Raw genomic sequence first — 57434 nt, forward strand, 5'->3', positions numbered from 1 at the left:
TTCGGTCACCTTCTCGTCCTTGTCGGCGGGGAGCACCTCGGCGAAGACCTCGTCACCCGGGCGGAACCCGAGGTCTGCGGCGACCGCGTCGGCGACCGGGCGGGCGTCGCCGGTGATCATCGCGATGGTCCGGATCCCCTCGGCACGCAGCGTGGCGACCGCCTCCCGCGCCTCGGGTCGCACCTCGTCGGCGAGGGCGAGCAGGCCGAGGACGGTGTCCGGCAGGCGGACCAGGTGCAGCACCGCCGCTCCACGTTCCGCCCAGCGCCGGGCCTCCGGGGCCAGCGTGTCGGGCAGCGTCAGCCCCTGCTCCCGCAGGTGGGCGGGCCCACCCACGGCGTACGCCGTACCGTCGATCTCGGCGCGGACGCCGCGGCCCGGCAGGGACCGGAATCCGGTGGCCGGGGCCGGGCCGCCACGGTCGGCGGCGGCCGCGACGATCGCCCGGGCCAGCGGGTGTTCGCTCTCGGCCTCCACCCCGGCGGCGAGCCGCAGCACCTCGTCCTCGCTCGTCCCCGGCACGGCGACGACCCCGGTGACCACGTGCTCGCCCTTCGTCAGCGTGCCGGTCTTGTCGAAGAGCACCGCGTCGACGGTACGCATCCGCTCCAGCGCGAGCTGATCGCGGACCAGCACCCCGGAGCGGGCGGCGATCCCGGTGGAAAGCGCGATCACCAGCGGGATCGCCAACCCCAGCGCGTGTGGGCAGGCGATCACCAGGACCGTGACGGTACGCACCACCGCCTGGTCCCGGTCGCCGAACACGGACCAGGCCACGGCGGTCAGCACGGCGATGGCGGTGGCGATGTAGAAGAGCAGCCCCGCGAACCGGTCGGCGAGCACCTGGGCCCGCCCCCCGGACTGCTGGGCCTGCGCCACCAGGCGCTGGATCCCGGCCAGCGTGGTCTGGTCGCCGACGGCCTCGACGCGGACCCGGACCGCCGAGTCGGTGGCGACGGTGCCGGCCACCACCCGGTCCCCGACCTCGCGGGCGACCGGCCGGGACTCCCCGGTGACCATCGACTCGTCCAGCTCGGCGGCGCCCTCGACGACCCGCCCGTCGGCCGGCACCCGGCCACCGGGACGGACCAGCACGACGTCCCCGACGCCCAGCTCCGAGACCGGCACCCGCTCGACGGAGCCGCCCGGGCCGACCCGCTCGGCGTCGTCGGGCAGCAGCGCGGCCAGCGCGGCGAGCGCGCCCCGGGCCTGGCCGATCGCCTTCATCTCCTGCCAGTGCCCGAGCAGCATGATGGTGACCAGGGCCGCCAGCTCCCACCAGAAGTCCAGGTCGAACGCGCCGAGGCTGGTCGCCAGCGAGGCCACGTACGCCACCGTGATCGCCATCGCGACCAACAGCATCATGCCCGGGGCCCGGTCGCGGACCTCGCGGACGGCCCCGGCCAGGAACGGCCAGCCACCCCACCAGAAGACCACCGAGCCGAGCACCGGCCCGACCAGCGGGCGTCCCGGGAACTGCAGGGAGTAACCGAACCAGTCCATCACCATGTGGCTGGTCGCCACGATCGGCAGGGTCAGCACCAGGCAGACCCAGAACCGGCGGCGGAACATCTCCGGATCGTGGCCGGCGTGCCGGTCGTGCCCACCGTGTCGCCCGTCCCGCTGGTCGTGCCCGGCATGCTGGTCCATGCCTCCAACATGCCGCTTCAACGCGCTCCGGACAGGCGAACCGGGCGGGCCGACGGGCACCCTGGCTACCATTCACCGACGATGACGCCTGCGCCCGCCGCCGCGACCACCCCGCGTACCGCGCCGGGGCCCGTCGTCGACGCCCGCACGGGCACGCCGTCACCCGGCGGACACGCCGCCCGCTCGCGGTACGTGACGACGTCGGCACCCCTGGCTGATCCGGGGGCGCCGGCGACGACAACCGGCACCATCCGGTGAACCGACCAGCCGGCTGACACGTACCTCGCCCTGAATCGTTGGGAGACTCGCAATGGGCGCCGACCACACCCGTCCCGCTCCGTCCACCCCACCAGGGGTGCGACGGATCCTCGTCGCGACGGTGGTCCCGCTGTTCGTCGTCACGGTGATCGCCGCGCTGGTGCTCTGGCCGCGGGACACGCCGGAGAGGGACACGGGCGGTGACGTGCCGCGCTACCACGGCACGGTGACCCGGGTGGTGACCGAGCCCTGCCCGCCGACGCCGGAGAGCCCCGAGGGGTCGCCCGGCGCGGCGGAGGGTCCGTGCGGGACGGTGACCGTCAAGGTCGAGCAGGGCCCGGACGCCGGGCAGCAGGTCCAGACGCCGGTGCCGACCGGCCCGGGCGCGCCGACGGTCGCCGTGGGCGACGAGGTCGTGCTGGTGGAACTCACCGACCCGTCCGACCCGACGGTCAGCAGCTACAACATCGCCGAACACCAGCGGGGCGAACCGCTGGTCTGGCTGGTGGCGCTCTTCGCGGCCGCGATCGTGGCGTTCGGGCGGCTGCGCGGCCTCGCGGCGCTCGCCGGGCTGGCCGCGAGCTTCGCCATCCTGCTCACCTTCGTGGTGCCGGGCATCTCCGCGGGCGGCTCACCGCTGCTGATCGCGATCACCGGCTCCGCCCTGATCATGTTCGTGGTGCTGTACCTGACCCACGGGATCACCGCGCAGACGTCCGTGGCCGTCCTCGGCACCCTCGGCAGCCTGGTGCTGACCGGCGTCCTCGGCAGCCTGGCCACCGCCGCCGCCCACCTGACCGGGTTCGGCAGCGAGGAGGCCACCACGCTGTCGATGTACCAGCGCGACGTGGACCTGCACGGGCTCCTGCTGGCCGGCATCATCATCGGCTCGCTCGGCGTGCTCGACGACGTCACGGTCACCCAGGCGGCCACCGTCACCGAACTGGCGCACGCCAACCCCGGGCTGTCCCGGTTGCAGCTCTACCGGGCCGCCACCCGGGTCGGCCGGGCGCACATCGCCTCCACGGTGAACACCATCGTGCTCGCCTACGCCGGCGCCTCACTGCCGCTGCTGCTCCTGCTGACCGCCGACAGCCGGCCGGTGGGCCAGATCCTCACCAGCGAGTTCCTGGCCCAGGAGATCGTCCGCAGCGCGGTGGCGACGCTGGGTCTGATCGCCGCCGTACCGCTGACCACCGGCCTGGCCGCGCTGGTCACCACCGCCGGCCGCGCTCCGGACGCCGACCCGGCGCACGGTGCGGACCCCACGCCGAAGCCTCGCCCCGCCGTCGACCGGGACGCCGCGCTGGAGGCGCTGAGCGCTCCGCGTCACGGCGACCCGTCCACCCCGGCCCCCGCACGGTGGCCCAACCCCGAAAGGAGCACGGACACCGCATGGTGAAACTCCGCAGCGTGACCGCCGACGACGCGGAACCTGACGAACGCGTCGCCCGTCACGCACCGCCACGACGAAATAACGCTTTTAGTCGGGTTCAGGACGTAGCTCACCGGCACGACTCTCAGGTAACCTCGCTGCCGGTCACCGCCGAAGGCGCGCAGCGGCGCCTGCGGTGCCGCCGCCCAATCGCCGCGAGGCGAACCGGGGAACCAGGTACCTGGGGTGAATCCGCGACAGCGGTAGGGGCCACTTCCGTCCCGAACCCGTCAGCTAACCCGGTCGGCGGTCGACGGAAGGGAACACTGTGACGGCACCCCTGCGCCGCTGGATGACTCCGGTGGTGTCCGTGCTCGCCGCCCTGGCCATCCTCGCCGGCGCGGCCCCCGCCATTGCCGCCCCCTCGACCCCCACCCCCTCCGGGCACGAGGAGGACGACGAGCCCAAGCTGCTCACCGACGTCATCGAACTGCGCAACCGCGAGTACAGCAAGGCGAAGTCGAAGCTGGAGAAGTCGAAGAAGCGCCAGCTCGAACTCGCCATGGAGGTACGGCGGGCGCAGGACGAGCTGGAATCGCTCAAGCCGCACGTCACCCAGATCGCCGCCCAGTCGTACCGGACCGGTCGGATCGGCGCGGTGTCGATGCTGCTGGAGAGCGACGCGCCCGACTCGTTCGTCCGGCGCGCGGCCGCCCTGGACGAGCTGAACATGGTCAACGGGCAGAAGCTGGCCGAGGTGACCGCCGCCAAGAACCGCGCGGAGCAGGCCAAGCTGGCGCTCGACGCCGAGGTCCGCGAGCAGCAGAAGCTCACCAATGACATGGCCCGGGAGAGCCGGGAGGCGGAGAAGGCCCTCGCGCTCGTCGGTGGCAAGGGCTTCACCGGCGGCCTGGTGGACGCGACGTCCCCGGTCGCCCGGATCGCCCCCGGCCGGACGGCGGACGGCGGCTGGCGCTCCGAGACGTGCAGCGCGGACGACCCGACCACCTCGGGCTGCATCACGCCGCGCACCCTGCACGCCTACAAGGAGGTACGCCGGGCCGGCTTCAAGCGGTTCGTCGGCTGCTACCGCCCGGGTGGGCCGTGGGAGCACCCGAAGGGCAGGGCCTGCGACTGGTCGCTGCAGAACAGCGGCTTCGCCCCCTGGTACAACAACGACACCCGGATGTACGGCAACAACCTCACCGCCTTCCTCATCCGCAACGCGGACCGGCTGGGCATCTACTACGTCATCTGGAACCGGCAGATCTGGTTCCCGGCGACGGGTTGGAAGTCGTACAGCGGACCGTCGAACCACACCGACCACGTGCACATGTCGCTGCTCTAGGGCATGCCCGTACGGAACGAGGGCCGTCCCCACCGGGGGCGGCCCTCGTCGCGTGTCGGGGATCAGCCGGCGACCGCGGCCACCTGGTCGTGCCCGGCCCGGCCGGGTGCGCCGGCGGGCACCGCGGCCACCGTCCGGGCCTCGCCCGCGGCGAGCCGGTACGACAGGCCGACCACCGCGCACCGCCCGGCGGCCACCTCGGCGGCCAGGACGGCCGAGTTGTCGAGCAGCGCCTCGACGGTGCGCGCGATGTGGATGTCCACGATGCCGTCGACGTCGTCGACGCCCTGCGCGGCGGCCCGCCGCACACTGGGTGTCACCGCGTCGACCACGGCGCCCAGGTGACCCGGGGGCGTGGTGCCGGTGCGCGCCGCCTGCCGGGCCGCCTGCACGGCCCCGCAGGAGTCGTGGCCGAGCACCACCACCAGGGGGGTGCCGAGGACGCTGACCGCGTACTCGACGCTGCCCAGCACCTCTGGGCCGACGGTGTGCCCGGCCGTGCGGACGACGAAGAGGTCACCCAGGCCGCGGTCGAAGATGATCTCGGCGGCGAGGCGGGAGTCCGAGCAGCCGACGATCACCGCGAAGGGATGCTGGCCGTCGGCGACGGCGGCCCGGTGGACGGCGTCCTGGTTGGGGTGGCGCGGGGCGCCGGTGACGAAACGCCGGTTGCCGGCGTGCAGTTCGGCGAGCGCCTGGGTCGGATCGGTCAGGGTCATTGCCTCACCTCGGTCCTGCGCGTGATCAGCCTGGTCACACCGGCCGGCGACGGAGGCGGCCGCGCCCCCCACGGTCACACGCAGCCGAAGGTACGTCAAGGTTTACGTGATACGCATTTCATGCTTTGGTCCCCTTCCCACCGAGGGGACCGGAAAGGTTGCGGCCCGGGGAGGCCAGGGCCGAAAAGCCGAAGGAGGGGCCATACGATGGCGGGCATGGCGACGACAGCGGAGAACGGGAGCACCCGGAACTGGACGTTCCTCACCAACCACGCGCACGTCCTGCTCGCCATCGCCCGTAACCCCACCGCACGGCTGCGGGACGTGGCCGACGAGGTGGGCGTCACCGAACGGGCCGCCCAGGCGATCGTCGCCGACCTGGAGGCCGGCGGCTACCTGCGGCGGACCCGGGTCGGGCGACGCAACGAGTACACGGTCAACCCGAGCGGCCACTTCCGGCACCCGGCCGAGTCGGACCGCCAGGTCGGGGACCTGCTCGCCCTCTTCACCGGCGACTCGGCCGACTCCACCCCCTGACCGCCCTCGCCCGCCCGGGTCGCCCGTCACCGCACCACGGACACGACGGCGGTAGTCTCACCGCGTGCGCGAGAGCTTCCGGCCGGGCGGGACGGCGGTGACTGGGCCCGCCCGGCACCCGTCCCGGACGGTCCTCAGTGGAGTCGTGGCGGCCCTGCTCGCCACGCTCGTCGTACCGCCCGCCCCGGCCCGGGCCGAGCCGAAGTGCCCCGCCCCGGCCGGCGGCGCGGCCCCCACCGAGACGCCGTGGGCGCTGCGCCGGCTCGACCCGGCGTCCGCCTGGCGGATCACCCGGGGTGAACGGGTCACCGTGGCGGTGGTCGACTCCGGCGTGTCCCCGACCCACCCGCTGCTCAAGGGGCAGGTGGGCGAAGGCCGGGACTTCAACGGCCTGGCGCAGATGCAGGGCCGGTGCGACCACGCCGGGCACGGCACGATCGTCGCCGGCATCATCGCCGGCCGCGACGACACCGGCGCCCCGTACAGCGGCGTCGCGCCCGGCGCACGCATCCTGCCGGTACGCGTGCTGCCCGACACACAGCGGACCAACGATCCCGGGCTGCCCGTGCAGATCGCGGCGGCGATCAGGTGGGCGGCCGACCGGGACGTCGAGGTGATCAACCTGTCCCTCGTCACCATCGACCACCCGCAGTTGAAGGACGCCGTCCAGTACGCGCTGGACAAGGGTGTCGTGGTGGTCGCCGCCGCCGGCAACCGGGCACAGGACCAGCGGGACCTGCCGGCGTACCCGGCCGCGTACCCCGGCGTGATCGCCGTGGCGGGCGTGGACCGGGAGGGCGGCCACGTGGGCAGCTCGGTCAGCGGCAACTACGTCGACATCGCCGCCCCCGGTCTGGACATCGTCGGCCCCGCCCCCGGCGGGCAGGGGTACCTCGCCGAGCCGGAGGGCGGGACGAGCTTCGCCGCCGCCTACGTCTCCGGGGCCGCCGCGCTGCTCCGCTCCGCCCGCCCCGACCTCACCCCGCAGCAGGTGGCCTACCGGCTGACCCGGACGGCGGACAACCCGCCCGACGGCCACAACCCCCAGCTGGGGTACGGCGTGGTCAACCCGTACCGGGCGCTGACCAGCCTGCTCGGCACCCGGACCGACCCGCCGGCCGGCGCGATGCCACCCCCCGCCTCGAACGAGGACCCGCTGGGCCGGCAGTGGACCGTTGCCCTCTGGGCGGCCGGGGTGGCGACGGTGCTCGCGGCCGGGCTGCTGATCGCCCGGCCGGTCGTGGCGCTGGGCCGGCGGCGCGGTTGGCGACCCGGACGCCGCACCGAGCCCGCCGACGCCTGACCGTCCCCGGCCGCCCTCGAACAGGTCACAGCGCTCGGCGGCGACATCGTCGGACACGAGAAAGCGCCGCCCACCGACGTGGTGGGCGGCGCTTCGTCGTCCGTCAGCGCAGGATGCCGGGCGTGGCGTCGCCGTCCGCGCCCCAGACGTCCTCGTCCTCCTCCAGCCAGCTGTTGCGGGGAGCCTCCTCCTCGCCGTAGCCGGCCCCGTGGCCGCCCATGCCGGCCACACCGCCACGGCCGGCGCCCGCGGTGGCGCCCCGGACGCCCCCTGCGCCCTTGCCGGCACCGCCACGACCGGCAGCGCCACCCATGCCGGGGGCCATCGCGGCGCCCATGCCACCGAGCCGGCCGGCCCCCCGACCGCCACCGCCCCGGCCCGCGCCACCGGCACCGGCCGCGCCGCCCATCATCGGGGGCATGCCGGCGGTGACCGGCTTGCCGAGCGCGCCGCCGCCGGGGACCATGCCGCTGCCACCACCCAGGCCACCACCGCCACCGCCACCGAGGCCGGTGGTGCTGGGCAGGCCGCCACCGCCGGTGCCGGGCAGGGTGCCGAGCCCGCCGCCCGCGCCGGCCAGACCGCTGCCGTACTCCTCACCGAGGCTGCCGGTGCCCGGGAGACCTCCCACGCCACCCGGGGTGGTGGAGCCGCCGCCGTAACCGCCGGTGCCCGGGTTCAGGCCGGGGTGGGTGCCGGAACCGATGCCCGGCCCGCCCGAACCGGTGCCGGGGGGCGACCCGATGCCGCCCAGCGACGGGCTACCGCCGCCCACGCCGCCGGTCGAGGGCGACCCGCCGAGGCTCGGCACACTGCCGGCGCCACCGCCGCCACCGCCGGTGCTCAGGTCCGGCCGGCCGAGGTCCGGGTTCCGGGCGCCCTGGTCGGTCACCGTGCCGGGCGCGCGTTCCTCGATCGCGAGGTAGTTCCCGCTGACCTGTTCGTAGACCTTCGCCGCGTCCTCGGTCTTGTCGTTGACCCAGTCCATCAGCGAGCTGACCGGGTCGAGCCAGCCGAGGAAGTCGGGCTTGACCTTCATCTCGAAGAAGCCGGCGCTGATCGTCAGCTTGGCGTTGCGCGCCTCCAGCACGTCGTTCACGCAGCTCGCCGGGATGGGGAAGTTCTGCTGGGCCGCGGTGAGGTCGTTGGCGGCCTGCTTCAGCGACTGGACGATGCCGTCGTGCTTCTCGGCGTCCTCGACCACCCCACCGGTCCGCTTGGCGAGCCCCTCGACGTGCGTCTTGAACGACTCGTACGCGGGGCCCTTCCAGGTCTCGCCGAGGTCCTTGACGTTCTTCTCCAGGTTCTCCTTGACCGTGCGCAGGTTCTTCAGCAACTGCTCCCAGCCGAGAGCGGCGCTGGTGACGTCGCCGGGCCTGCCGTCGACGACGATCTGCTGGCACATCTCTTCCCAGCTCGGCATCTGTCATCCCCCCCGATCAGCTTGCCGCGCCGTTGCCCAGGGCCTGCGCCATCTGGTCGGCGGTCATCTTGTTGGCCCCTTCCGCGGTCTCGTAGTCCTCCTTGACCTTCTCGAGCGCCTTGGCGGCGTTCCAGAGGTCCTCGGCGAGGGTGCGGAGCGCGGTCTGGGTGCCGTCGTAGAGACCGGCGTGCCGCTGCGCGAGCGCGTTCGCCCGCTCGAACGACCCGAGCGGGCTCTTCCCGTCGCCGCCGCCACCGACCCCGGCCGCGCCGCCCGCCGGGTTGCGCATCCACTTCCGGATGTCCTCCTCCATCCGGTACGACTGGCTGTTGAGGAAGTCGGCGTGGTCGTTGAGCCACTTGATGGCGCCGTCGAGGCTGCTCGCGTCCCACTCGGTGGTGGCGCCGGCGCCGCCCGGGGCAGGGGTGAGGTGCGTCGGCTTGTGCGCCTTGTTGACGTTGTCGGCCGTGTAGCCGTCGAAATAGACGAACGGCGTGATGGTCGGCGCGACCGGCACGTTGACCGTGTCGACCTCGATCTGGTCCGGCTGCTTGGTCCTGTCGTCCGTCATCGGATCCTCCCCGTCGCCGACAGACTCTCTCGCTTACTGGTGGTGCCCGCCCTGGCCGGGCGGGGCCGGCGGAGGCGTCGCCCCCGGCGCCGGCCAGCCGGCGCCGGGCGGCGGCGCGGCGGGGGGCGCGTAGGGGCCGGCCGCCTGCGGCGGCACCCCGGGCGGCGTCCCGTACGGCGCCGGGGCGGGCGGGTACGGGCCGGGCGCAACGGGAGCGCCCGGGGGCGGGAAGCCGGGCCCACCGGTCGGCGGGCCCACCGGGGCGCTCGGCCGACGCCGGGAGCGGCGGACGAGCACGAAGACCAGGATCGCCACCGCCAGGGGCACGAGCAGGCACAGCGCGCCCTGGACCAGGGCGCCGGCCCGGTTGGTCACGCCGAACGAGACGGCCGGCCCGTCGTCGGACTCGGACTGCTCGGGCAGTGGCGCGGCGCTCCCGCCGGCCGGCGCCCCGGTGAGCAGCGGGTGCGCGTCGACGGCCGGCACCTGGCGGGTCAGCGCCGCGACCGGGTCGACCGCGCCGAACCCGAAGTTGTCGTCGCGGCCCGCCGGGCCACGGTCCTGGGCGGTACGGATCAGCCGGTTGACCACGTTGGCGGCGTCCAGGTCGGGATACTTGGCCCGCACCAGCGCCACCACGCCGGACATGATGGCCGCCGCCTCGCTGGTGCCGCTGCCGATGCTGTAGCCGTTGTCCATCACGGAGGTGGGGCGTGGCGAGATGATGTCCTGCATCGGCGCGGCCAGCACCGCCTCCCGCCCGCTGGCGCTGCCGGAGAACCTGGCTCCGTCTCTGCCGAGACCGGTCACCGCGATGACGCCGGGAATGTTCGCCGGCACGATGACGTCGTAGTCGCCCTGCTTGGTGTTGCCGGCGGAGGCGACCAGGACGACGTTCTTGTCCAGGGCGTAGCGGACGGCGGCGATCTCCTCGGCGGTCGCCCGCCCACGACCGCCGATCGACATGTTGATGACGTCCGCGCCGTGGTCGGCGGCCCAGCGGATGCCCGCCGCGATCTCGCCCTCGTCGACTCGGGAGCCCGTCGAGACCGGCAGGATCTTCGCCTCCGGGGCGATGCCGAGCTGGCGCATCGCGCCCCCGCCCTGCCCCGCGATGATCCCGGCCATGCCGGTGCCGTGGGCGATCTCGTCGTCGGTGCCCCGACCGTCGGCGGTGGCGGTCGAATCCAGCCCGTGGCCCGGCAGGACCCGCCCGCGCAGGTCGGGCACCGCGGGATCGACGCCGCCGTCGAGCACGGCGACGGTGACCCCGCGCCCCTTGGTGATCTTGTGGGCCTGGGGGATCTTGAGCGTGTCGAGGTACCACTGCAGGCCACGCACCGTGTCGGCGCGGGCCGGGGCCGGCGCCACCAGCGGCGCCGTGCCGGTCGCGGCCACCAGGGCCAGCACGGCCACGGTGGACCTCAGAGACTTCCCCGTACGCATGACACTCCCAGGACCTCGAGCGGCGGCAACGCAGTGCGGCTCCGGTCCGGTCTTACCGGACCGGAGCCGCGACGGCTGATTATCTCAGCCCCACACCTTGGCGTTGCTCATCTCGGTGGAGACGTAGTTCTCGCGCGCCACGCCGACCGCGCCACCGATCTCGTTGAGGATGCGGTTGATGTCGCGGACCGCGGAGTCCCACTGCGCCTGGTGCTGCTCGTAGGCGGCCCGGTCCTGACCGTCCCACTGGAGCTTCGACAGCATCGAACGCAGCGTGTCCAGCTTCTCGTCGATGGTCTTCGAGATGGACTGCATCTGCTGGTTCGCGCTCTCGAGGACCGCGTAATCGACCTTGATGCTCATTGATTCCTCCCCTGCTCGTCTCGGCGGATCACGGGTTGAGAGCAGAGTGGAACTTGTCCAGCATCTGCTGCTGCTCTTCGTCGTTGACCTGGTGCGTCGTACCCGACTTGTCGAGCAGGTCGGCGATGTTGTCCATCGCCGTCAGCAGCTTGACCGTGTCCTCGTTCCAGCGCGTCATCAGCGACTGGAAGCCGGTGGACGCCTGCCCCTTCCAGGCGATGGCCAGGTCGTCCACGACGTTCCACAGCTTCTTCAGCTCGCCGTCGACCTCGCTGCGCGTGGACCGCACGTCACTCGCGGCGGTATGCAGAGTCGCTGCTTCGACCTCGAACGCCATGCTTCACACCCTTCCGTCTTCTTGTGGCGGCGGAAACTGCCGCGCCCTCCCCCGCGGCAAGGCCGAACCCCACCGACGGACACTCATGGGAGACGGTAGCTCACCGTGTCCAAAGCTCGCAGCCCTGCCCGGGCCGGACGTGCCGCGTTCAATATCATTGTGGACAGACCTCGCGGTCCCGTCGACAGCGATCCCGCCAATCGACAAACTTCACCAATCTGCCGGCGTCCCGGCGGGTGGCCCGGGGAACCGACCCGGCCACCCGCCGTCACACCGGCTCGACCCAGGCGGTCTGGATGAGCTGTTGACCGTCCCGGCGACGCACCAGCGTGCCCCGTCCCGGCGGCTGCGGGCTGGGCCGGAGCGTGCCGAAGACGGCGCCCTCCTCCCGGTTGCCGGACATCAGCAGACCCGGCGAGTCGAGCTCGCGCAGGCGTTGCAGCACCGGCTCGTAGAGGGCCCGGGCGACGCCACCGACCCGACGGGTAACGATCAGGTGAAGCCCGATGTCGCGCGCCTGCGGCAGCAGCTCGTGCAGGGCGCTGAGCGGGTTGCTGCCACCGGAGGCGACCAGGTCGTAGTCGTCGACCAGGATGTACAGGTCCGGCCCCTTCCACCAGCTCCGGTCCCGCAGCTGCGCGGTGGTGACGTCCGGCCCCGGCAGCCGGTTCTGCAGCGCGGAGCGGATCGAGCCGAGCCCCTGGCTGAAGACCTGGTTCGACGGGGCGTAGTCGAGCAGGTGGTCCCCCTCGACCGCACCGAGCAGGCCGCGCCGGTAGTCGGCGATGACGATCCGGGCCTCGGCCGGGGTGTACCGCTCGACGATGCCCCGGGCGATCAGCCGGAGCACGTTGGTCTTGCCGCACTCGGCGTCACCGAAGACCGTGAGGTGCGGCTCGTTCGCCAGATCGAGGTGGACCGGGGCGAGCGCGGACTCGTTGACACCGATCGGCAGGCCCGGCGCGGACCGGTCGGAGATCCGCAGCAGCTCGGCGAAGGGCAGCTTGCGCGGCAGCAGCCGGACCTTCGGCGCCGGCTGGCCCGGCCACGCGTCCGCGACGTGCCGCGCCAGCTTGACCGACGCCTCGGTCAGGTCGTCGATGTCCCGGCGGTTGTCGATCCGGGAGACCGCGGCCAGGAAGTGCAGCTTGTCCCGGGTCAGGCCGCGCCCGGGCGCGCCGGTCGGCACGTTCGCCGCGGCCCGCCGGTCGATCTCCGACTCGTTCGGATCGCCGAGCCGCAGCTCCAGCTTGGTGCCGAGCAGGTCCCGCATGTTGATCCGGATCTCCGCCCAACGCACCGCGGTCAGCACCACGTGGACACCGAAACCGAGGCCACGGTTGGCCAGGTTGGTGATGGTCTGTTCCAGCTCCTCGTACTCCTGGCGCAGCGTGTTCCAGCCGTCCACCACGAGGAACACGTCGCCGAACGCGTCGTCGGCGAACTCTCCGGCCGCCCGCCGGCGCCGGTAGCTGGCCACCGAGTCGATGCCGTGCTGGGCGAAGCGGACCTCCCGGTCGTCCAGGATCGCCACCACCTCGGCCACCGTACGGCGGACCGCCTCGGTGTCCCGCCGACCGGCCACGCCGGCGACGTGCGGCAGCCCGTCCAGGCTGCGCAGCGCGCCACCGCCGAAGTCGAGGCAGAAGAACTGCGCCTCGCGCGGGGTGTGGGTGAGCGCGAGCGAGGCGATCATCGAGCGGAGCAGGGTGCTCTTGCCGCTCAGCGAGGCGCCGACGATGACCACGTTGCCGCCCGCGCCGGCCAGCTCCACCATCATCGGGTCGCGCCGCTGCTCGTACGGCCGGTCGACGACACCGACCGGGACGGTGAGCTGCCCGCGTCCCGGCCAGGTCGCGGTGCACAGGCCGAAGGTCGAGTGGACGGCCAGCGGCGGCAGCAGCTCGACGAGGCTCGGCGGCTCCGCCAGCGGCGGCAGCCACACCTGGTGGGCCGGCGCACCCCGACCCTTGATCCGGTCGATCAGCACGTCCAGCATCGCCACGGCCTTGCCGTCGGCCGGCTTCTCCTCCGCCGGCGTCGCCTCGACCGGGGTCTGCGGCACCTGCACCGGCACGAAGTTCACCCCGTACGGGACGATCCGGCGCTGCACCATCGCCCGGGACGACTGCGGGCTCTGCCCGGGCGCCCGGTACGGCCCGGAGACGTACGCGGCCCGGAACCGCAGCATGGTGCTGGTGTCGGTCTTCAGGTAGCCGTGCCCGGGCGCGTTCGGCAGTTCGTACGCGTCGGGCACGCCGAGCACGATGCGGCTCTCCACCGCCGAGAAGGTCCGCAGGCCGATCCGGTACGACAGGTGGGTGTCCAGGCCGCGCAGCTTCCCCTCCTCCAGTCGCTGCGAGGCGAGCAGCAGGTGCACGCCGAGCGACCGGCCGAGCCGGCCGATCATCACGAAGAGGTCGATGAAGTCCGGCTTGGCGGCCAGCAGCTCGCTGAACTCGTCACAGATGATCAGCAGGCTGGGCATCGGGTCGAGCGGCTCACCGGCCGCCCGGGCCTTCTCGTAGTCGAACCGGGAGACGTAGTTGCCGGCCGCCCGCAGCACCTCCTGCCGGCGGGTCATCTCACCGGCGAGCGCGTCGCGCATCCGGTCGACCAGCGGCAGCTCGTCGGCCAGGTTGGTGATCACCGCGCTGGTGTGCGGCAACGCCTCCAGCGAAGCGAAGGTGGCGCCGCCCTTGAAGTCGACCAGGACGAAGTTGAGCTCCTCCGAGGAGTGCGTCACGGCGAGCGCGCCGACGATGGTGCGCAGCAGTTCGCTCTTGCCCGACCCGGTCGCGCCGATCACCAGGCCGTGCGGGCCCATGCCCTCGTGCGCGGACTCCTTGAAGTCCAGCTCCACGACGTTGCCGTCCGGACCCACGCCGAGCGGGATGCGCAGCCGGTCCCGGTGGCTGCGCGGACGCCAGGTCTGCTGCACGTCCACCGCCGCGGCGTCGCCGACGCCGAGCAGGTCCGGCAGCTCCATGCTGCGGGCCAGCGGCTCGTCGGAGGTGGTCTGCTGCTGGGAGAGCCGGTACGGGGCGATCTGCCGGGCCAACCCCTCGGCGGCCTCGGCACTGAGCCGGTCCGGCGTGCCGAGCCGGGAGTTCGCGCTGCCCCGGACCAGCTCCAGCGAACTGCCGTCCCCGGCGTCCAGGCAGAGCAGCCAACGGCCGGCGTCGCGCGGGACGGCGCCGGAGAGGTCGATGGTGGTGACGCCGAGCAGCCCCGCCCCCATCAGCTGGCAGGTCGCCGAGACCTCCCCGCCGTCGATCACCACCACCACGTGCGGCGCGGTGGTCAGCGGCTTGGCCTCCGGGGTGAAGCGGGGCCGGCCGGCCAGCTCGGCGGAGAGCGACTCCTCGGCCTCGGCCAGGCTGGCGAAGACGAGCCGGCGGGCGCCCGCCGCGTCCGTGCGCGCGTTGTGGTGGGCGTGCGGCAGCCACTTCACCCAGTCCCACGCCGGCTGCCGGTCTCCGGCGGCGACCACCGCGAGGATCAGGTCGTCCGGGGCGTGGAAGGTGACCAGCTGGGCCAGGGCGGCCCGGGTCAGGTCGAGCACCGGGTCCCGGTCGCCGCGCAGCACGATCCGGCTGAACGCCCGCAGGGAGAGCGCGGTGGGCAGGTCGGGCACGCTGGAGTGGGCCCGGACGAACCGGCGCAGCGCGATCGCGCTCATCGGCTCCAGGTCCTCCACCGGCTTGGTCTCCGGAGGGACGATCTCCACGGCGAGACGCTGCGGGCCGGTGGCGATCCGCGCCTCGCCGAAGTCGTCCTCGGTGATCCGCCGCTCCCACATCCGCCGGGAGGCGGCGATCGACCAGAGCGCGTCCGGCTCGGGGTGCCGCCAGGCCATCGCGGCCCGCTGCTGCTCGGCGGCGCGGCGGGTGCGCTTGCGCATCTGGGCCAGGTAGCGCATGTAGTCACGCCGCTCGGCGTTCAGCTCCGCCTTGTCGTTGTTGCCGTGGCTCATGGTGCCGAGCGCCATGCCCAGCATGGAGACACCGAACAGACCACCGGCGACGTACGTCATGGTGCTGCCGCCCCGGCCGGCGTAGAGGAAGGCCATCGCGCCGACGCCGCAGAGCATCGGCAGGATCATCAGCATCTGACCGAGGCTGCGGGGTGTCTGTTCGGGCAGTTCCGGAGGAGACTCCAGCAGGACCTCGCCCCGGGGCAACGGTGGCCCCGCCTTACGTGGAAGCCGACGGAACACGACCGTGCTCACGGCTGTCTCCTCCCCAAGAGCGGCCCTGACGCGGTACGCGACCGACCGGAGTCGTCGGGTGGGCATCGTACGCGCCCGCCATCGTAGGTAATCTCCCGTGGGCGTCGTGGACCCGCGGGGGCGAGCCGCCGGCCGAGGTGGATCTGAGAGAGCACGAGGAGGCCACAGTGGCGACGAAGTCGGCGACCGGTGGACTGAGCCGGATCACCATCGTGGCACCACGGACCAGGATGGATCTGGCCCTCCCCTCCGACGTGCCGCTGGCCGACCTGCTGCCCACCCTGCTCCGGTACGCCGGGGAGGACCTGGCCGACGAGGGCGTACGGCACGGGGGTTGGAGCCTGGCCCGGCTCGGCGGGCAACCGCTCGACGGTGGCCGCACCCCCACGCAGCTCGGGGTCCGCGACGGCGAGGTGCTCTACTTCAACCCGCGCTCGGCCGCCGCCCCGGAGATCGTCTTCGACGACGTGGTGGACGCGGTGGCGACCGCCACCAACCAGCGCCCGGGCACCTGGCAGGTCGGCACCACCCGGTCGTTCTCGGTGCTGCTGGCCGCGGCGGCGCTCGGGGTCGGCGCGGCGGTGACGCTGTTCGCCGGACCGCCGCAGCTGCCCGGCGCGGTGGCCGCCCTGCTGGTGGCGGTGCTGCTGATGGTGGCCTCGGCGGTGCTGTCCCGGGCGGCCGGGGACAGCCGGACGGGGGCGGTGCTGGCGATGGCCGGCGTCGGTCACGCGGCAGTCGGCGGCCTGCTGGTGCTGGCCGGTGACCGGCGGCTCAGCGAACTGGCCGGCCCGCACGTCCTGCTCGCGGGCACCGCGGTGGTGCTGTTCGGGGCGATCGCCGGGCTGGCCGTGGGTGACCGGATGCCGCTCTTCCTCGGGGCCGTCACCGTGGGCGCGGCGACCGCCGTCGGCGCGCTGCTCTCGCTGGCGTTCGGCGTGGGCGCGGCGGCGGCCGCCGCCATCGTGGCCACCGTCGCGTTCGCCACCCTGCCAGCGCTGCCGATGACCGCCTACCGGCTGGCCCGGCTCCCGGTGCCCTCCATCCCGACCGGCCCGGACGACCTGAAGACCGACACCGAGACCGTCGACGGGCGGCGGGTGCTGCGGCAGAGCGAGCGGGCCGACCAGTTCCTGACCGGCCTGTTGTGGACGGTGTCGTTGCTGGTGCTGGGCGGCCAGGTCGTGCTGGCCGGCAACGGCCGGCTGCCGGCGGTGCTGCTCTGCCTGGTGCTGGCGCTGATGTCGCTGCTGCGCGCCCGGCCGTTCATCGGACGCGCCCAGCGCACCCCGGTGCTCTTCGCCGGCTCGGTCGGGCTGGCGCTGACCGCCTGGGCGACCTTCGCCGGCGGGTCGCTGCCGACCCGGCTCGGCGTGGTCCTGGGCGGTGTGGCGCTGACCGCGGTGATCAGCCTGATCTACGGGCTGAGCGTGGCCGGCAAGCGGATCTCACCGGTCTGGGGCCGGGTCCTGGACATCGTCGAGATCCTGCTGATCGTCGCGGTGGTGCCGCTGGCGTTCTGGGTGTGCGGCCTCTACGGGTGGATCGTCAATCTCCGACCCTGATCGTCCCGGCCGCCGTGGCGACCGGCGTGGTGGCGTAGACCCCCGGCCCGTGCTGGCCGTCCAGTGGCCGGGCCGGGATCCCGCACCGGCGGGCCACGTCGCGTACCACCTTGACCAGGGCCTCGACGTGTCCGTCGAGGGCAGCGACGCGCAGCAGCGGCGGCACCGGCCGGCCGCCGGGCACCACCACCGTCGCCACCGTGTGCGACGGGGCGGAGGTGGCGGTGACCGCGTCCACCAGCGTGCCGAGCGACGCGCCGGGCCGCTTGCGCAGGGTCAGGCAGCGCTGCGTCCAGCCGCCGCCACGCAGCCCGGTCCAGGTCTCGGCCGGGGCCGCCGGGGCCAGGTCGAGGCCGGCGGCGGAGACCACCGCGGCCCGCAGCTCGTCCCGGCCGAGCACCCGGTGACCCAGGCCGGCCGCGTTCAGGGCCTTGCCGAGGCGACCGATGCCGGCCGCCACCGTGCGGTGCACGCCGTGCATCCCGCCGCCCCGGGTCACCGCCTCGGTACGGGCGTCCGGCACCGACAGCCGCAGCGCCACCCAGACCGTACGGTGGGCCGCCGGCGGCGCCCCGGGCGCCGGGTACCAGACCAGGGTGTGCGAGACGACCTGGGTGAGGGTCACCGGGCCGGAGAAGTCCGCCAGCACGCTGAGCACCCGGTCCACCGTGGACGCCTCCACCGAGCCGGCCGGCGCGCCGGGCCGACCGGTCAGCACCACCGCCGCGAACCAGCCCCGGCCGTCCTGCCCGATCCCGAGCCGGGTACCACGCTCGGTGAGTTCGATCACACTCAGCTCGGGGGTGAGCGCGGCCAGCCGGGGGTCGACGACCTTGCCGTCCGCGACCGCGGCCCGCGCCTGGTCGCGACGGCGCCCCAACCGGCGGCGCAGCAGCAGGTCCTCGTACCACCAGCGGCCACCGCGGCGCAGGAAGGCCGCCGCCAGCACCAGCACGGCCAGGCCGCCGACGACCCCCACCAGCCAGCCAGGGCCGCCCGTCGCCGCCCAGACGGCGAGCGCACAGAGCTCCACCAGGACGAGCTGACCGACGGCGACCGGGCCGATCCGTCCGCGCCCGCGCCGGTCGGCCGGCACCACCGGACGGTCGTCGGGGACGGCCGGGGTGGTGGGCGTACGCCCGGGTGGCGCCGCAAGCTGCGTCATCGGTGAGCGTCCCTTCTGGACATCGTGGAGCATCCGCCGGCGGGTGCGCCGCCGGTGGGGCGGGCGGGGGTCCGTCGACCCGCCGACGGCCCTTATCGTAGGGAAGCCCGCGACGGAGTTGAGCCCTGATCGTCGCGGACCCGTCCCCGTCGGAGGTCAACCATGCGGACCCGCCGCGATCAGGTGCAGGCGTACCGCTTCGTCACCCGACGCATCGTCTCGGGGATGCTCTCCGGCGACCCGGAGACCACCAACCTCCCGATGCGGCGACTCGGCATGGCCGTGGTCGGCAGTGTGCTCGCCGCCACCATCGTGCTCGGCGGCGCCGGGGCGTACGGCCAGTTCACCGGCAACACCGCGCCGCTGGAGACGAACACGCTGGTGATCGAGCGGGAGACCGGGGCGACGTACGTGTTCGCCGACGGGGTGCTGCACCCGACGTTGAACTACACCTCCGCCCGGCTGATCCTCAACGAGGCCGACGCGCCCGTGCGGACGATGTCCCGCGCGTCGATCGCCGACCGGCCCCGCGGTCGTACCGTCGGCATCGTCGGCGCCCCGGACGCGTTGCCGGACCGTAAGTCGCTGGTCGGTCTCCCCTGGTCGGTCTGCGACGTGCCGGACCCGGGCGACTCCCGGCGCTCGACCACCCGGCTGGTGATCGACCGGCCGCTGGGCGGGGGCACCCCGCTGGGCGGCGAGGCGGTACTGGTCCGCGGCGGCGGGCAGCGGTTCCTGCTGGCCAACGGCATGCGGGCGCAGATCGTCGGCGGCGACCCGGCGCTCGCCGCGCTGAAGATGACCAACGCGACCACCCTCGACGTGGGCGCGCCGCTGCTCAACGCGGTACCGGCCGGCCCGGCGCTGCGGCAGCTGGGGATCGAGGGTGACGGCGCACCGAGCGGCCGGACGGTCGGCGGTCGGCAGGCCCGGGTCGGCGACGTGTTCCGGGCCGCCGGCGAGCACTACGTGCTGACCCGGGACGGCCTGGTCTCGATCGGCGAGGTCAGCGCGCTGCTGTTGCAGAGCGACGGCGGCCAGGTCACCGACATCACCCCGGACGAGGCGGGCCGGCTGCTGACCGACAAGCGGCTGGAGGCCGAGGGGACGCTCCGCACGCTGCCCCCGCTACGGGCGGTCCGTCCCGGCCAGTCGGTCGTGTGCGCGACCTACCGGCCCGGTCCGGCAGGCGGCCCGCCGACCACCACGCTGGAGGTCTTCGACCGGACGCCGGCCGAGCTCGCCGATCCTGACGGGTCGACGGCGGTACGGCAGGGCCCGCGCGACGCCGTCGAGACCGCCGACGAGGTGCTGCTGCCGGGCGGCCGGGGCGCGCTGGTGCAGGCGGCGCCGGGCGCCGGCGAGGGCACGGAGCCGGCGGCCGGCGCGACCGTCTACCTGATCACCCCGCAGGGCGTGCGGTACCCGCTGGGCAGGCGCTCCGGCGACGCGGTGGCCGCCCTCGGGTACGGCGCAGTGAAGCCGCTGGTGGTGCCGGCGTCACTGCTCTCGCTCGTGCCCACCGGCCCGACCCTGGAACGCCAGGACGCGCTGGCCTACTTCGCGCCGGACGACGAGGCGGGCAGCCCGTCGCCGACGGCGCGGGGCGAGGCTGCGGAGTCACCGGCACAGGGCGGTTGAGCGCGGCGCCGGCACATCGACGGGTCGCCCGGGCTGGCGTCGGTCGACTAACCTGAAGCCGACGGTATCGACTATGGACTACGGGGATGCTGCCATGACCGGGCGTACGACAGTCGACGTACTGTCCTTGGAAGACTTTCACCAGCGGCTGGCGGATCGGCTGACCCAGGCCGAGGCGGCCCTCAAGAAGCTGAACACCGAGTTGCAGTGCCGCCCGCCGGCCCTCGGATCGTTCGCCGACGGCACCGGCAACGCCCGCCGCTACAGCGAGATCCAGGCGAGCTACGCCGAGCGGGTGGCGCGGCTGCGCCGAGCGGTGGAGGCGTCCCGGGCCGCCACCAACACGATCATGACGAACTACCGCACGACCGAGGCGCGTAACGCGGCCAACGCCAACGACATCGCCGCCGCGCTGAACGGGGTGAACGAGGCGCTCAAGGAGCGGGGGGACCGCAGTGTCTGAGTACACCCAGCGCTACCAGCACGTGAGCCACCGCGAGCTCTACGACGCGGTGCGCGCCGGTGACCCGCAGCAGGTGGAGGGCCTGGCCAGCCAGTGGAGTTCGCTGCGGGAAACTCTCGACAACCTGGCCCGCGACCTCGACACCGACCTCGACAAGCTGGCTCCGGCCTGGACGGGGGACGCGGCCCGGGAGTTCCACGACCGGCTGTCGCTGGTCGTGCGCTATTCCACCGAGCTCGCCGAGGGCGCGGCCGACGTGCGGCAGGCGCTGAACCTGATGGCCGGCCAGCTGCGCACCGCGCAGCAGAAGGCGGAGAGCCCCGAGGCCACCGACGACCACGACAAGGCGATCGACGGGGCGACCAAGGGCGCGATGCTCGGTGTGCCGGGCATGATCGTCGGCGGCATCATGGGCCACCAGCAGGACAAGGCCGAGCAGGAGAAGGCCCACCAGCGGATGGTGGAGGTGGTCGCCGACCTGGCGGCCGGCTACGAGGTCGCCCGCTACGGGCGGATCGTCGACCCGCCGGCCCCGCCCACGCGGCTGCCCGGTGACGCCGACCGCAGCGGCGTGCCGACGCAGCACGGGCCGGCGGTGAACACGCCGGCGTCCGCGCCGACCACGGGGGCGTTCGGGCCCGGCGGCGGCGCCACCGCCACCACCGCGGGCAGCGTGTCCCAGGGCCCGGGCACCGCCTCCGGCGGTGCCGGCACGGGCGGCGAGGGCTCCGGCGGCGCCACGACGGGCGGTCCGGGCGTGATCGACGCCGGCACCGGCACCTCGCTCGCCGGCGCCGGCCCGGCGACCGGTGGGGTCGGCGGCGGCTCCGGCCTGGCCGGCGCGAGCCCCACGACGACCGGCGGGCCGGGCACCGGCTCGGGTTCGATGTTCGGGGGCGCTGCCGGGCTCGTGGCCGGCGGGGTGCTCGGCACCGGCGCGCTGGCCTCCTCGGGCAGCCGGGCGGCGGCCACCACGCCGAGCCGCCCCGGTGCCCCGACCGGCATGGAGAACCGCTCCGCCGCCGGCACCGGTCGGCTGGCCTCCGGTCAACCCGGCGCGGGCGGTAACGATGGCCGAGCGGGTGCGCGCGCCGGCTCGGCGAACCGGGCCGCCATGGCGGGCGGCGCGGGTCGCAGCGGCGTGATCGGCGGCCGGGGTCAGCACGGCGAGGACGACTCCGACGAGCGGATGACCTGGCTCACCGAGGACGAGATGGTGTGGGGTGACGGCGGCACGACCGCGCCGCCGGTGCTCGGCGGCGACCGCTGAGCTGACCTGACCACAATGGCCCACCCGGAGACGCTCCGGGTGGGCCATTGCGTCCACAGGGCACGGCGTGGCCCGGGTCACCCCGGTCGACGCCGTCGCACCGCTGCGCGGACGGCGCGGTGCCGATAGGTTGGAGTCGTGCCCGTAGCGACCTCCCGCCCGCTCTGGACGGCGACGCTGCGCGCGCTGCGCGATCTCACCCGGCTGGCGGTGACCGTCCTGGTGCTCGCCGTCGGTGTCGGCGCCTTCGCGGCCGGTCCGGCCGTCGCCGCCCCGGGCGGGCCGGGCGTGGCGTTCTCCAGGGCGGCCGAGCTGCCGCCCACCGCCTCCCGGCAGTCGATCCACGAGCAGGTCGCGGACGCCTCCGCCGCCCGGCCGCTGCCGACCCGGCGCGACATCGTGCCCGCCGACGAGTCGACCCCCTCGACGGTCCCGGCGGCGACGACGGATCCGGTCCGGGAGGCCACCGGCCGGCGCGGTCCGCCCCGGCGCTGAGCGCCGCGGCGTCCCCGGTCGCCGGCCGCCACGCATGGTGGCGACCCCGTGCGGGTACGTCGACCGCGCCCGCCCCACCTCGCCCCTGCCGGGCACCTGCTCGTCGTCCACAACGATCCCCGCCGTGAGGTGCTGGTGATGCAGACCGTCTTCTCCTCCGTCCTGCCCGACGTCCCCGCCGCCGCCGTGATCTGGCTGGTCCTGCTCACTGTCGCGGCCGTCGCCGTGGGGGCCCTGGTCGCCCGCCCCGCCTGGCTGCGTTCCGCCGTCACCGGCCGGATCCGGCAGGCGGCGCTGCCCAGCCACGTCGAGCTGGCCGAACAGGAGCGGGAACGCGCCCGGTACGCCGAGGAGATCGCCGTGGCGGCCCGGCGGGCCGGGGCCACCGCCGAGCGGTGCCGGGCCGGGTGGCTGGCCGCGCAGGAGGAGGTCGAGGCGGCCTGGGCGGCGTACGAGGCCGCTGAGGCGGATGTCCGCCGGCTCTCGGCCGCCGCCGCCATGCCGCTGCCGCACACGGCGCAGACCCCGGCCGAGTACGCCGACCGGGAGCGGTTCCTGCACCGGGCCGCGCTGGACGCGTACTGGCGCAAGGAGCTCTCGGTCGAGCAGTTGAGCGACGTCTTCGCGCACCGCAACGGCTGGGACCCCCGACGCCACCCGGTGGAGCAGGAGCTGGTGCTCCACCGGGCGATCCGGGACAACCTGGCGGCCCGGCACCGGGGGGCCGTGGATCGGGAGCGTGAGGCCTGGCGGGCGGCCGAACTGGCCGCGGCGGCGGCGCGCAGCCTGCGCGACGAGGCGTTCGCCGCGCTCGACCGCCGGTCGGAGGAAATCGAGTCGGTGGTGCCGATGCCGGAGCTCCGGCGCCCCGCCGCCGAGCCGGCCCACGAGCCGGCCTCCACCGCCCGCGGCCACGCCCCCGTCCCCGCCTACTGACCTCTGCCCCACCCCACTCCCCGCGCTGCTGTTCCCCGGTCATCGAGAGGTTTGCGTCCTGGAAAGCGCGTCGCCGCGAACCTCCTGATCACCACGCGAGGCTGGGCGAGCGGGTGGGTGGGGTGCGGGTGGGTTAGCGTGGCGGGGTGTCCCGGGAGATGGTGGTGCTCGTCGTCATCGGCGGCGTTCTGGCGCTGGCGACGCTGGTCGGCGCGGTGCTGCTGGCCGTCCGGGTGGTCCGCGCCCGGCGGATGCTCGGCACCCTCGGCGTCGGTGGCAAGGTGGCCTTCTACGGCGCGCTGATCTACACGGTCTTCCCTGTCGACGTGCTGCCCGACCCGATCTACCTGGACGACGTCGGGGTCCTCGCCGGTGCGCTGATCTACCTGACCCGGCTGGCCCGTCAGCGCCGGGCCACCGCCGCAGAGCTGCCCAGCCAGCCGGACACTCCTCCTGGCCAGGACCGGGTACGCCGTCCCGTGCCATGATCGGTCGGAGCCGGGGCGACTCCGGCACCTGTGCCGCCACGGTCGCTCGGCGTGCGCTGCGGTCGGGCGGGTGGGCGCCGGTCCGGGAAGACGGGGGGACGACATGGCAGGCGGTCATCGGCTGGACCCGCACGACGTGCGGGTGGTCGCCTTCTGCCGGGAGCGGCACCTGGCCGCCCTGACGACGCTGCGCGCGGACGGCACCCCACATGTGGTCCCGGTCGGGGTCACCTTCGACCCGGGCACCGGCACCGCCCGGGTGATCACCTCGGGCGGCTCCGCGAAGGCCCGGCAGGTGGCTGCCGCCGGCCCGGCGGGTACCCCGGTCGCCGTGTGCCACGTCGACGGCCGGCGGTGGCTCACCTTCGAGGGGCGGGCGGTGCTGCGTACCGATCCCGGATCGGTGGCCGACGCCGAACGCCGCTACGCCGAGCGCTACCGGCAGCCCCGCCCGAACCCTGAGCGGGTCGTCATCGAGATCGCCGTGACCCGCCTGATGGGCAGTCTGCCCCCGGTGTCCGGTTCCTGACCACCCGGCCCCGGCACTCCGCGCGGCGTGGCCCGTACCTCGACGTCCAGTCACGGACGGTGACCGGTGCCACCCGCCCGGCGGAATCACCGCCCACCCCCGGTCGTTACACCCTGCGTACGACCGAGCAGCACGGCGGACGGCCGGAACGGCCCGGGCCACCGGTCGTCACCTCCCCGGTGAGCGGGGCCGAGGGCCACCGCCGCCGTATCCCCTGATGATCCGAGCGCCCTGAAGGTGCTGCGTGCGCGTCCGGAGTGACGTGGGCGTCAACCCCCGAACGGAGCTTCGACATGAACCTCAGCCTCCGCAACAGCATGCTTTCCGTCGCCGGCCTGGTCATGGCGGGTGGCGCCATCGCCGGCCCCGCGATGGCCGCGCAGGCCACGCCGGCCGAGAGGGCCGCCGCGTCGGTCGTGTCCGAGCAGGGCAAGGGCGCGCGCAAGGCCGGCTACGAGTACGAGGCGCAGCCGAACTTCTACTACTGCGGCCCGGCGTCGACGCGGATCGCGCTGTCGGCCGACGGTAAGGCGGTCAGCCAGGACGAGCTGGCCGAGAAGCTCGGCACCACCGTGAACGGCACCGACTCGGCGATCGACATCACCCGGGTGCTGAACGAGTACACCGGCGGCAAGTACAAGACCACCGAGATCAGCAGTGACGAGGCCTCGAAGGAGCAGGTCGAGCGGCTGCGGGCCGACGTGAAGGCCGCGGTGGACGCCGGTGAGCCGGTCGTCGCCAACATCCTCGGCGGCGCGGTCGACGTCGACGGCAAGGAGCACAGCTACCCCGGTCACTACCTGACCGTGGTCGAGTACAAGGACGACGGCAACACGGTGAAGATCTCCGACCCGGCCGCTCCGGACGCCCCGGAGTACTGGATGGACATCACCGAGCTGGCCAACTGGATCGCGGGCCGCGGTTACAGCTCCTGATCCGACGTGTGAGCGACGAGGGCCGGTCTCCCCGAGCGGGAGACCGGCCCTCGCGTCGTCGCGACCGCGAGCGCTCGTGATCGACTCCGTGTCGGCGACGTGGCGGTGTCCGAACGGGCCAGAGACCGCCATTCACGCGACTTGGAGTCGATCAACCGCAGGCGGGCCGATCCGGGCCCGGGTCAGCGCCGGGCCACCTCGTCGATCAGGCCGGCGAGCAGCGCCACCCGGGGGACCACCGAGTCCAGGTCCAGCCACTCGGCCGGGCTGTGGTCGTCCCCGCCGATCGGGCCGAGCCCGTCGAGCACCGTCGCGCCCGCCTCGGCGAGCAGGTTGGCGTCGGCGCAGCCGCCGGTGGCGGTGTGCGAGACCGGCACCCCGAGTCCCGCGCCGACCTTGCCGGCCAGTTCGGTCAGCCAACGGTCCTCGGGGCCGGGCTCCCAGGGCGGGGTGGGCGCGTGCACGGCCAGTTCGGCGCGTACCCCGGTGACGGCCGGCTCCGCGACCAGCCGGCGGATCTCGGCGAGCGCGGCGGCGTACTCGGCGGTCCGCCAGGCCCGCAGGTCGACAAGCATCCGGGCCCGGTCGGCGACCACGTTGGGCCGGCCGCCGGCCTCCAGCACCCCGACGTTGACGGTGACCCCGGGCCAGCGCCCGTTGAGCGCGTCCAGCGCGACGGTGAGCCGGGCGGCGGCGAGCAGCGCGTTCGCCCCGCGCTCCGGTTCGATGCCCGCGTGCGCGGCCCGGCCGCGCAGCGTGATCTCCAGGTCCGCGACGCCCTTGCGGGCCGACACCAGGTCGCCGTTGTCGCGGGCGCACTCCAGGCAGAGGGCCACGTCGGCCTCGGATCCGAGGGTACGCAGCACCGGGCGGCTGCCGGGGGAACCGATCTCCTCGTCCGGGGTGCACACCAGCACCAGCTCGGCGTACTCCTCGCGGCCCAGGGCGGCCAGCACCTCGACGGCGGCGAGCCCGGCGAGCAGGCCACCCTTGTCGTCGCTGACCCCCGGCCCGTACGCCCGGCCGTCGTGCATCCGCAGCGGCCGGGCGGCGGCCGTCCCGGGTGGGAAGACGGTGTCCAGGTGACCGGCGAGCAGGATGCGCCGCCGTCCCGGCCCGCGACGGCGGGCGACGAGCACGTCGCCGAGGGGCGCTCCGGCCGGGTCGGCGACCGCCTCCCGCTCGACCGCCATGCCGGCCGCCAGGCACCAGGTCTGCACCAGGTCGGCGGCCTCCCGCAGCCCCTGCACCTGGCCCGAGCCGGTGTCCACGGCGACCAGTCGGGCCAGCCGTTCGTGGTACGCCCCGAGCCGGTCGCCGGCTGCGGTGAGCAGGGCCTCCATCAGAGCACCTTGTCCAGGAAGGCGCGGGTGCGCTCGTGCTTCGGGGCGCCGAGCACCTCGGCCGGGGTGCCGGACTCGACGACCACTCCCCCGTCGAGGAAGGCGACGTTGTCGGCGACCTCCCGGGCGAAGCCCATCTCGTGGGTCACCACCACCATGGTCATGCCGTCGGCGGCGAGTCCCTTCATCACGTCGAGCACGTCGCCGACCAGTTCCGGGTCGAGCGCCGAGGTGGGCTCGTCGAAGAGCATCAGCTTCGGGTGCATGGCGAGCGCCCGGGCGATCGCCACCCGCTGCTGCTGGCCGCCGGAGAGCTGGCCCGGGTAGTTGCCGGCCTTGTCGGCCAGGCCGACCCGCTCCAGCAGCCGTGCCGCCTCGGCCCTGGCCCGCTCCCGCGGGGTGCCGAGCACCCGCACCGGGGCCTCGATGACGTTGGCGAGGGCGGTGAGGTGCGGGAAGAGGTTGAAGCGCTGGAACACCATGCCGATGTCCCGGCGGCGGCGGGCCACCTCGCGGGCCTTCAGCTCGTACAGCTTGTCGCCGTGCCGGCGGTAGCCGACCAGTTCGCCGTCGACCCAGAGCTGTCCGCCGTCGATCCGTTCCAGGTGGTTGATGCAGCGCAGGAAGGTGGACTTGCCGGAGCCGGAGGGGCCGAGCAGGCAGGTCACTTCGCCGGGGGCGACGGTCAGGTCGATGCCCTTGAGCACCTCGACCGGGCCGTACCGCTTGGTCACGCCCTCGGCGCGCACCATGGGCCGGGTCGCGGTCCTCGTCGTCACGTCGGTCACCGTCATCGGACGCCTCCCCGGGCGAAGCCGCGGCCGAAGCGCCGCTCGATCAGCCACTGGCCGGCCGACAGCAGGCTGACCAGGGCGAGGTACCAGATGGCGGCCACCACCAGCAGCGGGATGACCTTGTAGTTGTTCTGGTAGACGGTCTGCACGGCGGTCATCAGGTCCCGGCCGGCGATGATCGACACCAGGGCGGTGGACTTCAGCATGGTGATCGTCTCGTTGCCCATCGGCGGGATGATGACCCGCATCGCCTGGGGCAGCACCACCCGGCGCAGGGTGAGCGCCGGGCTCATCCCGAGCGCGGCGGCGGCCTCGGTCTGCCCGGCGTCGACGGCGAGGATGCCGCCGCGGATCACCTCGGCGGCGTACGCCATCTCGTTGAGCGACAGGGCGAGCACGGCGGCGACCGTGCCGGTCACCACGACGCTGGTCGGCTTGTCGAACAGGACGGTGCCGGTGAACGGCACGGTCAGGGTGAGCCGCGGGATGAGCGCCCCGAGGAACCCGAAGAAGATGATCTGAACCAGCAGCGGGGTGCCCCGGAAGACCCAGATGAAGCCCCACGAGACGCCGCGCAGCACCGGGTTGGCCGACAGCCGCATCACGGCGAGCACCACCCCGCCGACGGTGCCGAGCACCATCGCCAGCAGGGTCAGCCAGAGCGTGGTGACCACGCCGTCGAGGACGTAGTCCTTGAACAGGTACTCCCGGACCGTGCCGGGTTCGAGGTTGGGGCTGTCCAGCAGCGCCCGGACGAAGAGGACGGTCAGCCCGACCACGAGCAGCGCGGTCAGCCAGCGCCCGTAGTGGCGTACGGGCACCACCCGTACGGTCTCGGTGTCGCTCGTCATTGCGGTGCCTCCTGCGGCGGGGCCCGGTGAGCGCGAGGAGTGCAGCGCAGCGGGGCCCGCGGTCGCGAACGAAAGAGGGTGTGGTGCGGCGGTCGCCGGGCGCCTCTCCGGGCCCGCCCTCACGGATTCGGAGGACGCCCGGCGACCGCGGTCTCAAGGGGTGGTGGCCCGCCGGGTCAGTCGATGGCCTGGTCGATGGTGGCCTGCTCGATGGCGATCGGGGTCTGCTTCCACTGGGCGAGGATCTTGCCGTAGGTGCCGTCGTCGATCAGGCTCTGCACGGCCGCCCGGTACGCCTCGGCCAGTTCCTTGTTCGCCTTGAGGAAACCGAACCCGTTCGGGCTGGCCAGCCAGCCGTTGGGGGCGGACGGGTCGGCCACCAGCTCGGCCTTGCCGGCGAGCGTGGCGGCGGTGTCCACCAGGTTGACCCGGGTGGCGGCGACCACCTCGACGTTGCCGGCGATCAGCGCCTGCACCGCCTGCGGGTTCTCCGGGTACTCCCTGACCTCGATCTTCCTGCCGGCGCAGCTGTCCTTGGCGTAGGTGGCGAGGTTCTTCGCCTGGTTGCTGGCCTTCTGCACGGCGACGGTCCGGCCGCAGAGGTCGGCGACGGTCTTCACGCCGGCCGGGTTGCCGGTCCTGACCAGGAATCCGGTGCCGGAGGCGGAGTAGTCGACGAAGGTGGCGACCTGCTGGCGTTCCTTCTTGTCGGTGATGCCGCCGGCGATGGCGTCGTACTTGCCGGCCTGCAGGCCGGGGACGAGGCCGTCGAAAGGCTGCTGGGTGAAGGTGGCCTTCAGGCCCAGCCGGGCGGAGGCGGCCTGGAAGAGGTCGTGGTCGAGGCCCTTGAACTCGTCGTTCTTCCCCTCGACCTTGAAGTCGATGAACGGCTGGTACGGGGCGTTGGTCGCCACGGTGATCGTGCCCCGGGCGCGCACGTCGGCCGGGACCTTCCCGGCCAGCGCGGTGTCGGTGGTGACCGCGCCGACGCCGTCGATGGTGACGGAGACCGGCGCGGCGTCGCCGCCGCCCGACTCCGAGGTGGTGGTGCCGCCGCAGGCGGCGGTGGCGACGAGGAGGGCCGTGGTCGCGCCGACCAGGGCGAAGTGGCGGATGCGCATGAGGTGTCCTTCCGGGGGCCAGAACGAACCAGCCCCCGGACTGTAACGCACGTTACGGTTTCAGCGAGGTTACGATTTTCTGTAACGCGGCTCAGGCGCTCCCGTACGTCTGCTGCGCCGCCTCCATCGCCTTGAGGCGGGTGCCGGCGACCGGCCCGAGCCGGTCGATCACGGCCGCCACCAGGGTCTCCACCAGGGCCAACGCGGGCACGAAACTGTCGTACGGCGAGGGCGACTCGACCCGGCTGGGCAGCACCACCTCGGCCAGCCCTGCCACCGGGGAGAGCCACCGGTCGGTGAACAGGACGACCTTCGCGCCCCGCGCCGTGACCTCCCGGGCCAGCGCGAGCGTCGGCTCCTCGTACCGGCGGAAGTCGAAGAGCGCGAACAGGTCCCGCCGGCCCACGTCGACCAGCATGTCGGTCCGCTCCACCGGGGTCGCCGGGAGCAGCCGGCTGCCGCCACGCACCTGCATCAGGTGCAGCACCAGGTAGTGCGCGAGCAGCCCCGAGAAGCGGCCGCCGGCCGCGGTGACCCGCGACTGCTGGTCGGCGAAGAGGCGTACCGCCGCGTCCAACTCACCCTGGGGCAACTCGGCCAGCGTGCCGGCGACCGCCTCGGGCAGGGTCGCGGCGGCGCGGGGCAACGCGCCCTCCGGCGGCGATCCGGTGCGCTCCGCCGCCCGGTACGCCGACAACGGGGAGGTCTCCCGCTCGGCCAGTTCGTCGCGCAACGCCCGTTGGAACTCCGGGTACCCACCGAAGCCGAGCCGGGCCAGGAAGCGCAGCACGGTGGGCGCGCTGACCTCGGCCCGCTCGGCGAGCGCGGCGACGGTGCCCAGACCGGCCGAGGGGTACGCGGCGAGCAGCGTCCGGGCCACCCGCCGCTCGGCGGGGCTGCACTCACCGAGCCGCTGCCGGATCAGCGCCGCGACGCCCACGCCCTGCGGCTCATCGACAAGATCGGGGTTCGACACGCGCTGAGCGTAGCCGGGCGCGGAGCGGGGCCGAGCCCGCTCCGCGCCCGCCGGGGGGTGCGAATCAGGACTTGGTGAGGGTGCAGGTGTAGTCGGCGGTACCGGAGCCGGAGTACGCCTCCACGTCGAGGTAGTACGTGCCGGTACCGGAGGTGCGCCGGGTCAGGCTGGCCGACTCGTCGACGCCCGCCCCGTCGTTCACCGAGCGGGTCACCGTGCTGCCGCCCGAGTCCAGCAGATAGATGTCGGCGTCGTACGCGGTCGGCACCGCGCAGGCCACCGTCATCTTCTGCCTGCTGTTCAGGGTGAACGCGTAGTAGTCCCGGTCGCTGCTGCTCTTCATGTCGCCGGTGACGGTCAGCGGGTAGCTGTGCCCGGAGACGTCGTTGGCGGCGCTGCGCGAGTCGTTCGGCTCCACCTCGGTGAAGCTGCCGCCACCCGGGGGCGGCGGCGGGGGCGTCGTGCAGTCGGTGACCGGGGTGCCGCTGTAGAGGTTGCTGCTCGGGATGCCGGCGTTCACGCTCTTCAGGTAGTAGCCGCAGGTCGGCCGGTTGGCGAAGTCGTACGTCTGACCGTTGGTCAACTTCCAGATCTTGAAGTTGGAGTAGGTGAGCGGCTGCCCGGCCACCGCCACCTCCGGCTGGTGGTCGCCGAGCACGACGTACGCGCTGCCGCCGCTGAGCGTGGCCAGGCCGTTGCGGTCGATGTGCAGCGAGGAGTCCCGGTCCACCCCGACACCCCACGCCTTACCGCCGCTGGTACGACCGTCCTTGATCGCCCGGGCCACGAAGGCCATCGTGCGCCCCATCCGGTCCCGCTCGACGAAGTGCGAGTCGTTGACCGTGTCGGCGTAGTGCGGCCACCGGAACATGCCGGTGGTGAAGGTCAGCGAGCGGTCGTACGGGTCGTCGAGGGCGATCGCCGAGGTGGTGCTGGCGGCACAGGCGTCGTACACGATGTCGCTGTTGACGTGGTGCCCGGCGCTGCCGCCGCCCACCCCGCCGCCCTTGGCCACCACGGACTCGACGGACGCCTCCAGCGCGGTGCCCTTCCAGGCCACGTAGTTGCACTGGTTGCCGCCGGCGAAGTAGACGAACTCAGCGTTACGGACGTCGGTGTTGACCTGTGCGTCGTTGCCGTCGCGGGTGGCGGTCAGGGTGAGCGTGGTGCAGGAGTTCACCCCGGCCAGGCCGGTGATCACGTCGCACTCCGGGGTGGTGGTGCCGGAGCCGGCGATCACCACCACGTCGATCGTGCCGGTGCCGCCCCGGATCGCGTCGATCGCCCGGGACATGGTGGCGGTGACGATGCCGCCCGAACCGTTCATCGTGTACGCCGGGCCGGACCAGGCGGCCCGGGACACGTCGGCGGCGCTGCCCTGCCGGATGCGGGTGACCTGGGCGTGGGCGGCGGTGACCCCGACCGGGGCCAGGGTGGTCAGGACAGCGGCGGCGGCCACCACCGACAGGCGGCGGCGGTTGCGGAAGGGGGACATGGGCACCTCCGAGGGGCCACGGATCGATGAAACAGAAGTTACATCTATTAAGTTCTCTGCTCAAGACGTAATTTCTGTTACAGCCAGGTGACGGCCGGCGGTGGCGCGGCGCGCAGACGACCCGATGCCGCCACGCCGGTGGTCGCCGTGTGCCGTCGACACACGGCGACCACCGGACGGTCAGGGCGTCAGCCGGCGGGGCGGATCCCGATCACCGCGTCGACGAAGGAGGTCGCCTCCCCGGACCGGTACCCCGCGAAGCGCGGGCCACGGGTCACCTCGCCCGCGAACTGCGGGTCCTTCTCGTAGGAGGTGCCGGAGGTCGAGGTGCAGCCCGCCTGGTCGACCAGCCCTTCGGCGAGCCCGACCAGGGCGTAGTCGTAGAAGACGTCGTCCGACGGCGGCACCGTGCACTCGCCCGACGCCGGCGACACCTTCTCCTTGCCTGGCGCGATCACCGGCTGCCAGCGCTCGGCCCGGTAGCGGTCACCCTCGGTCAGCCGGGTCCACCGCACACCCTCGACGCCCCAGACGCCGTCCGTGCTGGTCACCGACGCGCGACGCAGGTCGAGCACGCTCACCCCGCGCTGGCCGAGCACCCGCAACGACCGGTGCCGGCCACCGACCCCGGTCACCTCCAGCGCGGTGTTCTCGTCCAGCCCGAACACCCGGTCGTGCCCGGTGTCGGCGGCCAGCCGGATCGAGCGCGCCTCCCGTCCCCGGCGGGAGAAGTGGGTGTCCAGCAGGCCCTCGGTGAAGAAGCCGAAGCCACCCTTCGGCAGGTACCCGAGCACACCCGGGTCGTCGAAGTAGCCGGGCTTCGCCCCGTCCCGCAGCCCCGGCTCCGTCGAGCCGCCGGTGATCATGTCGCGGCCGGCCATGATCTGGGCGCCCGCGCTGGTGCCGGCGACCACCGCGCCGCCGCGCAACTTACGACGCACGGCCGCCAGGGCGGCCGAGTCCCGCTGCGCCTCGCCCCGGGTCATCGTGGTGACGTAGCGGTACTGGTCGCCGCCGCCGAAGAAGAAGCCGGTCATCGAGTCGATCTGCCGGACCACGGCCGGGTCGTCCGCAGCCGCCGGACGGTCCAGGTCGATCGGGATCCACTGCGCGTCGACCGCGCCGTACTTCTCGAACAGGGCGGCGTAGTAGTCGCCGTTGCAGACGCTGTTGTTGCAGTCCGGGGTGCCGGCGTCGGGGTCCTCCGACGGCACCGGGGCGGCGGCGGTGAAGATGCCGATCCGGGCCCTGCCGGGGCCGCCGGCCAGCCGGACGATGTCGCCGTAGATGGTCGCGTTGTCGTCGGCGAGAGCACCGCCGACGAGCACCAGGCTGCCGCCGGTGCGGTGGTGGGACGGGGCCGCCGAGGCCGGGACGGCGACCGCCGGCACGCTCAGCACGAGTGCCGCGCCCGCGCCGACCCCGAGGGTCAACAGGCGGTTCAAGGGCATGACTGCTCCTCACTGGAGACCGTGAGGGCGGGCCGAGCAGAAGCGTACGGCAGGGCGACGGTCGCGACAACGGTGCGCACGGCCCGTCCGCTGGACCCCTCCGGCCTCGATGCAGGAGCTGCGCGAGAAGCGGCGGCACTGACCGACCCGGGTACGCACGGCCACGCCCCGGCTCCACCCGGGACGTGGCCGTGCGCCGTCCGGTGCCGGGTCACGGCTCCGGCGCGATCCGGCCGCCCCCCACGTCGGACACGATGATGGCCTCCATCGGGCAGGACTCGGCGGCGTCCAGCACCTCGTCCGCCGGGTCGATCAGTTCCTTCAGCGGCCGGGAGAGCCCGTCCACCAGCACGAAGTGACCGGGAGCGGCGCCCGCGCAGATCCCCGACCCGATGCACCGGGTCGAGTCCACGAACACCCGCCAGCCGCCCGGCTCCTCCCCGCTCACCACTGCACCGGCATGGCGGTCAGGCCCCGGACCAGCAGGCCACTCTTCCAGGTCAGCTCCGACACGGGCACCGCGAGGCGCAGCCCCGGGATACGGCGCAGCAGCGTCTCGAGCACCACCTGGAGCTCCATCCGGGCGAGCTGGGCACCGACGCAGTGGTGCACGCCGTGCCCGAAGCCGAGGTGCGGGTTGTCCTCCCGGGCCAGGTCCAGCCGGTCGGGGTCGGCGAAGACCTGCTCGTCCCGGTTTGCCGAGTGCAGCGAGACGACCACCGGCTCACCCGCCCGGACCAGCACCCCGCCCAGCTCGACGTCCTCGGTGGCGTACCGGGGGAAGGCGGCGGTCGCGCCGAGCGGGATGAAGCGCATCAACTCCTCCACCGCCTTCGGGACCAGGGTCGGGTCGTTACCCAGCCGCTCCCAGCCGCCCTCCTCGGTCAGCAGGACGTACACCATGTTGGGAATCTGGGTGACGGTGGTCTCGTGGCCGGCGGCGAGCAGTCCGGCGGCGAGCCGGATCACCTCGTCCTCGGTGAGCCGGTCGGCATTCTCGTCCCGCGCCCGGACCATCGCGCCGATCAGGTCGTCGGTGGGTGTCTCCCGCCGCTGCGCGATCAGCCCCGCCATGTAGCCCAGCAGCTGGTCGATGTAGCTCTCGGCGGTCTCCGGGCTCAGCGAGGTGGTCGAGACGATCGCCTCCGACCAGGTGTGGAAGCGGCCCTGGTCGGCGACGGGCACGCCGAGCAGGTCGCAGATCACCCGGATCGGCAGCGGGGTGGCAAGGTGGGCGACCAGGTCGGCGGGTGGCCCGGCGGCAAGCATCCCGTCGACCAGCTCGTCGGCGACCGCCGTGGTACGCGGACGCAGCTCCTCCACCCGCCGGGCGGTGAACGCCTTCGCCACCAGCCGGCGCAACCGGGTGTGCTCCGGCGGGTCCATCGCGAGGATGCCCTCGTCGGCCTGGCGTGGGGTGTTGCGGGGCTGGTCGCGGCCGATGGAGGCGGACCGGCTGAACCGCCGGTCCGCCAGCACCGTGCGGACGTCGGCGTACCGGGTGGCGAGCCATGCCGGCTCGCCGAAGGGCATCCGGATCCGGGTCAACGGCTCGTCGCGGCGCAGCAGGGCGTACCGGGGGTCGACGTCGAGCCGATGGGGATCGCTGAACGGGTAGCGCTTCGGGATCGTGGCCTGGGAAGTGTCGGTCACCGGGGTGGCTCCCTCTCGTCGGCGGCCCGCCGCGCCGGGCAGACCGGTCCGCTGTCACACGACTCGACAGCGAGTCATGTCCCGACTGCGGATAGTAGCGAGAGTGGTCGATACGCACCAGACCCGGACACACCGCTGCCGGGCCACCTCACGGGTGACCCGGCAGCGGACGTACGAGGTCAGCGCCCCTGGTCGCCCTCACCGGTACGCGCCTGCGCCATGTCGACGCCCTTGTCGATCTGCTCGTCGTACTTGCCACCGGTACGGCGGTCGGCGTAGTCGCCGCCCTTGTCCAGGCCCTGGTCGACCTGCTTGTCGTGCTTGTCGGCGAAGTCCTTGGCCTTGTCCATGAAGTCACTCACGGGCGTCCTCCTCATCTCGTCACCTGCCTGCCTTCCCTCGGGTCGGTGGCGCAAACACCGACGGCCGACGCGTCCGGCCGTCGCCGGGAGGGCCGCAGTTCACCCGGATTCGCCCACGGAACGCGACGGGTGTCGCAACGGCCATCGTCGGGTATCGACCCGGCGACACCAAGGAGGACCGACGTGGTCGAGAACGGTGACGGGCGTACGCCCGAGGTGAGTGCGGCGGGTGCCCGGCCGGAGCCGCGACAGGCGTGGGGGGCGCTGCCCTGGCTGGTCCGCAGCGCCGTGGTGTGGAGCGCCTGCCTGGTGGTCGTGGTGGTGGGGCTCTACCTGCTGGGCAAGGTGGCGGTGCTGCTCGCGCCGCTGGCCATCGCCCTGGCGGTGACGCTCTTCCTGACCGCGCTGCTCGACCCGGTCCGGTCGGGGCTGCGCCGGCTGCGGGTGCCGGCGGCACTGGCCGCGCTACTCACCCTCCTGCTGCTGCTCGGCATCCTGGTCGGCGTCGGCGTGCTGGCGTGGAACCTGACCGCCGCGCAGTTCGGCGAGCTGAGCGAGGAACTCGGCGAGGGCCTGCAACGCAGCCGCGACTTCGTCACCACCACCCTGCCGATCAGCGACACGCAACTGGACAGGCTCATCCAGCAGGTGCGCGCCGGTTTCGGCGGCAGCTTCGACCCGGTCGGCGGGGCACGGACGGCCGCCGAGGTGGCCGGCTCCACGCTGCTCGCCCTGGTGCTGCTGTTCTTCCTGCTCAAGGACGGCCGCACGATGTGGCGCTGGGTGCTGCGCCGGCTGACCGGTCCGAACCGCGAGGTGACCGCCGAGGCGGGCCGGGCGGGCTGGCACACGCTCGGCGCGTACAGCCGGGGCACGATGATCATCGCGGCGATCGACGCGATCGGGATCGGACTGGCCCTGGTGGTGCTCCGGGTGCCGCTGGCGCTGCCGCTGGCCCTGATCACGTTCCTCGGTGGCTTCGTGCCGATCATCGGGGCGACGGTGGCCGGCACGGTCGCCGTACTGGTGGCGCTGGCCGCGAAGGGTCCGGCCACGGCACTGCTGGTGCTGGCCGCGGTGATCGCCGTACAGCAGATCGAGGGCAACCTGCTGGAACCGCTGGTCATGAAGCGGCAGGTCCAACTGCACCCCGCCGTGATCCTGGTGGTGGTCACCGCCGGCACGCTGATCGCCGGAATCGCCGGCGCCTTCGTCTCGGTGCCGATCGCCGCGGTCACCTACCGGGTGGTCGACACCGTCCAACGCCACCGGGACCGCAAGGCCACCGAACCCACCACCGAACCTCCACCCGCCGCCCCCGCCTGACCCGCCTGACCCGCAAGCGAATCCTGCTCCGGCCTGCTCCGGCCTGAGCAGGCCGGGCTGGCCGAGGCAGACCAGCCGGAGATCGCGCTGGATCCTGGTTGTAGTGGCCTCGGCCAAGGTCGACACCACTACAACCAGGATTTAGCACGATCTTGCTGCGGACAGCGCGGGAGACGCGCACAGCTCGCACAGCGCGCACAGCGCGCACAGCGCGGACAGCGGGCGGACGGTGTCAGGCGGGGACGGCACGGTGACTGGCGAACCAGTCGCCTGCCGCGTCGGCGACCTGTTCCAGGGTGCCGGGCTCCTCGAAGAGGTGGGTGGCGCCGGGCACGATCCGCAGCTCGTGCGGGGCCGTCAGCGCGGCGGCGGCCTGCTCGTTCAGGGCGATCACCTGCTCGTCGAGGCCACCGACCAACATCAGCGTCGGCGCGCGTACCGCCGACAGCGCCGAGCCGGCCAGGTCCGGACGCCCGCCCCGGGAGACCACCGCCGCCACCCGGTCGGGACGGGACGCCGCCGCGACCAGGGCCGCCGCCGCGCCGGTGCTCGCCCCGAAGAGCCCCACCGGGAGCCGCCCCAGCGACGGTTCGGCACCGAGCCAGTCGACGATCCCGGCGAGCCGGTCGGCGAGCATGCCGATGTCGAACCGCAGCTCGGCGGTCACCGCGTCGACCTCGTCCTCCTCGGCGGTGAGCAGGTCCACCAGGACGGTGGCCGACCCGCGGCGCTGGAGCGTCCGGGCCACCGCCACGTTGCGCGGGCTGTGCCGGGAGCTGCCGCTGCCGTGGGCGAAGAGCACCACCCCGGTGGCGTCGTCCGGCCCGTCGATGTCGGCCGGCAGGCCGGCCGCGCCGACCGGGATGCTCACCTGCCCGCGTGTAGCCATGCCGCGCCCTCCGATCCCGTCGCTGTCCGCCACCCGGTCGGGGTGACGGCCCGCAGTGGTTACCCGCCGCAGCGGCGCGTTATCCCCTGCCCGGACACCGGCGACCGGGCCGGTGTCACCCCGACCGGGTGGCGCTCGACCGGGCCGGTGTGACCCCGACCGGGAAGGCGCGCCCGGCGGACCTCAAGCCCCGCCCGGCGTCGACGACCAGATCCGGCAGGACTACGCCTGAAGCTCCACCTCCTCCGTCCACGCGTGCGGACCGGGCGCGGGCCGAGGAGTTCCGGGTGCGGCGGCTCGGCCTCGCGGGTCACCTGAAGTCGTGAGCGGCGTCGTTTGCGTCCGGCGCGATCGGGAAGGCCCGGGGTGACCTCAGCACCGGCGCAGCCGCGCCCCGACGGATCGCGAGGATCGCCATGGCCGAGCGGAAGTCCCGCCAGCAGACCCGTACCGCCGAGCAGGAACGTCACGAGCAGGATGCCGAGCGCAACCGTGACTGGGCGGACGAGGCGGCCGAGGCCCGTACGGCCGACGACCCGCGCGCGATGACCCCGCGCGACGCCGCCGGCCGCCCCTCGAACGGCCGCCAGTTCTGACCCACCCGGCCCACTCACTCAAGAGTTGATCATGAGGTTGGCGGCAGTCGGAGAGATCGACACCGCCGCCAACTTCATGATCAACGGCGGGGGCGGAGCAGGATCAGGTGCGGGTTTCCGGGAGGTGCATGAGGGGGGCTCGGCCGACGGGCTGCTCGGGTGTCGGGCCGGGTGGATCCGGGGTGGGGACCGGGAGGGTGACCGGGAGGGCGGAGGTCACCCGGACCAGTTCGCCGTGGTGACGCAGCTCGACCGCCGTGTCCGGACCGCCGTTGCGCACCGAGTACGTGGTCTGGTGCGGGCGGACGTCCACCTTCAGCCTGATCGACCGCCACTGCAGTGAGAACTCCAGCCGACCCAGGCGGCTCGGCAGCCGGGGCGAGAAGGACAGCGTTCCGTCGTGGTCGCGCAGCCCGCCGAACCCGGCTATCAGCGCGATCCACGCCCCGGCCAGCGAGGCCATGTGCACGCCGTCCCGGGTGTTCTCGTTCAGGTCGTGCAGGTCCATCAGCGCGGCCTCGCGCAGGTAGCGGTGGGCCAGCTCGGGATGACCGACCTCGGCGGCCACCACCGCCTGGGTACAGGCCGACAACGACGAGTCCCGGACGGTACGCCGCTCGTAGTAGAGGAAGTTGCGCAGCTTCTCGACGTCGGTGAAGGCGTCCCCCCGCCAGTGCATGGCGAGCACCAGGTCCGACTGCTTGACCACCTGCTTGCGGTACAGGTCGAAGTACGGGTAGTGCAGCAGCAGCGGGTACTTCTCCGGCGGAGTGTGCCCGAAGTCCCACTCCTGCAACCGGGTGAAGCCCTCCACCTGCTCGTGGACGCCCAGGCCCTCGTCGTACGGCAGATGCATGGCGTTCGCCGCGTCACGCCACTCGGCCGCCTCCTCCTCGGTCACCCCGAGGTCGATCGCCTCGTCCCGGAAACGCATCGCGCACTCGGCGGCGGTGAGCAGGTTCCGCTGCGCCATCAGGTTCGTGTAGATGTTGTCGTCCTTGACCGCGGTGTACTCGTCCGGACCGGTCACCCCGTCGATGTGGAACCGGCCGTGCCGATCGTGGTGGCCGAGTGACCGCCACAGCCGGGCCGTCTCCACCAGCAGTTCCAACCCGATCTCCCGCTCCAGCTGCTCGTCGCCGGTGATCAGCACGTAGCGGCGCAGCGCGTCGGCGATGCCGGCGGCGACGTGGAAGGCGGCGGTCCCCGCCGGCCAGTACGCCGACGACTCCGGACCTTCGATGGTGCGCCACGGGAAGGCTGCGCCCTTCAGGTTCAACGTCCGGGCCCGCTCGTGGGCCTGCGCCAGGGTGGCGTGCCGCCAGTGCAGGGCGTCCCGGACGGCGGACGGCTGGGTGTAGGTGAGCACCGGCAGCACGAACATCTCGGTGTCCCAGAAGGCGTGCCCGTCGTACCCGGGCCCGGTCAGGCCCTTGGCCGCGATGGGTCGCCGCTCGGCCCGGGCGCCGGCCTGGAGCACGTGGAACAGCCCGAAGCGCACTGCCTGCTGCACCTCCGGGTCACCCTCGACGCGCACGTCGGCGGCGTCCCAGAACTCGTCGAGGTACTGCCGCTGCTCGCGGCGCAGCCTCTCCCATCCGTCCAGCCGGGCCGCGGCGAGCGCCGCGCCGACCTGGTCGCGCAGCGCCGGCAGCGACCGCCGGCTCGACCAGCCGTACGTGAGGTACTTGACCACCCGCAGCTTCTCGCCGGGCTGGAGCACGCAGCCGATGGTGGTGCGTACCCAGTCCTCGTACCCCTCGGACTCGATGGTGGTCTTTCCCGGGGCGTGCACGTCGTGGCCCATCGTCGCGGCCACCCGCAGCCCGCTGACCTTGGTGCGGTGGATGAGCAGCCCGCCGTCGTCGGTGGTCAGCTCCTCCTCGGCCTGCAACGGGGACTCCAGCACGGCCGCCACCCGGGGGTCCCGGCTCTGCGCCGGCAGGGTCTCGTTGGCGACCAGCTCGGACTGCAGGATCAGCCGCAGCGGCCCGTCCACCGCTTCGACCTCGTAGTTGACGGCGGCGACCGCCCGCTGGGTGAAGGAGACCAGCCGGGTGCTGCGCACCTTGACCTGACGCCCGGCCGGAGAGCGCCAGTGCAGCTCGCGGTGCAGGGTGCCGGCGCGCAGGTCGAGGATGCGCTCGTGGGCGAGCAGTTCGCCGTACCGGACGTCGAGCGGCTCGTCGTCGACCAGCAGCCGGATCAGCTTGCCGTTGGTGACGTTGACGACGGTCTGCCCCGACTCGGGGAAACCGAAGCCGGCCTCGGCGTACGGCAGCGGGCGCAGCTCGTAGAAGGAGTTGAGGTAGGTGCCGGGCAGGCCGTGCGGTTCGCCCTCGTCGAGGTTGCCGCGCAGGCCGACGTGCCCGTTGGAGAGCGCGAAGACCGATTCGGACTGGGCCAGCACGTCCATGTCGAGCCGGGTCTCACGTACGTGCCACGGCTCGACCGGATAGGCGCGCTCGCGGATCATGCCACCGCCCCCTTCAGCAGGTCGGCGAGGTCGGTGACCACGACGTCGGCGCCGTGGGCGCGCAGCTCGTCGGCCTGGCCGACCCGGTCGACACCGACCACGTACCCGAAGCCGCCGGCCCGGCCGGCGGCCACCCCGGCGAGGGCGTCCTCGAAGACGGCGGCGGCGGCCGGTTCGACGCCGAGCAGCGTCGCGCCGGCCAGGAAGGTGTCCGGGTGCGGCTTGCCGCGCAGCCCTTCGGCGCGGGCGACCAGGCCGTCGACCCGCGCCTCCAGCAGCGGCTCCAGGCCGGCCGAGGCCACCACGTCCCGGCAGTTGGCACTGGCCGAGACGACCGCGCGGCGCAGCCCGGCGGCGACCGCCGCCCGCAGGTACGTCACCGAGCCGGGGTAGACGTCGACTCCGTCGTGGTGGATGCGGTCCAGCAGGACGACGTTCTTCCGGTTGCCGATGCCGTGGACGGTGTCGGCGTCCGGTGGGTCGTCGGGGCCCCCCTCGGGCAGCACGATGCCGCGTGAGGCGAGGAAGGTGCGGACGCCGTCGGCGCGGGGTCGGCCGTCGACGTACCGGTTGTAGTCCGGGCCGGGGTCGAACGGGCGGAACGGCTCGCCGGTGGCCGCCGCCCGACGCGCCAGGAAGGCGTCGAAGGTCTGTTTCCAGGCGGCGTTGTGCACCTTGGCGGTCTGCGTCAGCACACCGTCCAGATCGAAGAGGCAGGCGGTCACGTGAGCGGGTAGACCCAGCACACTGAGGAATCTATCCAGCGGATCGTCCGGACAAACCGCTTTCGGGGCGTGGCGTCGGGGTCAGCGGTGCGGACGCAGCGTCCAGAGCACGGTCATCGCCGAGGTCGGGGTGCCGTCCTCGGTGCCGATCTCGATCTCGACGCCGAACTCGGGGCGCCGCCCGGCGTCCAGTTCGGCGATCACCTCGGCGGGCGTACGCCCCAGCCGGGCGGTGGCCAGCACCGGCCCCATCGCCACCTTCCGGTACCCGATCTCCGCCCGGACGGCCAGCGGCACCGCCCGGTCGAGCAGGTGGCCGAAGGCGGCCATCACCACCGCCCCGGAGGCCGTCTCGCCGAGGGTGAACATCGCCCCGGCGTGCGGACCGCCGACATGGTTGTGGGTGGCCGGCGAGTCGGGCAGCCGGACGACAGCCCGGACGCCGCCCTCGGCTTCCGGCGCGACCTCGACGACCTCCAGGTCGAGCGTACGGGCGAAGGGCACGGCTTCCAGCAGCGCGGACGCCACCTGGCGTGAGTCGATGGACATGCACCGACGTTACTAGCAGGTAACTTTCCGGGCAAGGCCGGCTCGGCGAGCAGCGGAGGATCGCCCTGCATGTCGGCGGCGTGGCGGTGTCCAGGCCCGACCGATACCGCCACATCGCCGCAACGGAGTCGATCACGACCGGCACGGCCCGTCGGAGGTCGAGCACGACCGGCACGGCCCGTCGGAGGTCGAGCACGACCGGCACGGCCCGTCGGAGTCGAGCCCGGTCAGCGCCAGCCGACGTCGATCCGGTCGCCGCGCTCGTCGAAGAAGTGCAGGGCGTCCATCCGTACCGCGACCGACATCGGGTGGCCCGCGGAGATCGCCGGGTACGGAGCGAGCCGCACGGCCAGCTCGGCGGGGCGGCGGTGGTGCCGGCCCGGGTCGTTGAGCACGCTGGTCCGGTTGCCGCCCGGGGCGGGCGCGGCGGCGGCCGGCGCGGGGTCGACGGCCCGGCCGGCGAGCCGCTGCATGACCTGCCCGAAGCGCCGTAGGCCGCGCTGGCCGGACGGGCCGTCCTCGGCCGGTGCGCCCATCTCGTCCACCACGATCGCGGTGGCGCCGATGTCGAGGAAGGCCAGCGACTCGTGCCCGTGGTGCTCCAGGTACCGGACCCGGCCCTGGAGCACGTCGCCAGGGGTGTCCGGAGCGACCGGGGTGAGCGCCTCGGCCCGCATGCCGACCACGATCCGCTCGCCGTGGTAGTGCGCCACAGCGCGGCTGCGGATGTCGTCCCAGGGCAGGTAGAGCGCCTGGTCGCCGAGGGTCAGCGTGATGTACCGGTCGAGGTGGACGTAGACCGACGCCTCCAGCAGGTTCATCCGGGGGCTGCCCAGGAAGGCCGCGACGTAGAGGGTGGCCGGCCGGCCGTACACCTGGGTGGGCGTGCCCACGTCCTGGAGCACGCCCTTGCGCATGATGGCGACCCGGTCGGCCATGGTCAGCGCCTCGGCCTGGTCGTGCGTGACGTAGATGGTGGTGACGCCCAGCTCACGGGTGAGCCCGGAGATCTCCGCGCGCAGCTCGGCGCGCAGGCCGCTGTCGAGGTTGGAGAGCGGCTCGTCCATCAGGAACAGGCCCGGCCTGCGTACTATCGCCCGCCCCATCGCGACCCGCTGACGCTGGCCGCCGGAGAGCTGGCTCGGTTTGCGGCCGAGCACGTCGCCGATGCCGAGCGCGCTGGCCACGTCCTGGATCCGCTCCCCGCGCGGAAGCGGTTCGACGCCGGACAGCCGAAGCGGGAACCCGATGTTGTCCCCCACGGTCATGTGCGGGTAGAGCGCGAAGTCCTGGAAGACCATGGCGATCTTCCGCTCCCGGGGCGGCAGGTCGTTGGCCACCTCGCCGTCGAGCATCACCGCGCCGGACGTCGGATCCTCCAGACCCGCGACCATCCGCAGCACCGTGGACTTCCCGCAGCCGGACGGCCCGAGCAGCACCATGAACTCGCCGTCGTTGACGTCGAGATTGACGCTGTCGACCGCGAGTGTCCCGTCCTGGAACACCTTGGTCACATCCTTGAGCGCGACGGTGGTCACCGTCTCCTCCCCCAGCTCGGCCGAACCCCGCTTGACTGTCGCCAGGATCGCCGGTCCAGCACATCGGGTAAACGTGCCGTGTTCAGGTTATGACAGGACTATTAACCGCCCGGTAGTGAGAATGGCATGACAGCGCGTCACACCAGGTCACACCCAGGTCACGCGGGCTCGTCCAGGAAGATCCGCCGGACCACCCGCTCCGCCGCGTGACCGTCGTCGAGCGCGCAGAACCGGTCCCGGAACCGCCGCCGCGCCCGCTCCGCCTCCCCCGCCGTCTCCGCGCCGGAGCGGAACACCTCCAACAGGTCGTCGAAGGTGAGCGCCACCGCCCCCGGCGGCTCGGCGGTCACGTCGAGGTAGACGCCCCGGGCCAGCGCGTACGCGTCCCGGTCCGGGGCGTACACGACGATCGGCCGGTCCAGGACCGCGTAGTCGAACATCGCCGACGAGTAGTCGGTGACCAGCACGTCGGCGGCCAGGTACAGGTCCTCCACGCTCCGATGGTCGCTGACGTCCACCGCCCGTCCCCCGGTACGCCGCCGGGCCCGGCCCTGCCGGTCCTGGAAGTAGTGACTGCGGATCAACAGCCGACCGGCCGGTCCCAGCACGTCGAGCAGCCGCCGCGGGTCGAACGGCGGACGGTAGCGCGGCAGGTGTTCCCGGTGGGTCGGCGCGTAGAGCACCACCCGCTCGCCGGGGGCGACACCGAGCCGGTCCCGGACCTCGCGCACCTCCTCGGCGGTGGCGGTGACCAGCCGGTCGTTGCGCGGGTACCCGACCTCCAAGGTGGTGTACGACGCCGGGTAGGCCCGGTCCCACATCTGGGTGGAGAAGCTGTTCGAGGTGACGCTGAAGTCCCAGCGGTCCACCCGGCGCAGCAGCCCGGCGAAGTCCATCCCGACCGCGCCCAGCGGGTACCGCTGCTGGTCCAGCCCCATCACCTTGACCGGCGTGCCGTGGTGGGTCTGCACGAACACCGAGCCGGGCCGCTTACGGACGAAGTCGGGGAAGTTGACGTTGTTGACCAGCCACCGCGCCCGGGCCAGCGCCCGGTAGTAGGCGCGGGTGCCGGCGACGACGTACTCGGTGCCCTGCGGCAGGGTGTCCACCCGGTCCCGCCGGACGATCCACACCCCACGGACCTGCGGCGCGAGCCGCCGGGCGGCGGCGTGCACCGCGGCCGGGTTGCAGGCGTAGCCGCGGTACCAGTAGGCGGCGTAGACGGCCAGCGTCGGGTCGATCGGCCGACGCAGCTCGGCCCGGTAGTACTCGCGCAGCGCCACGTCCCGGGCCGACCGCGCGACCCGCCGGGCCACCGGCAGGGCCCGCCGGGCCGCGCCACGGGCGGTCACCCTGGCCTGGTTGGCACCGCGCAGCGCGCTGAACGTGCGCCAGCGTCCCGCCGCGACCAGCCGGTGCTTGAGCCCCTCCACGCCGTCCGGCACCGCAGCGCCGCCGGGTGGCAGGAAGCGCCGGTAATCGGCGGTGACCTGGGCGAAGAAGGCCGGCCGCAGCTCAGGGGCGATCCGCTCGCCGTTGCCGAGCACCGCCAGGTGGTGCCAGACCATCCGCTCGAAGACCGCCGGCCGCAGCGCGGCCAGGTCCGGACGGGCGTCGAGGAACCGGAACACCCGGTGCCACTGCTCGAAGACCTCGAAGTGCCGGTCCCCCCGGGTCCGGGTGATCGCGCCGGCCCGCCGCTGCCGGTAGTTGACGCAGACCCGGTCGAGCACGCCGATCCGCTCGGCGGCCAGCAGCACCGGGTAGCTGAACGAGACGTCCTCGTACCAGCCGGGGGCGAAGCGGAGCCCGAGGTCGGTCAGGTATTCCCGACGGACCAGCCGGTTCCAGGCGGTGTGCAGCAGGTGCAGGGCCTCCGGCCGGTCGGCCAGCCGGAAGGTCGCCTCGCCGGGCGGCTCCGGGAACACCTCCGCCATCGCGCTGCGGGTCGCGGTGTCGGTCCAGTGCACCCGGACGTGGTCGACGACGAGGACGTCCGGACGGGTGGCGCGGAGCCGGTCGGCCACCTCCGGCAGGCAGTCGGGGGCGAGCCAGTCGTCGCCGTCGAGGAACCAGACGTACTCCCCGACGGCCCGGTCCAGGCCGATGTTGCGGGCCGGACCGAGACCGACGTTCTCGGTGAGCCGGACCGCCCGGACCCGGGGGTCACGGGCGGCGTAGGAGTCGAGGATGTCGCCGACGGCGTCGGGCGAGGCGTCGTCGACGCCGATCACCTCGATGTCGCCGAACGGCTGCCCGAGCAGCGAGTCCAGGCATTCGCGCAGGTAGCCCTGCACCCGGTGGGCCGGGACGACGAAGCTGATCAGGGTCATCCCGGCCGCCCTCCGTCAGCCCGGCGAGCCGCCTCCGACCGGCACGGCCGTCGCCCGCGCGGCGCGGGCCGGCAGGACGACCCAGGTCAGGACGACACTCGCCACGAAAACCACGAGAAGGTACGCACCGAGTGTAGCCAGACTCATGCCCGCAAAACCGGCAATCGCCGTGAGCGCCAGCAGCACCGAACGCCCCTCCCAGCCCAGCGTCCAGCCATGCAGCGGCGGCGCGGCCTGCCGCTTCTCCAGCCGGGCGGTCAGGTCGTAGTGGTGCAGGGTGAGCACGAAGACGTACCCGAAGACCAGCCAGGCGGGCGCCCCGCCGACCACCCCGACGGTGATCGCGAAGAGGTACTCGCCGGCCCGCAACGCCGCCGGTACCAGCCAGTCCAGCGGCCCGTTGTGCGCCGCACCGGCCCCCAGCCCGCCGGCCAGCAGCACCAGCAGCGCCACCGGCAGCCACCAGCGCAGCCCGCCCGCGTCCCCGCCGTCCGCCCCGACCAGCGCCACCAGCAGCAGCACCGCCGGCCCGAACGCCCCGAACACCGCCAGCGTCAGCGGCCCCACCGGCCGCAGGACCGGCAGCCGGGCCGCGAGCGGACCGTCGTCGCGGTGCAGGGTGGCGTCGACGGTGTCCAGCACCGGCACCCACATCCAGCGGGCCCGCAGGGTACGCAGCGCCCCCGTGTACGCGAACGCCAGCGTTCCCCAGACCAGCACCGCGATCAGGCTGACCGTCGGGTTGAACAGCGCCGCCGTCAGCGCGATCAGCGCCCACCGCTCGCCGATCGGGAAGACCACCGTCCGCTTCAGCCAGTACGACACCGAGCCGGTGTCCGCCTGCACCTTCGTCGAGGCGGCGTTCAGCATCCCGCCGATGCCGCTGCCCGCGCCCGCCGCCAGGCGGGGACGCCGGGCCGCCTCGTCGTGCAGCACCCCGTACCAGGCGTCGGTCATGTGCCGGACGGTCTGCAGGGTCATCGCGGCGATCGCCAGGGCCCAGCCGTACCGGAAACCGGCAGCGGTGGCCCCGAAGCCGAGACCGGCGTAGACCACATACTCCTTGGCCCGGTCGGCCATCGTGTCCAGCCAGCCGCCCCAGGCGCTGAAGTGCCGGGTGTAGCGGGCCAACTGGCCGTCCACGCAGTCCAGCACGAACCCCAGGTAGAGCAGGACACCGCCGGCCACCAGGGCGGGCCGGCCACCGACGGCGAAGAGCACCGCCGCCGCGGCGGCGAAGAGCACCGAGACCATGGTGACCGCGGTCGGGCCGAGCCCGATCCGGGCACACGCCTTCGTCACGTACGGCGACCAGGTGCTGACGAAGTAGGTGGTGAAGAAGTCGTCCCGCTCCTTGACCGAGAGCCGCAGCTCGGTCCGGTCCTCGTCCACCCCCGACAGCGCCGCCTCGGCGGCGCGCAACCCGGTGGCGTCGCCGACCCGGTGCGCCACGAGCAGGCGTACCCGGTGGGCGAAGGTCAGCGTGCCCAGCGCGGTGAGGGCGGCGAAGAGCCGGTCCACCGCCGGCCCGGCCGCCGGCTGCGTGGCGGCGGCCCGGGCGGCGGCCGCGAGCGCCGGCAGGTCGCCCGCGCCGACCCGCAGCGCGCCGCCGAACACGCCGGTGGCGTCGGCGAGCTCCGGCCCGGCGTCGACCACCTGGCCGCGCTCCTCGCGCACCGCGACACGACCGTCGGCCGGCGGTTCGGTCAGCACCAAGGCCACCGTCGGCCCGACCGGGCTGGTCCGCAGATGCTTGAGTACGGCGGTGTGCGCGACCAGGTCCGCCCCGCTCACCACCACCGGGCCGGTGACGGCGTCCAGCAGGGCGGCCAGCTCACCCAGGTCCGCGACGGTACGGACGGCGTCCGCCCCGGCCCGGCGCCACTGGTCGGCGAGCCGGGCGTCGAGGCGCTCCCCGGTCGAGGTGGGCAGGCCCGCGGCCGGCGCACCGGCGGCGAGCACGATCGCGAGCGTCACCGCGGGACCGCGGCGTGGTACGCGTCGAGCGCCTCGGCGACCGTGCCGTCCACGGTCAGCCGCCCGCCGTCGAGGTAGAGCCCTCGACGGCAGAACCGGGTCAGGTCCTTCTCGTTGTGTGACACCAGCACCAAGGTGCGCCCCTCCGCGAGCAGTCGGTCGATCGTCGAATAGCACTTCCTGCGGAACTCCGCGTCGCCCACCGCGGTCACCTCGTCCATCAGCAGGATCGGGTGCGGCAGGTGCGAGATGATCGCGAAGCCCAGCCGGACCTTCATCCCGGACGAGTAGTGCCGGACCGAGGTGTCGATGGCCCGCTCCACCTGCTCGCCGGCGAACGACACGATGTCGTCGAAGTGCCGCTTCAGGTACGCCGACGACAGCCCGTGCAGCCCGCCGACCAGGTAGAGGTTCTCCCGCCCGGTGAGGTCGTTGGAGAAACCGGCGGAGAGCTCCAGCAGCGGCGCGACGTCACCGGAGACCCGGATCCGCCCCTCGTCGGGGATGAGCACCCCGGCGATCAGCCGCAGCAGGGTGCTCTTGCCGGTGCCGTTGCGCCCGATCACCCCGAGCGTGTCGCCCGGCTCGACGGTGAAGGAGACGTCGCGCAGCGGCCAGAACTGCCCGGCCGCCGCGCCGCGCCCGCCCCGGTGGATGAACAGCTCACGAAGCCGCAACTGCCGGCGGCGGTTGCGGACGAACCGGATGCCGAGGCCCTCCGCCTCGATGATGGGGGCCACCGTCACAGCTCCTTGAGCACGGCCGGTTCGAGCCGGCGGAACGCCCACCACCCGGCGACCAGCGCCAGCAGGCTGCCGGTGACGGTGGTGGCCAGCAGCCGGGCGTCGGGGAACTCGTCCGGGTACCAGATGGCGTGCTGGAGCTGGAAGATCCCGACCAGCGGGTTCAGCTCGTACGCCACCTTCACCCAGCCCGGCAGGCCGGACTCCCGGACCAGGCTCAACGGGTAGATGATCGGCGTGGCGTAGAAGAGCACCCGGATGATCAGCCGCATGAAGCGCTCGACGTCACGCATCAGCACGTTGACCGCCGACAGCAGCAGCGACAGGCCGACCAGCAGGGTCGCCTGCACCAGCACCGCCAGCGGCAGCGCGAGCAGCGACCAGCCGGGATCGATCCGCCCGTGGGCGAAGTAGACGGCGGCGACCGCGACCAGGATCGGCAGACCGGCGACGTACTCGGCGAAGCGGCCGGTGACCCGACCGATCGGGAAGACCTGCCGGGGCACGTTCATCGTGGTGATCAGGCGGGACTGCCCGGTCAGCGCGTTGGTCGCCTCGCTCAGCGCCGAACTCGTCCACATCCAGGCGAAGATGCCGGTGATCAGGAACAGCGGGTACGACTCCGCCGCCTGCCCCAGGTGCCGGCTGGTGTCGCCGGAGTAGAGCACGCCGAAGACGAAGAAGTAGATCGCGCCCATGCCGAGCGGCTCGATCAGCGACCAGAAGTAGCCGAGCACCGACTGCTGGTACTTCACCGCCAGGTCACGCTTGACCAGGATGCGCAGGGAGTTGCGGTGCGACCACAAGGCCGCGACGCCAGCGGTCACCGTCGCCTCCCGCCTCACCGACGGACGACAGGTTAGCAGTCGGTGAACGAACGCCCGCTCAGCACTCGATCACGTTGACGGCCAGGCCGCCGCGTGCCGTCTCCTTGTACTTGACCTTCATGTCGGCGCCCGTCTCCCGCATGGTCTTGATGACCTTGTCGAGCGAGACGGCGTGCACCCCGTCCCCGCGCAGCGCCAGCCGGGCGGCCGTGATCGCCTTGATGCTAGCCACCGCGTTCCGCTCGATGCACGGGATCTGCACCAGCCCCCCGACCGGGTCGCAGGTCAACCCCAGGTTGTGCTCCATGCCGATCTCGGCGGCGTTCTCCACCTGTGCCGGGGTGCCGCCGAGCGCCTCGGCCAGCCCGGCGGCGGCCATCGAACAGGCCGACCCGACCTCGCCCTGGCAGCCCACCTCCGCCCCGGAGATCGAGGCGTTCTCCTTGAACAGCACCCCGATCGCCCCGGCGGCCAGCAGGAACCGGACCACCCCCTGCTCGGAGGCGTCCGGCACGAAGCGGGTGTAGTAGTGCAGCACCGCCGGGATGATCCCGGCCGCACCGTTGGTGGGGGCGGTGACCACCCGCCCGCCGGCCGCGTTCTCCTCGTTGACCGCGAGGGCGAACAGCGTCACCCAGTCCATCGCACGCAGCGGGTCGGCCTCGTTCTCCGCCTCCAGGCTGCGGCGCAGTTCCGCCGCCCGGCGGCGGACCTTCAGCCCGCCCGGCAGCACGCCGTCCCGCGCGCAGCCCGCCGCGACACACTCCCGCATCACCCGCCAGATATCCAGCAGGCCGGCCCGGACATCCGCCCCGCTGCGCCAGGACAGCTCGTTGGCGAGCATCACCTCGCTGATCGACAGCCCGGTGGCGGCGGTGACCTCCAGCAGTTCCGCGCCGGTGTAGAACGGGTACCGGACCCGGGTGGTGTCCGGTTTGATCCGGTCCGCCCCGGCGGCCTCCTCGTCCACCACGAAACCGCCGCCCACCGAGTAGTACGTCCGGGCGCGGACCTCCGCGCCGGTGCGGTCGTACCCGGCGAAGGTCATCCCGTTCGGGTGGAACGGCAGCGAGCGGCGGCGGTGCAGCACCAGGTCGCGGTCCGGGTCGAAGTCGATCTCCTGGGCGCCGAGCAGGCTCAGCCGCCGACGCTCGCGGATCGCGGCGACCCGTGGGCCGACGCTGTCGGTGTCGACCGTCTCCGGGGCCTCGCCCTCCAGCCCGAGCAGCACGGCACGATCACTGCCGTGGCCGTGCCCGGTCGCGCCGAGCGACCCGAACAGCTCCGCCCGGACCTGCGTCACGTCGGCGAGCAGACCTTCGGCCTTCAGCCCGGCGACGAACGTGCGGGCGGCCCGCATCGGGCCGACGGTGTGTGAGCTGGACGGCCCGATGCCGACGCTGAAGAGGTCGAAGACACTGATCATGGCTGCACTTCCTCGCCGTCGTCCCCCGGTGGTGCGGGGTCCGGTCCGGGTGGGGGACCGTCCCGGTCGGGGCGGTCGTCGGGCGCCGTCCGGGTTGTCGACGGCGTCGACCGGCGAGCCTACCCGCCCAGCTCACCGCCCACCGCCGGTGGCTTTCCCCCGCACATTCCGGCAAACCCAGGGCCTCATCCCCCTCCCACCGCCCCCCGCACCCCGCGCCCCGCGCCACGCGCCCCGCGCCACGCACCCCGCGCCACGCGCCACGCACCCCGCGCCACGCACCTCGCGCCACGCACCTCGCGCCACGCACCTCGCGCCACGCGCCACGCGCCCCACGCCCCACGCCCCACGCCACGCGCCCCACGCCCCACGCCACGCGCCCCACGCCCCACGCCCCACGCCCCACGCCACGCGCCACGCGCCACGCGCCACGCGCCACGCGCCACGCGCCACGCGCCACGCGCCCCGCGCCAAGATCGCGCTCGATCACGGAAGTAGGGGCCTCCCCGTCGCGCGGATACCACTACTTCCCGCATCGAGCGCGATCTTGGGGAGCGAGGTACGCCGCGATCTTGGGAAGCGAGGTACGGCGTGGGCGCGGGGCTGTCGCCGGGCGGACCGGGGGCACAGGGTGGCGTAGGTGGTGAGGACGAATCCGCCGGGGCGATTCCGGTAACGGTGAGCACGGACGGGTGAGCGCGGGCGTGCGGAGGCGTCGGCCGAGGCCGACTCGGGTAACCACCTACGGGTACGGGGCCACCAGGTCCCTCTCGGGACGGAGGGCACGGTGGCCGTCGCTTCCTACCGTGGATCGTAGAGCGGCGGATCGCCGCAGAGTGGGAGTACGACGATGAGTCGCAAACTGGTCCGGCCCCGCGAGGGGCGCATGCTCGCCGGTGTCTGCGTGGGTCTGGCCCACCGTTTCAACACCTCGCCGAACCTGATCCGGCTGCTTTTTCTGCTGTCGCTGCTGCTGCCCGGCACCCAGGTGATCGTCTACCTGGTCCTGTGGATCCTGATGCCGAACGAGGACCGGTACGCCACCACCCGCTACTGACGACATCGTCGGCGTGACCGCCGCTCGCAGGGCCACCCCCGACCGGCCACCCCCGACCGGCCACCCGCAGGGCGGCCACGCGCAGGGCGGCCACGGCCGGCACGACGACGCGGGCGGGGGCGGGCGCGTGACAGCGCCCGCCCCCGCCGTCGTCCGTCAGGGCGTGGTGTACGTGATCGTCACCTTCTCGTAGCCGAGGGAGCGCAGCAGCCCCTCCAGCATCTTGCGGGTGTTCTCCTCGGCGCGCTGGTGCAGCCCGCTGTCCCGGGCCGCCGTGGTGATCCTCTCCTCGGCGAGCCGGTAGACCTGCTGCTGCCGGTTGGGGTCACCCTTGACCAGGTCGCCGACCCGGTTGAGCAGGCCGCGCTCCTCGGCGAAGACGTAGCTGGACTCCAGGTCGAGGTTGGTCTTGCCGAGCTGCGGCGCGGGCAGCTTGATCTCGACGGACTTGCCGTCCGCCGACTCCACCACCGCCCCCTCGGCGATCGTCGAGAAGTCCACGTACGCCTCGACGCTGCCCGCCCCGACGAAGAGGGTGCGCTGGTTGAGCAGCCAGTCGGGCACGTTGTTCCGGTCGTTCTGCAGGTCGACGACGACCTGGAAGTTGCCCTCGGCGGCGACGTAGCGGCTGAGGTCCTGGATCGACTTGAGCAGTGACGGCTGGCTGCGGTCGGTCTGCTCCTCGGCGAAGGGGTTACGGAAGTCGGGGAAGATGCCGGTGGTCTGGGCGCCGAGCAGCACCACCACCGCCAGCGCCGCCGCACCGAGCACCCAGAGCAGGCCCTTCACCGGCCCGCCGGCGGACCCGCGCCCGCCGGCCGGCGGCTCGGTCGGGCCGTCCGACCGGGCCGGAAGTGTGTCGGCGGTCGGGTAGCCGGGGAACTCCCTCGTGGGCTCGTTGATGTCACCGTCGCGGGCCATCGCCCTCACCGTCCTCGTCAGACACGTCGTCTTCCGACGACGGTACGTGCCTGGTGCGACACCCGCTCGGCGAGCGGCCCGAACGGGTGAACCCGTAGGTCAGGCGAAGGCGGAGAGGCCGGTGAGCTGCTGGCCGATGACCAGTTGGTGGATCTCGGAGGTGCCCTCGTAGGTCAGCACGCTCTCCAGGTTGTTGGCGTGCCGCATCACCGGGTACTCGCCCGAGACGCCGTTCGCGCCGAGGATGGTGCGGCACTGCCGGGCGATGTCCAGCGCCTCCCGGACGTTGTTGAGCTTGCCGACGCTGACCTGCGCGGGGCGCAGCTTCCCGGCGTCGGCGAGCCGGCCCAGGTGCAGCGCGAGCAGCAGCCCCTTGTTCCACTCGACGGCCATGTCGGCGAGCTTGGCCTGGGTGAGCTGGAAGCCGGCGAGGGGGCGGCCGAACTGGGTGCGGGTGGTGGCGTAGTCCAGGGCGGTCTCCAGGCAGTCGCGGGCCGCGCCGAGCGCGCCCCAGACGATGCCGTGCCGGGCCTCGGTCAGGCAGCTCAGCGGCGCCTTCAGCCCGACCGCCTCGGGCAGTCGGGCGTCCGCCGGGAGCCGGACGCCGTCGAGGACGATCTCGCCGGTGAGGGAGGCGCGCAGCGACATCTTGAGCCGAATCTCGCGCGCCGTCACCCCCGGCGTGTCCATGGGTACGGCGAACCCGCGAACTCCCTCATCGGTGCGCGCCCAGATCACCGCGACGTCGGCGATCGGCGCGTTGGTGATCCACATCTTGGCGCCGTCGAGGATCCAGTCGTCGCCGTCGCGCCGGGCACGGGTGGCCATCGAGGCCGGGTCGGAGCCGTGGTCCGGCTCGGTCAGCCCGAAGGAGCCGATCGCCTCGCCGGCCGCCATCGCGGGCAGCCAGCGCTGCTTCTGCTCCTCGCTGCCGTAACGCCAGATGGCGTACATGGCGAGCGAGCCCTGCACCGAGACCAGCGAGCGGACGCCGGAGTCGCCGGCCTCCAGCTCCAGGCAGGCCAGCCCGTACGCGACGGCCGAGGCGCCGGCGCAGCCGTACCCGGTCAGGTGCATGCCGAGCAGGCCGAGCTTGCCGAACTCGCGGGCCAGCTCGCGGGCGGGCACCTGGCCCTGCTCGTACCAGCCGGCGACGTGCGGGCGTACCCGGTCGTCGACGAGCCGGCGCACGACGGCGCGGATCTGGCGCTCCTCCTCGCTCAGCGAGGCGTCGACGTCGAGCAGGTCGAGAGGGCTCATGAAGGCCACCCTAACGAGTCTTCAGGCCGGTGGTCACTCGCCCTGACCGCTGAGCACCAGCACCCGGGCGTGGATCTGGTTGCGCTGCTGCAACGCGGCGCGCAGCGCGCGGTGCAGGCCGTCCTCCAGGTAGAGCCCGCCGTTCCACTGCACCACGTGCGGGAACAGGTCGCCGTAGAAGGTCGAGTCCTCGGCGAGGAGCTTGTCCAGCGCCAGTTCGCGCTTGGTGGTGATGAGCTGGTCCAGCCGCAGCGGGCGCGGCGGGATCTCCGCCCACTGCTTGAGCGTGAGGTTGTGCTCCGGGTAGGGACGCCCGTCCCGGACCGCTCTGAAGATCACGGCACGCTCCCCTCCCCGTGGCCGGGCCGACCGACGGCGCGGAGCCGGGTCACGCCGTGGCGCCGCACGCGCGGCACTGATGTCCGTGCCAGCCTAACCGCCGCCGCCACACCGCGTTTTACTCCCTCATGTCGCTTTCGCTACCGTCGATACCCGCCCGGGACCACCCGAATCCCACTCAACTCCACCGGCCGCGCCGGACCACCTCATCCACCGGCCTGCGCCCCCGGCGCAGCGACGGTGACCGGTGGTCGGGGGCGCGGTAACCCACGGTCAAAGCACCGATCGGTTGGTACTCCTCGGGCACCCCGAACGCCTCCCGGTAGGCGTCCAACCGGTGCGGCGGGATGCCGAAGAAGCACGCGCCCAACCCCTCGTCGACGGCGGTGAGCAGCATCAGCAGCGCGGCGAAGCCGGTGTCCACGTACCAGTACGGCACCGGCCAGCGCTCGGCCGAACGGTCCGCCCAGCCCTTGTCCGGCTCGGCGTAGCGCTCCAGGTACGCCGAGCGGTTCGCATGCGGCACCACGATCAGCGGGGCCCGGCGCATCCCGGCCAGCCAGCGTTCCCGCCCGCCGCCGGCCGGGGTGGCCGCCGTCCAGAACCGTTCCCGGTCCTGCGGGGTCTCCAGCACCAGGAAGCCCCAGCCCTGCGCGAATCCGGCCGAGGGCGCCCGGACGGCGTGGTCGAGCAGTCGGTCCACCACGTCGGGCGGGACCGGACGGTCCGGGTCGTAGTTGCGCACCATCCGACGGCGTCGTACGACCTCGGCGAACTCCATGCCGCTCAGACCCCCGGCCGGACGCCCCAGGCGCCCCGCCAGGTCGCGCCCGGCTTCAGCGTGATCACGTCCCTGCCGGAGCGGAACGCGTCCGCCGGGCAGGTCATCGGCTCCACCGCCACCGAGCGGCGCTGCCGCTGCCCGGTCAGGGTGTCCCCGGTGAAGACCTGCCACCAGCCGAACTCGCGGTCCGCCCAGACGTGCACTGCGCTGGCGCCGTCTCCGGCGGCCAGGGTCACCGCCGAACCGCCGTCGTCGTCGCGGACGACATCGCCGAAGGCCACGTCGAGCACCGCGTCGCCGATCGGGCGGGGCGCGGTGAAGTCGTACTCGGTGCCGACGACCGGGGTCGCCCCGACCGGCAGCAGCCGACTGTCCAGCAGCACCCGGGTACGCCCCGGCACGCGCAGCGAGATCTGGTCCACCGGCACGTCGGGCAGCCGCAGGTACGGGTGCACGGAGAAGCCGAACGGCGCCGGCTCGTCGCCGAGGTTGGTCGCCTCGTGCTCGGCCCGCAGCCCGTCCGCGCCCACGCTGAACCGGCTACGCAGCCGCAGCGGCCACGGGTAGCCGGGGCGCGGCGGGAGGTCGTAGCCGACGGTGACCGCGTCCGCCGCCTCCTCGATGAGGTGCCAGGAGACCCAGTTGACCAGGCCGTGCATGGCGTTGTTCCGGGCCGGCTCGGAGAGGTCGAGTTGCAGGGACCGCTCGCCGAACGTGTACGCCCCGTCCCGGATCCGGTTCGGCCACGGCGCGAGCACCTGGCCGGCCGAGCCGGGGCAGATCTCCTCCGCCTCGTACCCGTCGAGGTAGTCCACGCCGTCGTGCCGGTACGACCGCAGCCCACCGCCCACCTCGACGATGACCGCCTCGTGGCCGTCGGCGGCAATGGTCCACTGTGTACCCGAGGGCAGGCGCGACACGGCGTTCTCCATGCCGGCGACCTTAGCCGCCCCGGTCGGCCCGCGCCGGACCCGCCGCCCGCGGTCCCGGTCCGCCGGGCACCGGGGCCCGTCACCCCGCCGGCGTCCCGACGGCCCGGTCCCGGGCCGTCGCCGTGGCGGAGCGGTAGCGGATCAGCGCCGGGAAGACCACGGCCAGCACGATCGCCAGGGCGGCGGAGAGCAGCCCGCCGCCGACCCAGGCGACACCGGTGCCGAACCCGGCGGCCACCGTCCCGGCACGCAGGTCGCCCAGCCTCGGACCACCGGCGACCACCACCGTGTTCACGCCCTGGAGCCGGCCCCGCATCCGGTCCGGCGCGTACACCAGCAGCATCGACTGCCGCAGCACCGCGCTGACCAGGTCGGCCATCCCGGCGAGGGCGAGCAGCACCACCACCAGCCAGAGCTGGCGGGCCAGCCCGGCCAGCGCGATCGCCACCCCCCAGCCGACCACAGCCGCCACCAGCACCAGCCCCTGCCGGCGCAGCCGGCCGATCCAGCCGGAGGTGAGGCCGCCCAGCATCGCGCCGATCGCGATGGCGCTGTAGAGCCAGCCGACCGCCGCCCCGCCGCCGAACCGCTCCTGCGCCACCTCGGGGAAGAGCGCCCGGGGCATGGCCAGGATCATCGCGATCAGGTCGATCGCGAAGGACAGCAGCAGCACCGGCGTGGTGGCCAGGTAACGCAGCCCGTCGGCGATGCCGGCGAGACCGCCCCGGCGTGCCTCCCCCTCGGCGGGCGGCTCCGGCGGCATGGCGGGCAGCCGGACCGTGGCCACCACCAGCCCGGCGAAGAGGACCGCGTCCAGCGCGTAGGCGATCGGCAGGCCCGTGTCCGCGCCGAAGGTCGCGATGATCAGACCGGCGGCCAACGGCCCGACCACCGAGGCGGCGGTGAAGGTGGTGTAGTTCAGCGTGCTCCCGGCCGGCACCAGCTCCAGCGGCAGCAGCCGGGGCACGATCGCCGAACGGGCCGGAGAGCTGATCGCGAAGGCGATCGAGTGCACGGTGACCAGGGCCAGCAGCACCACCGGGTGGCCGCCGAGCAGCGCGTGCACCAGCAGGCCCAGCGTCGAGGCCCAGAGCAGTGCCGAGCCGGCCAGCAGCACCCGGCGACGGTCCCGGGCGTCGGCCACCGCCCCGCCCCACAGCCCGAAGACCAGCAGCGGCACGAAACCGGCGACGCCGAGCAGCCCGACCCAGAACGAGTCCCCGGTGAGCGCGTACATCTCCACCGGCACCGCGACCGCGGTGAGCTGGAAGCCGAACATGGCGAGCGTGTTGCCGAGCCAGATCCGGCGGTACGCCGGCACCGCCAGCGGGCGCAGGTCGATGGCCCAGCGACGCGATCCGCGCGACCGGGCCCTGTCGGCGTCGGTCACGGGGCCAACCGCTCCACGACCCAGTCGCCGCCGTCGGTACGCCGGAACCGCAGCCGGTCGTGCAGCCGGCTGGACCGCCCCTGCCAGAACTCCACCGTCTCGGGGCGCACCCGCAGCCCGCCCCAGTGCGGCGGGGCGGGGATCTGCCCGACGTCGGCGAAGCGCGCCGCCACCGCCTCGTACGCCGCGTCCAGCGTGGCCCGGTCGGGAATGACCCGGGACTGGGCGCTGGCCCAGGCGCCGAGCTGGGAC

The 57434-nt window shown here is 73.5% G+C and carries 52 protein-coding genes and 1 riboswitch (2 of these 53 cut by a window edge); of the genes, 16 read left to right on the forward strand and 36 right to left on the reverse strand.

The window, feature by feature from the left end; translation table 11 throughout:
- On the reverse strand, positions 1–1650 hold the 5' portion of the coding sequence (locus tag GA0070560_RS20420; RefSeq protein ID WP_091300288.1) for a heavy metal translocating P-type ATPase. It extends 375 nt beyond the left edge of the window; only the first 1650 of its 2025 coding nucleotides appear in the window; the start codon lies at positions 1648–1650; its stop codon lies off the left edge, out of view.
- Between the two features lie 310 nt (positions 1651–1960).
- On the opposite strand from GA0070560_RS20420, the gene GA0070560_RS20425 reads away from it, so the two are divergent.
- Together GA0070560_RS20425 and GA0070560_RS20430 are read left to right on the forward strand one after the other, a co-directional pair.
- A complete protein-coding gene (locus tag GA0070560_RS20425; protein ID WP_091300292.1) occupies positions 1961–3310 on the forward strand; it encodes a YibE/F family protein in 1350 nt (449 codons plus the stop codon).
- A gap of 166 nt (positions 3311–3476) precedes the next feature.
- A riboswitch (cyclic di-AMP (ydaO/yuaA leader) is annotated at positions 3477–3607 on the forward strand.
- A 4-nt stretch (positions 3608–3611) separates the two neighbouring features.
- Complete coding sequence (locus GA0070560_RS20430) at positions 3612–4631, forward strand: coiled-coil domain-containing protein (protein ID WP_091300295.1); 1020 nt, start codon at positions 3612–3614, stop codon at positions 4629–4631.
- Positions 4632–4693: 62 nt separating this feature from the next.
- Here GA0070560_RS20430 and GA0070560_RS20435 read toward each other — a convergent pair whose 3' ends face one another.
- A complete protein-coding gene (locus GA0070560_RS20435) occupies positions 4694–5350 on the reverse strand; it encodes a carbonic anhydrase (RefSeq protein WP_091300299.1) in 657 nt (218 codons plus the stop codon).
- Between the two features lie 207 nt (positions 5351–5557).
- On the opposite strand from GA0070560_RS20435, the gene GA0070560_RS20440 reads away from it, so the two are divergent.
- Positions 5558–5887, forward strand: a complete 330-nt coding sequence (locus tag GA0070560_RS20440; RefSeq protein ID WP_091300302.1) for a helix-turn-helix transcriptional regulator — start codon at positions 5558–5560, stop codon at positions 5885–5887.
- Positions 5888–5951: 64 nt separating this feature from the next.
- Complete coding sequence (mycP, locus tag GA0070560_RS20445; RefSeq protein ID WP_245675621.1) at positions 5952–7190, forward strand: type VII secretion-associated serine protease mycosin; 1239 nt, start codon at positions 5952–5954, stop codon at positions 7188–7190.
- 103 nt (positions 7191–7293) lie between these two features.
- Here the strand turns inward: mycP and GA0070560_RS20450 are convergent, their stop codons facing one another.
- The 6 genes from GA0070560_RS20450 to eccCa form a co-directional block, all read right to left on the reverse strand.
- Positions 7294–8613 carry a WXG100 family type VII secretion target gene (locus GA0070560_RS20450; protein ID WP_139131552.1) on the reverse strand — a complete coding sequence of 440 codons (1320 nt, stop codon included), beginning with the start codon at positions 8611–8613 and terminating at the stop codon, positions 7294–7296.
- A 16-nt stretch (positions 8614–8629) separates the two neighbouring features.
- Positions 8630–9184 (reverse strand): hypothetical protein, encoded by a 555-nt coding sequence (locus GA0070560_RS20455; RefSeq protein ID WP_091300315.1) that lies wholly within the window; start codon positions 9182–9184, stop codon positions 8630–8632.
- A gap of 33 nt (positions 9185–9217) precedes the next feature.
- Positions 9218–10630 (reverse strand): S8 family serine peptidase, encoded by a 1413-nt coding sequence (locus GA0070560_RS20460; RefSeq protein ID WP_091300318.1) that lies wholly within the window; start codon positions 10628–10630, stop codon positions 9218–9220.
- An 84-nt stretch (positions 10631–10714) separates the two neighbouring features.
- Positions 10715–10993 carry a WXG100 family type VII secretion target gene (locus tag GA0070560_RS20465; RefSeq protein ID WP_091300322.1) on the reverse strand — a complete coding sequence of 93 codons (279 nt, stop codon included), beginning with the start codon at positions 10991–10993 and terminating at the stop codon, positions 10715–10717.
- 28 nt (positions 10994–11021) lie between these two features.
- A complete protein-coding gene (locus GA0070560_RS20470) occupies positions 11022–11330 on the reverse strand; it encodes a WXG100 family type VII secretion target (RefSeq protein WP_088977186.1) in 309 nt (102 codons plus the stop codon).
- 268 nt (positions 11331–11598) lie between these two features.
- Positions 11599–15561 carry a type VII secretion protein EccCa gene (gene eccCa, locus GA0070560_RS20475; protein WP_091300326.1) on the reverse strand — a complete coding sequence of 1321 codons (3963 nt, stop codon included), beginning with the start codon at positions 15559–15561 and terminating at the stop codon, positions 11599–11601.
- A gap of 167 nt (positions 15562–15728) precedes the next feature.
- On the opposite strand from eccCa, the gene eccD reads away from it, so the two are divergent.
- Positions 15729–17126: a type VII secretion integral membrane protein EccD gene (eccD, locus tag GA0070560_RS20480; protein ID WP_091300330.1), complete on the forward strand. Its 1398-nt coding sequence runs from the start codon at positions 15729–15731 to the stop codon at positions 17124–17126.
- On the opposite strand, the gene GA0070560_RS20485 is transcribed toward eccD, so the two are convergent.
- Entirely contained in the window at positions 17110–18291 is a 1182-nt protein-coding gene (locus GA0070560_RS20485) for a type VII secretion protein EccE (protein WP_091300334.1), read from the reverse strand. The genes eccD and GA0070560_RS20485 overlap by 17 nt on opposite strands.
- Before the next feature lie 162 nt (positions 18292–18453).
- Here GA0070560_RS20485 and eccB point away from each other — a divergent pair, with 162 nt between their 5' ends.
- The 8 genes from eccB to GA0070560_RS20525 all read left to right on the forward strand — a co-directional run bounded on the left by eccB (position 18454) and on the right by GA0070560_RS20525 (position 25048).
- The gene (eccB, locus tag GA0070560_RS20490; RefSeq protein WP_091300338.1) at positions 18454–19932 is read left to right on the forward strand and encodes a type VII secretion protein EccB; all 1479 of its coding nucleotides are present in this window, start codon (positions 18454–18456) and stop codon (positions 19930–19932) included.
- Positions 19933–20059: 127 nt separating this feature from the next.
- Positions 20060–20395 (forward strand): hypothetical protein, encoded by a 336-nt coding sequence (locus tag GA0070560_RS20495; RefSeq protein WP_245675622.1) that lies wholly within the window; start codon positions 20060–20062, stop codon positions 20393–20395.
- Entirely contained in the window at positions 20388–21665 is a 1278-nt protein-coding gene (locus GA0070560_RS20500) for a WXG100 family type VII secretion target (protein WP_091300345.1), read from the forward strand. The genes GA0070560_RS20495 and GA0070560_RS20500 overlap by 8 nt, the downstream gene beginning before the upstream one ends.
- Positions 21666–21803: 138 nt before the next feature.
- Entirely contained in the window at positions 21804–22160 is a 357-nt protein-coding gene (locus tag GA0070560_RS20505; protein WP_091300350.1) for a hypothetical protein, read from the forward strand.
- Between the two features lie 48 nt (positions 22161–22208).
- Positions 22209–23096, forward strand: a complete 888-nt coding sequence (locus GA0070560_RS20510; protein WP_342670430.1) for a hypothetical protein — start codon at positions 22209–22211, stop codon at positions 23094–23096.
- 146 nt (positions 23097–23242) lie between these two features.
- Complete coding sequence (locus GA0070560_RS20515; protein WP_091300354.1) at positions 23243–23584, forward strand: YkvA family protein; 342 nt, start codon at positions 23243–23245, stop codon at positions 23582–23584.
- 103 nt (positions 23585–23687) lie between these two features.
- Positions 23688–24113, forward strand: coding sequence for a pyridoxamine 5'-phosphate oxidase family protein (locus tag GA0070560_RS20520; RefSeq protein ID WP_091300357.1), 426 nt, complete (start codon positions 23688–23690; stop codon positions 24111–24113).
- Between the two features lie 293 nt (positions 24114–24406).
- The gene (locus GA0070560_RS20525; protein ID WP_091300361.1) at positions 24407–25048 is read left to right on the forward strand and encodes a C39 family peptidase; all 642 of its coding nucleotides are present in this window, start codon (positions 24407–24409) and stop codon (positions 25046–25048) included.
- A 182-nt stretch (positions 25049–25230) separates the two neighbouring features.
- Here GA0070560_RS20525 and GA0070560_RS20530 read toward each other — a convergent pair whose 3' ends face one another.
- The 10 genes from GA0070560_RS20530 to GA0070560_RS20575 all read right to left on the reverse strand — a co-directional run bounded on the left by GA0070560_RS20530 (position 25231) and on the right by GA0070560_RS20575 (position 35094).
- Positions 25231–26391 carry a M20/M25/M40 family metallo-hydrolase gene (locus GA0070560_RS20530; protein ID WP_091300364.1) on the reverse strand — a complete coding sequence of 387 codons (1161 nt, stop codon included), beginning with the start codon at positions 26389–26391 and terminating at the stop codon, positions 25231–25233.
- Entirely contained in the window at positions 26391–27185 is a 795-nt protein-coding gene (locus GA0070560_RS20535; RefSeq protein ID WP_091300368.1) for an amino acid ABC transporter ATP-binding protein, read from the reverse strand. Before GA0070560_RS20535 ends, GA0070560_RS20530 begins: the two co-directional genes overlap by 1 nt.
- Positions 27182–28036 (reverse strand): amino acid ABC transporter permease, encoded by an 855-nt coding sequence (locus GA0070560_RS20540; protein WP_091300371.1) that lies wholly within the window; start codon positions 28034–28036, stop codon positions 27182–27184. Before GA0070560_RS20540 ends, GA0070560_RS20535 begins: the two co-directional genes overlap by 4 nt.
- Positions 28037–28212: 176 nt before the next feature.
- The gene (locus GA0070560_RS20545) at positions 28213–29157 is read right to left on the reverse strand and encodes a transporter substrate-binding domain-containing protein (protein ID WP_091300375.1); all 945 of its coding nucleotides are present in this window, start codon (positions 29155–29157) and stop codon (positions 28213–28215) included.
- A gap of 91 nt (positions 29158–29248) precedes the next feature.
- Positions 29249–30133 carry a MurR/RpiR family transcriptional regulator gene (locus GA0070560_RS20550; protein WP_245675623.1) on the reverse strand — a complete coding sequence of 295 codons (885 nt, stop codon included), beginning with the start codon at positions 30131–30133 and terminating at the stop codon, positions 29249–29251.
- A gap of 64 nt (positions 30134–30197) precedes the next feature.
- Complete coding sequence (locus GA0070560_RS20555; protein ID WP_091300383.1) at positions 30198–31628, reverse strand: pre-peptidase C-terminal domain-containing protein; 1431 nt, start codon at positions 31626–31628, stop codon at positions 30198–30200.
- A gap of 188 nt (positions 31629–31816) precedes the next feature.
- A complete protein-coding gene (locus tag GA0070560_RS20560) occupies positions 31817–33079 on the reverse strand; it encodes a cyanophycinase (RefSeq protein WP_091300386.1) in 1263 nt (420 codons plus the stop codon).
- A 211-nt stretch (positions 33080–33290) separates the two neighbouring features.
- Positions 33291–33527 (reverse strand): ferredoxin, encoded by a 237-nt coding sequence (locus GA0070560_RS20565; protein ID WP_091300517.1) that lies wholly within the window; start codon positions 33525–33527, stop codon positions 33291–33293.
- The gene (locus GA0070560_RS20570) at positions 33524–34732 is read right to left on the reverse strand and encodes a cytochrome P450 (protein WP_091300390.1); all 1209 of its coding nucleotides are present in this window, start codon (positions 34730–34732) and stop codon (positions 33524–33526) included. The genes GA0070560_RS20565 and GA0070560_RS20570 overlap by 4 nt, the downstream gene beginning before the upstream one ends.
- Positions 34733–34911: 179 nt before the next feature.
- A complete protein-coding gene (locus GA0070560_RS20575; protein ID WP_091300393.1) occupies positions 34912–35094 on the reverse strand; it encodes an antitoxin in 183 nt (60 codons plus the stop codon).
- Between the two features lie 183 nt (positions 35095–35277).
- On the opposite strand from GA0070560_RS20575, the gene GA0070560_RS20580 reads away from it, so the two are divergent.
- Positions 35278–36420 (forward strand): AI-2E family transporter, encoded by a 1143-nt coding sequence (locus tag GA0070560_RS20580; protein WP_245675624.1) that lies wholly within the window; start codon positions 35278–35280, stop codon positions 36418–36420.
- Positions 36421–36652: 232 nt separating this feature from the next.
- Here the strand turns inward: GA0070560_RS20580 and GA0070560_RS20585 are convergent, their stop codons facing one another.
- Positions 36653–37309, reverse strand: coding sequence for a dienelactone hydrolase family protein (locus GA0070560_RS20585; RefSeq protein WP_091300529.1), 657 nt, complete (start codon positions 37307–37309; stop codon positions 36653–36655).
- A gap of 416 nt (positions 37310–37725) precedes the next feature.
- On the opposite strand from GA0070560_RS20585, the gene GA0070560_RS20590 reads away from it, so the two are divergent.
- Positions 37726–37905, forward strand: a complete 180-nt coding sequence (locus GA0070560_RS20590; RefSeq protein WP_091300398.1) for a hypothetical protein — start codon at positions 37726–37728, stop codon at positions 37903–37905.
- A 103-nt stretch (positions 37906–38008) separates the two neighbouring features.
- Here GA0070560_RS20590 and GA0070560_RS20595 read toward each other — a convergent pair whose 3' ends face one another.
- From GA0070560_RS20595 to GA0070560_RS20635, 9 genes are all read right to left on the reverse strand, one after another.
- Entirely contained in the window at positions 38009–40381 is a 2373-nt protein-coding gene (locus tag GA0070560_RS20595; RefSeq protein WP_091300402.1) for a glycoside hydrolase family 65 protein, read from the reverse strand.
- Complete coding sequence (locus GA0070560_RS20600) at positions 40378–41127, reverse strand: beta-phosphoglucomutase family hydrolase (protein WP_091300405.1); 750 nt, start codon at positions 41125–41127, stop codon at positions 40378–40380. The genes GA0070560_RS20595 and GA0070560_RS20600 overlap by 4 nt, the downstream gene beginning before the upstream one ends.
- A 60-nt stretch (positions 41128–41187) precedes the next feature.
- Complete coding sequence (locus GA0070560_RS20605) at positions 41188–41655, reverse strand: DUF4442 domain-containing protein (RefSeq protein WP_091300409.1); 468 nt, start codon at positions 41653–41655, stop codon at positions 41188–41190.
- A 227-nt stretch (positions 41656–41882) separates the two neighbouring features.
- A complete protein-coding gene (locus GA0070560_RS20610; RefSeq protein WP_091300411.1) occupies positions 41883–43193 on the reverse strand; it encodes an ABC transporter ATP-binding protein in 1311 nt (436 codons plus the stop codon).
- 158 nt (positions 43194–43351) lie between these two features.
- A complete protein-coding gene (locus GA0070560_RS20615) occupies positions 43352–45526 on the reverse strand; it encodes a bifunctional glycosyltransferase/CDP-glycerol:glycerophosphate glycerophosphotransferase (RefSeq protein ID WP_091300415.1) in 2175 nt (724 codons plus the stop codon).
- 15 nt (positions 45527–45541) lie between these two features.
- Positions 45542–47503 (reverse strand): DUF5941 domain-containing protein, encoded by a 1962-nt coding sequence (locus GA0070560_RS20620; RefSeq protein ID WP_091300419.1) that lies wholly within the window; start codon positions 47501–47503, stop codon positions 45542–45544.
- Positions 47500–48243, reverse strand: a complete 744-nt coding sequence (locus GA0070560_RS20625; RefSeq protein ID WP_091300533.1) for an ABC transporter ATP-binding protein — start codon at positions 48241–48243, stop codon at positions 47500–47502. Before GA0070560_RS20625 ends, GA0070560_RS20620 begins: the two co-directional genes overlap by 4 nt.
- A gap of 2 nt (positions 48244–48245) precedes the next feature.
- Positions 48246–49073: an ABC transporter permease gene (locus GA0070560_RS20630; protein ID WP_091300422.1), complete on the reverse strand. Its 828-nt coding sequence runs from the start codon at positions 49071–49073 to the stop codon at positions 48246–48248.
- 58 nt (positions 49074–49131) lie between these two features.
- Positions 49132–50499, reverse strand: a complete 1368-nt coding sequence (locus GA0070560_RS20635; RefSeq protein WP_091300425.1) for an L-serine ammonia-lyase — start codon at positions 50497–50499, stop codon at positions 49132–49134.
- An 850-nt stretch (positions 50500–51349) separates the two neighbouring features.
- On the opposite strand from GA0070560_RS20635, the gene GA0070560_RS20645 reads away from it, so the two are divergent.
- Entirely contained in the window at positions 51350–51556 is a 207-nt protein-coding gene (locus GA0070560_RS20645; protein ID WP_091300429.1) for a PspC domain-containing protein, read from the forward strand.
- A gap of 156 nt (positions 51557–51712) precedes the next feature.
- Here the strand turns inward: GA0070560_RS20645 and GA0070560_RS20650 are convergent, their stop codons facing one another.
- From GA0070560_RS20650 to pdxH, 7 genes are all read right to left on the reverse strand, one after another.
- The gene (locus tag GA0070560_RS20650) at positions 51713–52477 is read right to left on the reverse strand and encodes a DUF4230 domain-containing protein (protein WP_091300432.1); all 765 of its coding nucleotides are present in this window, start codon (positions 52475–52477) and stop codon (positions 51713–51715) included.
- Between the two features lie 99 nt (positions 52478–52576).
- Positions 52577–53737: an acyl-CoA dehydrogenase family protein gene (locus tag GA0070560_RS20655; RefSeq protein ID WP_091300536.1), complete on the reverse strand. Its 1161-nt coding sequence runs from the start codon at positions 53735–53737 to the stop codon at positions 52577–52579.
- Between the two features lie 33 nt (positions 53738–53770).
- Positions 53771–54076: a type II toxin-antitoxin system VapB family antitoxin gene (locus tag GA0070560_RS20660; RefSeq protein ID WP_046566293.1), complete on the reverse strand. Its 306-nt coding sequence runs from the start codon at positions 54074–54076 to the stop codon at positions 53771–53773.
- Positions 54077–54254: 178 nt separating this feature from the next.
- Positions 54255–54857, reverse strand: a complete 603-nt coding sequence (locus GA0070560_RS20665) for a nitroreductase family protein (protein WP_091300435.1) — start codon at positions 54855–54857, stop codon at positions 54255–54257.
- Between the two features lie 5 nt (positions 54858–54862).
- Positions 54863–55792: an aldose 1-epimerase family protein gene (locus GA0070560_RS20670; RefSeq protein WP_091300439.1), complete on the reverse strand. Its 930-nt coding sequence runs from the start codon at positions 55790–55792 to the stop codon at positions 54863–54865.
- 79 nt (positions 55793–55871) lie between these two features.
- Positions 55872–57182, reverse strand: a complete 1311-nt coding sequence (locus GA0070560_RS20675; protein WP_091300442.1) for an MFS transporter — start codon at positions 57180–57182, stop codon at positions 55872–55874.
- On the reverse strand, positions 57179–57434 hold the final stretch of the coding sequence (pdxH, locus tag GA0070560_RS20680; protein WP_091300537.1) for a pyridoxamine 5'-phosphate oxidase. 374 nt of this gene lie beyond the right edge of the window; 256 of the gene's 630 nt are visible here — the last part of the coding sequence; the start codon falls outside the window, past its right edge — the gene reads right to left on this strand; it ends in the stop codon at positions 57179–57181. Before pdxH ends, GA0070560_RS20675 begins: the two co-directional genes overlap by 4 nt.

The organism is Micromonospora halophytica, from assembly GCF_900090245.1.
Lineage (GTDB): Bacteria > Actinomycetota > Actinomycetes > Mycobacteriales > Micromonosporaceae > Micromonospora > Micromonospora halophytica.

Excerpts from the sequence above, each read along its gene's own strand:
- GA0070560_RS20425 (WP_091300292.1), top strand. The coding sequence starts at position 1,961 with ATGGGCGCCGACCACACCCGTCCCGCTCCGTCCACCCCACCAGGGGTG.
- GA0070560_RS20435 (WP_091300299.1), bottom strand. The coding sequence starts at position 5,350 with ATGACCCTGACCGATCCGACCCAGGCGCTCGCCGAACTGCACGCCGGC.
- GA0070560_RS20440 (WP_091300302.1), top strand. The coding sequence starts at position 5,558 with ATGGCGGGCATGGCGACGACAGCGGAGAACGGGAGCACCCGGAACTGG.
- GA0070560_RS20450 (WP_139131552.1), bottom strand. The coding sequence starts at position 8,613 with ATGCCGAGCTGGGAAGAGATGTGCCAGCAGATCGTCGTCGACGGCAGG.
- GA0070560_RS20455 (WP_091300315.1), bottom strand. The coding sequence starts at position 9,184 with ATGACGGACGACAGGACCAAGCAGCCGGACCAGATCGAGGTCGACACG.
- GA0070560_RS20460 (WP_091300318.1), bottom strand. The coding sequence starts at position 10,630 with ATGCGTACGGGGAAGTCTCTGAGGTCCACCGTGGCCGTGCTGGCCCTG.
- GA0070560_RS20465 (WP_091300322.1), bottom strand. The coding sequence starts at position 10,993 with ATGAGCATCAAGGTCGATTACGCGGTCCTCGAGAGCGCGAACCAGCAG.
- GA0070560_RS20470 (WP_088977186.1), bottom strand. The coding sequence starts at position 11,330 with ATGGCGTTCGAGGTCGAAGCAGCGACTCTGCATACCGCCGCGAGTGAC.
- GA0070560_RS20485 (WP_091300334.1), bottom strand. The coding sequence starts at position 18,291 with ATGACGCAGCTTGCGGCGCCACCCGGGCGTACGCCCACCACCCCGGCC.
- eccB (WP_091300338.1), top strand. The coding sequence starts at position 18,454 with ATGCGGACCCGCCGCGATCAGGTGCAGGCGTACCGCTTCGTCACCCGA.
- GA0070560_RS20520 (WP_091300357.1), top strand. The coding sequence starts at position 23,688 with ATGGCAGGCGGTCATCGGCTGGACCCGCACGACGTGCGGGTGGTCGCC.
- GA0070560_RS20525 (WP_091300361.1), top strand. The coding sequence starts at position 24,407 with ATGAACCTCAGCCTCCGCAACAGCATGCTTTCCGTCGCCGGCCTGGTC.
- GA0070560_RS20530 (WP_091300364.1), bottom strand. The coding sequence starts at position 26,391 with ATGGAGGCCCTGCTCACCGCAGCCGGCGACCGGCTCGGGGCGTACCAC.
- GA0070560_RS20535 (WP_091300368.1), bottom strand. The coding sequence starts at position 27,185 with ATGACGGTGACCGACGTGACGACGAGGACCGCGACCCGGCCCATGGTG.
- GA0070560_RS20540 (WP_091300371.1), bottom strand. The coding sequence starts at position 28,036 with ATGACGAGCGACACCGAGACCGTACGGGTGGTGCCCGTACGCCACTAC.
- GA0070560_RS20545 (WP_091300375.1), bottom strand. The coding sequence starts at position 29,157 with ATGCGCATCCGCCACTTCGCCCTGGTCGGCGCGACCACGGCCCTCCTC.
- GA0070560_RS20555 (WP_091300383.1), bottom strand. The coding sequence starts at position 31,628 with ATGTCCCCCTTCCGCAACCGCCGCCGCCTGTCGGTGGTGGCCGCCGCC.
- GA0070560_RS20560 (WP_091300386.1), bottom strand. The coding sequence starts at position 33,079 with ATGCCCTTGAACCGCCTGTTGACCCTCGGGGTCGGCGCGGGCGCGGCA.
- GA0070560_RS20585 (WP_091300529.1), bottom strand. The coding sequence starts at position 37,309 with ATGGCTACACGCGGGCAGGTGAGCATCCCGGTCGGCGCGGCCGGCCTG.
- GA0070560_RS20590 (WP_091300398.1), top strand. The coding sequence starts at position 37,726 with ATGGCCGAGCGGAAGTCCCGCCAGCAGACCCGTACCGCCGAGCAGGAA.
- GA0070560_RS20595 (WP_091300402.1), bottom strand. The coding sequence starts at position 40,381 with ATGATCCGCGAGCGCGCCTATCCGGTCGAGCCGTGGCACGTACGTGAG.
- GA0070560_RS20605 (WP_091300409.1), bottom strand. The coding sequence starts at position 41,655 with ATGTCCATCGACTCACGCCAGGTGGCGTCCGCGCTGCTGGAAGCCGTG.
- GA0070560_RS20615 (WP_091300415.1), bottom strand. The coding sequence starts at position 45,526 with ATGACCCTGATCAGCTTCGTCGTCCCGGCCCACCGGGTGCAGGGCTAC.
- GA0070560_RS20635 (WP_091300425.1), bottom strand. The coding sequence starts at position 50,499 with ATGATCAGTGTCTTCGACCTCTTCAGCGTCGGCATCGGGCCGTCCAGC.
- GA0070560_RS20645 (WP_091300429.1), top strand. The coding sequence starts at position 51,350 with ATGAGTCGCAAACTGGTCCGGCCCCGCGAGGGGCGCATGCTCGCCGGT.
- GA0070560_RS20650 (WP_091300432.1), bottom strand. The coding sequence starts at position 52,477 with ATGGCCCGCGACGGTGACATCAACGAGCCCACGAGGGAGTTCCCCGGC.
- GA0070560_RS20655 (WP_091300536.1), bottom strand. The coding sequence starts at position 53,737 with ATGAGCCCTCTCGACCTGCTCGACGTCGACGCCTCGCTGAGCGAGGAG.
- GA0070560_RS20665 (WP_091300435.1), bottom strand. The coding sequence starts at position 54,857 with ATGGAGTTCGCCGAGGTCGTACGACGCCGTCGGATGGTGCGCAACTAC.
- GA0070560_RS20670 (WP_091300439.1), bottom strand. The coding sequence starts at position 55,792 with ATGGAGAACGCCGTGTCGCGCCTGCCCTCGGGTACACAGTGGACCATT.